The organism is Streptomyces sp. 3214.6, assembly GCF_900129855.1.
Taxonomy (GTDB): domain Bacteria; phylum Actinomycetota; class Actinomycetes; order Streptomycetales; family Streptomycetaceae; genus Streptomyces; species Streptomyces soliscabiei.
Window position 1 is genome coordinate 1487865 of record NZ_LT670819.1, and the last position, 56724, is coordinate 1544588.

A 56724-nucleotide genomic window follows, 5' to 3' on the forward strand; every position below is an offset into this window, starting at 1 on the left:
GGAATTAAGGTTCCAATTCGGACAGAACCCTCAGATACGTCGCAGTCGGATAACCGTCGCATCAAGGTCGCCCCGCAGTCCGGTCCGCAGCCCGCGGTGCAGCAGCACGGCCCCTCGGTGCACTTCGCCCGTTTCACGGCATTCGTACGACGCTGTCGGGTCGAGCCCGCGCAGCCGAAGCGCCGGAACGGGCTCGCCGAACCGCTGTGCCTGAAGCCAGGCGAGGACGACCGCCTCGTCGCCGCGTACGTACTGGACGGCGCTCAGGCCACCGGCCGGCGGCCGCAGCCGATAGAGGTCGCCATGCTGCACGAGAGGCCGGATCTCCTTGTAGAGGCCCACCCACTCGCGCGCCTCGGCCAGCTCCTCCTCGCTCCATTCGGAGAGGTCCCCTCCGACGCCGAGCACCCCGGCCATGGCGCTTACGAACCGGAAGCGCAGCGAGCTGACCCGGCCGTTGAGCTGGGCGTTCGGGCTGTCCGTGACCCAGGCGGCCATGACCCTGGCGGGGTGGATCTGACTGAAGCCGTGCTGGATGTCGAGCCGGTCGAGGGGGTCGGTGTTGTCGGAGGTCCACACCTGGTCGGTGCGGCTCATGATGCCGAGGTCGATGCGTCCGCCGCCGCCCGAGCAGGACTCGAAGGCGACGCCCGGGTGGGCGGCCCGCAGCCGGTCCAGCAGGGCGTAGAGGGCCCGCACATGGTCCACCCAGAGGCGCTGCGGGTAGGGATCGTCCGGCCAGCCGGCGTCGGTGAAACAGCGGTTGAAGTCCCACTTCACGTAGTCGACGGGGGCGCTGGACAGGAGGGCGTCGAGCTGTTCCCAGAGGTACTCCTGGACGTCCTCGCGCGCGAGGTTCAGTACGAGCTGATTGCGGAACTCCGTCCGCTTTCGTCCCGTTTGGAACTGCACCCAGTCGGGGTGCGCCCGGTACAGGTCGCTGTCGGGGTTGACCATCTCGGGCTCGACCCAGATGCCGAACTGCATACCGAGGGCGTGCACATAGTCGGCGAGCGGCTTCAGCCCCTTCGGGAAGCGGTCGGGGTTGGGCCGCCAGTCACCGAGCCCGGCGTGGTCGCCGGTGCGCGCCCCGAACCAGCCGTCGTCGACGACGAACAGCTCGACGCCGATCGCCGCGGCGCGCCGGGCGAGGGTCGCCTGCTGCTCCTCGGAGATGTCGAAGTAGGTGGCCTCCCAGGAGTTGAAGAGCACCGGCCGGTCCCCCTCGGCGTCCGGGATCACGTGCGCCCGCTGGTAGGCGTGCCAGGTGCGGCTCGCCCCGCCGAACCCGGCGTCGCTCCACAGACCGGCGAAGACGGGCGTGATGAAGGACTCCCCCGTCGCCAGGCGCAGCAGGCCCGAGTCGTCGTAGCCGGCGCCACCGGTGATCTGCACGCGCGCGTCGGGGAGCTGGGCGACGGCGATCCGCCAGGAGCCCGACCAGCCGAGGGCACAGCCGTAGACCTCGCCGCGTTCCTCGGTCGCGTCGGTGTCCAGGGCGACCCAGGGCAGATGCTGGTGCCCCGTGTGGCCGCGGCGGCTGCCGATGACCTTCTCACCGTAGGTGAGGGGGGAGACGGTGAGCCGGGACTCCGCGGCCCAGCGGCCGTGCAGCTGCGACAGCCGCCAGCCCTCGCGCTCGGGCAGGGTCCAGACAGCGGAGTCGGCGCGCAGCAGCTCCAGCGGCCGCTCGTCCTCGTTGCGCAGGGTCGTCCAGCGTTCGACGACGTCTCCTCGCATCCGGTAGTGCAGGGTGACGGCGAGCCCGCCGTCCCGGAAGCGCAGCCGCAGACCGTCGCCGTCTACCTCGTACGCCTCGAAGGTCCACTCGGTGCCGCGCCGCTCTTCGGTGCGCACGGACAGGGCGGGCCGGACGAAGCGGGGGCCGCCCTCGACCGGGTACTCCTCGCGGCCGTCGAGCGGGCCCTCGAAGGACGCCCCGCGCTCCGACGGCGGCAGCGCGGCGAGTGCCTCGGCGTCCGCGAGCGCGATGCCCGGGCCCCAGTGCAGGTGGATCAGCTCGTCGGCCTCGGTGAGATGGAGGGCGTAGCTGCTCGTGGGCCCCGAAAGGAGCCAGGTACGGCCGTTGTCGGCGATCTCGGGCATCAAACCCCCACTAATTCGAACAGGTGCAATCAAGCACCAACATCATCGAATGCGGTCGGCCCACCCGGCAACTTCACCCGGGCAATCCTGTGGACAACTCCTCACCTGGGCGGACGTCCGGTTCGCCGGCCTGTGGACAACCCGTTGCCCCGGGAACCCATGTCGTATGGTCGGGAAGGTGTCCCGTCGGCCACCCCGAGCCGCGCCGACGATGACCGACAGGGAGGGAGCCCCAGTGACGCAGCAGATCCCGTCGACCGAGCCCGAGCTGGCCGGCGTGCGCAACTTCCGGGACGTGGGCGGCCTGCCGACCGTCGACGGCCGACGGGTGCGCCACGGCGTGCTGTTCCGCAGCGGCCACCTCGCGCACGCAACCGACGAGGACGCCGCGTTCCTGTCCGGCCTGGGCCTGCACACGATCTTCGACTTCCGCAACGCGGCGGACCAGAAGCTGGAGGGCCCGGACGTCGAGCTGCCGGGCGTGCGCAATGTGAACCTGCCGCTGTCGGACCCGGCGGACGGCTCCGAGTTCTGGAAGATGGTGCGCGACGGCCACATCGACCAGCTGCGCGAGATACTCGGCGACGGCAAGGCCGCGGGCCGGATGATCGCCTCCTACCGCACGATCGTCAAGGAGCGGACGGCGGAGCACTCACGGGTGCTTCACTCGCTCGCCGAGGACAGCGTCCCGGCCCTGATGCACTGCGCGGCGGGCAAGGACCGCGCGGGTCTGTCCATCGCGGTGACGCTGCTCGCCCTGGGCGTGGAGCGCGAGGCGATCCTCGCCGACTACCTGGAGTCCAACGCCAAGCACCGCCGCTACAAGGTGCGCCGCAGCGCCACCTCCGCCGAGGCCTACTCCCCCGAGGTCATGGAGCTGCTCAGCCCCCTGTTCGACGCCCGCGCGGAGTACCTCACGGCGGCGTTCGAGACCATCGAGGAGACCTGGGGCAGCGTCGACGCCTATCTGGAGCAGGGCCTCGGCCTCTCTCCCGAGACCCGCGAGCTGCTGCGCGAGCGGCTCCTCGACTGACAGCCGCTCCGGCACCGACCCCGCACCGCAGGGCCCTACTGGCTGGCCCCCACCTCGAACAGCAGCCAGAGGAAGCCGGCGAAGAGGTGCCCCACGGCGATGTAGATGATCAGCCGGATCCACAGGGTGCGGGGGAACTTCTCCTCGAAGTCGCTCATGGCGTCTCTCCGGTCTCTGAAGGGGTCGGGCCCAGGCACAGCGTGGCCGTGGGGCTCTGCAGCAGGGTGTGGACGAAGAGGAGCTCGACCCCGTCGGCGTCCTGTGCGGCGATGCGGTGCGGGGTCAGCGAGTCGAAGTGCGCGCTGTCACCGGGCCCGAGCAGTTCCGTGGTGTCCCCGAGGCGCAGCCGCAGCCGGCCCCGCAGGACGTGCAGCCACTCCTCCCCGGGGTGCACCCGCACGATGTCGCCCTGGGAGCCGTACGGGACATGGACGCGCAGGGCCTGCATCCCGCGCCCGGAGGCGCCGGCCTGCCAGTACGTCCAGCCGCCCGCGCGGGTGGGCTCCATGCCGGCGGCGCGCACGACGGCGTCCCGGTCGGCGACCGTCTCGCCGAGCAGTTCCGAGACCGTCGTACCGTAGATGCGGGCGAGCGCGAGCAGCATCGGCAGCGAGGGCTGGCGCAGGCCGGTCTCCAGGCGGGAGAGGTGCCCCGGCGACAGTCCGGCGGCCCGGGCCGCGGCCTCCAGGGTGAGGGCGGTCCGGCGGCGCAGGGCGCGCAGCTGGGGGGCGACGACGGAAAGAGCCTCGGCGTGTTCCGCCGAGGGCTCGGACTCGGGCGAGCTCATGCCTCCATTTCACGCCCGCCTTGCCTCCGGGGCAAATTTCTTGCCCCGGAGGCAAAACGGCCGGCGGGAACGGTTCAGCGGTTGGCCACCGCCTGCTTCACCAGGGTCTTGCTGAAGTCCCACATCAGACCGCCGCCGCTGTGGGCGTCGTCCATCACGGCGGTGAAGGCGTCGACGAACCGGTCCACCTCCCGCTCGCCGACGATCAACGGCGGGATCAGCTTGATCACCTCCAGGTGGTCGCCGGAGACCTGGGTGAGGATCCGGTGCCGCTGCATCAGCGGGACGACCACCATCTGCGCGAACAGTCCCTTGCGGGCCGCCTGGAGCATGGTCCAGCGGCTGCGCAGCTTCAGCGACCTGGGCTTGCCGAACTCGATGCCGATCATCAGGCCCCGGCCGCGGACGTCGGCCAGCAGCTCGTACTTGTCGACCAGGGCGGCGAGCCGGGACCTCAGAGAATCGCCCGTCGCGCGGGCGTTCGCGACGATCTGCTCGTTCTCCATGACGGACAGCACCGCGAGCCCGGCCGCCATGGCCTGCGCGTTGGAGCCGAAGCTCGCCGAGTGCACCAGCACCCGGTCCATCGACGAGTAGACCTTCTTGAAGATCCAGTCCTTGCCAAGGGTGGCGCCCACCGGCACATACCCGCCGGACAGCGCCTTGGCCACGCACACCAGGTCCGGCTCCACGCCCTCCTCGTGCTGGTGGGCGTAGAAGTCGCCGGTCCGGCCGAGGCCCGTCTGCACCTCGTCGGCGATGAGCAGCGCCTTGTGCTTGTGCAGCAGCTCCTGGGCGGCCCGCAGATAGCCGGGCGGCGTCTCGTGCACCCCCTTGCCCTGGATCGGTTCGACGATCAGGGCGGCGACGTCGCCCTTGTGCAACTCCCGTGCCAGCGCGTCGAGATCGCCGAGCGGGACGGCCGTGTCGGGCAGCAGGGGCGCGAACCCGTCCCGGAAGCCGTCCTCGCCGTTCACCGACAGTGAGCCCGTGGTGAGTCCGTGGAAGGCGTGGTCGCAGTACAGGACCCTCGGTCTGCCGGTCGCGTACCGGGCGAACTTCAGCGCGGTCTCCACCGCCTCGGTGCCGCTGTTGCCGAAGAACACCCGGTCCAGGTGCGGGCTGTGCGTGAGGAGCTTCTCGGCCAGCAGTCCGGGCAGCGGCTGGCAGTCGAAGCGGGTGAGGTCGGCGAGCTGGGCGTCCAGGACGTCGTGCAGCGCCTTGCGCACGACGGGGTGGTGGCGGCCCAGGCCCATCACGCCGAACCCGGCGAGCATGTCCAGGTAGTCGTTCCCGTCCGCGTCCCAGAAATACGCGCCCTCGCCGCGTTCGTAGACCTTGTCGAAGCCGATGGTGTGCAGCATGCGCGGCAGTTGGTGGTTGAGGTACCTGCCGTGCAGCTCGTAGCGCTCGGCTCCGCGCTCGGCCAGGAGGGCGCCGAGGTCGAACTCGGTGGTCATTCAGCTTTCTCCTTGACTGCGCCGGCGAGCGGACCGTCGGCGGACCTGACATCCCGGACGGCCAGGCTCGCGCCGATCCGGCCGGCAACCTCGACGGGGGTGAGGCCGATGTCGGCGAGCACCTCACCGCGCTTGGCGTGCGCGAGGAACTGCTCGGGGATCCCGAACCGCCGTACGGGCACGTCGACTTCGGCGTCGCCGAGGGCCAGCGCTACGGCCGAACCGACGCCGGCGGCACGGCTGTTGTCCTCAACGACGGCCACCAGGCGGTGTTCGGCGGCGAGGCCGGGCAGCGCCGGGTCGACGGGTTTGACCCAACGCGGGTCGACGACGGTGCAGTCGACACCCCGGGCCGCCAACAGCTCGGCGGCCTGCAGACACACCGGCGCCATGACGCCGACGGCCACGAGGAGCACCTCCGGGCGTTCGCCCCGGTGCAGCACGTCCATGCCGCCCGCCCGGCCGACCGCGGGGATCTCGGGCCCGACCGACTCCTTCGGGAAGCGGACCAGCGTCGGCGCGTCATCCACCGCGACCGCCTCCCGCAACTGCGCGCGCAGTTGCTCGGCGTCGCGCGGGGCCGCGATGCGCAGTCCCGGGACGACCTGGAGCACGGACATGTCCCACATGCCGTTGTGGGAGGCGCCGTCGACGCCGGTGACCCCGGCCCGGTCCAGCACGAACGTCACCCCGCAGCGGTGCAGTGCCACGTCCATCAGCAGCTGGTCGAAGGCCCGGTTGAGGAACGTGGCGTAGACGGCGACGACCGGGTGCAGGCCCCCGGTCGCCAGGCCGGCCGCGCTCACGGCCGCGTGCTGCTCGGCTATGCCGACGTCCCACACCCGCTCCGGAAAGCGTTCGGCGAACCGGCCGAGCCCCACCGGGTGCAGCATGGCCGCGGTGATCGCCACGACGTCGTCCCGTTCCTCGCCGATCGCCACGATCTCGTCGCCGAACACGGACGTCCAGGACGGCCCGCTGGAGGGGATGAGCGGTGCGCAGGTCAGCGGGTCCATCACGCCGACGGTGTGGAAGTGGTCCTCCTCGTGCGCCAGCGCGGGCTCGTAGCCCCGCCCCTTCTCGGTGAGGCAGTGCACCAGTACCGGCCCGTGGAAGCGCTTGGCCCGGCGCAGCGCTGACTCGACGGCCTTGATGTCGTGCCCGTCGATCGGGCCGACGTACTTCAGGCCGAGGTCCTCGAACATGCCCTGGGGCGCGAAGGCGTCCTTGAAGCCCTTCTTCGCGCCGTGCAGCGACTCGTAGACCGTGTGACCGACCACCGGGGTGCGCAGCAGGACGTCCTTCCCCCAGGCCAGCATCCTCTCGTAGCCGTCGGTCGTGCGCAGGGTCGCCAGATGGTTGGCGAGCCCGCCGATGGTCGGCGCGTAGGAGCGTTCGTTGTCGTTGACGACGATGATCAGCGGCCGGTCCTTGGCGGCGGCGATGTTGTTCAGCGCCTCCCAGGCCATGCCGCCGGTGAGCGCGCCGTCGCCGATGACCGCGACGACATGCCCCTTCTCGCCCTGTACCTGACGGGCCTTGGCCAGCCCGTCGGCCCAGCCGAGCGCGGTCGAGGCGTGCGAGTTCTCGATGACGTCGTGCTCGGACTCCTCACGGGAGGGATAGCCGGACAGGCCGCCCTTGCCGCGCAGCTTGGAGAAGTCCTGACGCCCTGTCAGAAGCTTGTGCACGTAGCTCTGGTGGCCGGTGTCCCACAGGATGCGGTCGACCGGCGACTCGAAGACCCGGTGCAGGGCGATGCTCAGCTCCACCACGCCCAGGTTGGGCCCGAGGTGTCCGCCGGTCCTGGCGACCGCGTGCACCAGGAACTCCCTTATCTCTTCGGACAGTTCACCGAGTTCCGCCTCGGACAGCGCCTTCAGGTCGCGTGGTTGCCGGATGTTCTCCAGGATCGTCACGTCGGGCCCCCTTCGGTCCGTGCTGTTCAACTCACGGTGACGGCCGGCTCCCCCGACACGCCGTCCTGTTCCATCTGCTCGGCGATCTTCATCGCTTCCTCGATGAGGGTCTGAACGATCTTCGACTCGGGCACGGTCTTGATGACCCGCCCCTTCACGAAGATCTGCCCCTTGCCGTTGCCGGAGGCGACGCCGAGGTCGGCCTCGCGGGCCTCGCCGGGGCCGTTGACCACGCAGCCCATGACGGCGACGCGCAGCGGGACCTCCATGCCCGTGAGGCCCGCGGTGACCTCTTCGGCCAGCTTGTACACGTCGACCTGGGCGCGGCCGCAGGACGGGCAGGAGACGATCTCCAGCCGCCGCTGCCTGAGGTTCAGGGACTCCAGGATCTGGATGCCGACCTTGACCTCCTCGGCCGGCGGCGCGCTCAGCGACACCCGGATCGTGTCGCCGATGCCCTGCGACAGCAGCGCGCCGAAGGCCACCGCCGACTTGATCGTGCCCTGGAACGCCGGGCCCGCCTCCGTGACACCCAGGTGCAGCGGGTAGTCGCACTGGGCGGCGAGCTGCCGGTACGCCTCGATCATCACCACCGGGTCGTTGTGCTTGACCGAGATCTTGATGTCGCGGAAGTCGTGCTCCTCGAAGAGGGACGCCTCCCAGAGTGCCGACTCGACGAGAGCCTCCGGGGTGGCCTTGCCGTACTTCTGGAGCAGCCGTCGGTCCAGCGAACCGGCGTTGACCCCGATCCGGATCGGCGTGCCGTGGTCCCTCGCGGCCCGCGCGATCTCCCTCACCTTGTCGTCGAACTGCTTGATGTTGCCGGGATTGACGCGTACGGCCGCACAGCCCGCCTCGATCGCCGCGAAGACGTACTTCGGCTGGAAGTGGATGTCCGCGATCACCGGGATCTGCGACTTGCGCGCGATCGTCGACAGGGCGTCGGCGTCGTCCTGCGTGGGGCAGGCGACGCGGACGATCTGACAGCCGGACGCGGTGAGTTCCGCGATCTGCTGCAGGGTGGCGCCGATGTCCGACGTACGCGTCGTCGTCATCGACTGCACCGACACCGGGGCCCCGCCCCCGACCGCCACCGGCCCGACCTGGATCCGCCGCGACTCGCGTCGCGCCGCCAGGGGCCGGACCGGCATCTCGGGGACGCCCAGGGAAACGGCGGTCACGGCCGTCAGTCCCGGTTTCCGTTGACGGTCTCGCGCATGGCACGCAGGGACTCCTTGAGGGAGCCCATGGTGGCGAGGACGGCGGTGGGCTCGTAGCCGCAGTGCGCCATGCAGTTGGCGCAGCGCGGGTCCTTGCCGCGGCCGTACTTGTCCCAGTCGGTGTCCTCGATGAGTTCGCGGTACGTCGGCACGTACCCGTCGCTCATCAGGTAGCAGGGCCGCTGCCAGCCGAAGAGCGAGTAGTTCGGGATCGCCCACGCGGTGCACGGGAAGTCGACCTTGCCCTCCAGGAAGTCCAGGAAGAGCGGGGAGTGGTTGAGCCGCCAGCGGCGGCGGTTGCCGCCCGAGAAGGCCTTCTTGAACAGCTCGCGGGTCTGCTCCACGCCCAGGAAGTGCTCCTGGTCGGGCGCCTTCTCGTAGGCGTAGGCGGGCGAGATCATCATCTCGTCGACCTTGAGGTCGTCGTTGAGGAAGTTGAGCACCTCGATGATGGTCTGCGGGGTGTCGGTGTTGAAGAAGGTCGAGTTGGTGGTGACCCGGAAGCCGCGCCGCTTGGCCTCCTTGATGGCCGCCACGGCCTCGTCGAAGACGCCCTCCTTCGCCACGGACTCGTCGTGCCGCTCACGCAGCCCGTCGATGTGCACGGCGAAGGCGAAGTACGGGGAGGGCGTGAACTGGTCCATCTTCTTGCGCAGCAGCATGGCGTTGGTGCAGAGGAAGACGTACTTCCTCCTGGCCACCAACTGTCGCACGATCTCGTCGATCTGAGGGTGCATCAGGGGCTCGCCGCCCGCGATGGACACCATCGGCGCACCGGACTCCAGCACCGCGCCCACGGCCTGGGCGACCGGCATGCGCTGCTTGAGCACTCCCGCCGGATGCTGGATCTTGCCGCACCCCTCGCACTTGAGGTTGCAGGCGAAGAGGGGCTCCAGTTCGACGATGAGCGGGAACTTCTCCCGCTTACGGAGCTTCTGTTCGGCCAGGTATGTAGCGACCTTGATGGACTGGCGCAGCGGCATGGCCATGTGGCTCACCTCCGGGGGAGCAGAACATTACGGTGCCATTCGAAAAAAGCAGGCAGTACTGAACGAAGAACACGGAAAGCCGATATTCCACCGCGCACCGTGCCGATCCGGACGAGTTCATGTTCTGGAGCGTCCACGACCACCCGGACGGCCGCAACCGGGCGCGGCTGGGCACGCACGGCGCTCAGGAGCGTCGCCGCCGACTCCATGTCGACCGCGATTGCGCCGGTGGTGAGCAGGTCGCCCCGTTCGTGACCGCGCACGACGTGGTCGGAGCCGATGACGGGGCCGGTGTGGACGGTGCGCCCGGGCAGGGTGCGCACGAGCTCCTTGACGAGCAGTTCGGTGCCGACGCAGGGGACGCTGCCGCGCGGGTCGCGGGTCTCCTCCGCGACGACCAGGTCACCGGGGTGCATCCCGGGGGCGAGCCCGGCGCAGAAGCCCGTGGCGAGCACGGCCGCGCCCTCGAGCACCGGGTCGGCCAGGACCCGGGTGACGGAACGCTCCGCCGCCTTCGGCCCCATGCCCGTCCGCAGGACGGTGACCGGCCCGTCGGCCCCGCTGCGGTCGCCCATGCGCAGCGCGAGGTGCTCGATGCCGAGCGCACAGGCGATCAGCAGCGGGGCGGGGACGGGCTGTGCGCTCATTCAGCTCCCCTCGGCCTCGGCAGCGGCCGGCCGGACGCCGGGCTTCTTGCTGAACGGCTCGCCGTGCACGTACCGGCCGAGTGCGGTCAGCGGGAAGACCTGCCGGTAGAGGTGGTAGTTGATGGAGAAGTCCCACGGGAAGCCGGTGCCGGTGAAGTACGGCTCGTCCCATGAGCCGTCCTCCCGCTGGGTCTGCGCCAGCCAGGCGATGCCCCGCTCGACGCTCTTGGAGTCCTCCTCGCCCGCGGCGAGCAGCGCCATCAGCGCCCACGCCGTCTGGGAGGCCGTCGAGGCGCCCCGGGCGCTGAAGCGGGTGGGGTCCTGGTAGGAGCGCAGGTCCTCGCCCCAGCCGCCGTCGTCGTTCTGCACCCGCTCCAGCCAGGCCACCGCCCGCCGGATCGCGAGGTGCCTGGTAGGCAGGCCCGCCGCGGTGAGGGCGGGCACCACGGACCCCGTCCCGTAGATGTAGTTGACGCCCCAGCGCCCGAACCACGAACCGTCCGGCTCCTGTTCGGCCAGCAGCCACTCGATGCCGCGCCGGGTGCGCGGATCGTGCGAGAGCCCCTCCACCGCCAGCATCTCGACGACGTGCGCGGTGACGTCCGCGGACGGCGGGTCGATGACCTCGCCGAAGTCGCAGAACGGCAGCCGGTTGGGGAACGGGCTGGTGTTGTCGACGTCGAAGGCGCCCCAGGCCCCGTTCCGTGACTGCATCCCGAGGTTCCAGCGCACCCCGCGCGCGATGGCCCGGTCCATCCGCCGCGGGTCGTGGTGCTTGACCCGGCGCAGCGCGAGGACGACCTCGGCGGTGTCGTCGATGTCGGGGTAGTTGTCGTTGTGGAACTCGAACGCCCAGCCGCCCGGCGGCAGTTGGGGACGGCGTACCGACCAGTCACCGGGGCGCACCACCTGCTCGCCGAGCATCCAGTCGGCGGCCTTGACCAGTTGCGGATGATCGGCGGGCAGCCCTGCGTCGGCGAGCGCGATGGTCGCCAGACAGGTGTCCCACACCGGCGACTGACAGGCCTCGATCATCCGGGCGCCGTCCTCGCGCCACACGGTGTACCGGTCGAGCGACGCCAACCCGGCCCGCATCACCGGGTGTTCGAGGTCGTAGCCGAGCAGGTGCAGGGCGATGATCGAGTAGACGGCGGGCGGCTGGATCCCGCCCCAGCAGCCGTCGTTCTCCTGGCGTTCGATGATCCAGCGGGCGGCGGAGTTCAGGGCGGACTTGCGCAGCCTGCGCACCGCGACCGATCGGTAGCCGCGCACCACCTTGTCGAGCCGCTGGAAGAGGCCGTCCCAACTGTTCACCGGAGCAAGGGGTTTGGGCGGGTTGGGGTTGGCCAGGTCGGTGTGCAGTTCGTCGAGCGGGAACGGCGCCGGGCGCACCGGGCGCTTCGCCGACACGACGGTGAGCGGCACGATCGTCTGCCGGGCCCAGCAGCCGAAGTTGTAGATGCTCAGCGGGAACCACTTGGGGAAGTACAGGAGCTCCGGCGGGAGTTCGGGCAGGTCCTCCCACTTCCACCAGCCGAACAGGGCCAGCCAGATCCGGGTGAAGACGCGAGTGGCGGCGATGCCGCCCTGGTCGCGGATCCACGCGGAGGCCTGCGCCATGTGGGGCGCCTCGGGGGCGTCCCCGGCCAGGCGCAGCGCGACATAGGCCTCGACGGTGGCGGAGAGGTCGGGCGGGCCGCCGTAGAAGGTGACCCAGGTGCCGTCCTCGCGCTGCTCGCCGCGCACGAAACGGGCGGCGGCCTGCGTGGTGGCCTCGTCGCGGATGCCCAGGAACTGACGGAGCAGCAGGTCCTCGGCGTCCATGGTGACGTTCGTCTCGAGGTCGCCCTTCCACCAGCCCTCGGCGTCCTGCCGGGCGAGCAGGAAGTCGGTGGCGCGCTGCATCGCGCGTGCGGCGGCTTCTTGTACCCCGGCCGCCACGGGGATGGTGATGTCGGTTTCGCTGGCCGCGGCAGCGCGGGGCGGGAGAGCCCCGGTGCTTCCGTCGGTCGTCGCTGTCATGGCTTCCCCTTCGTGCAGTGTGCATGTCGTTGCGTCTGCTGTGGGTCCGCCGTCGGCCGGTGCTCTGACTCCTCGCACACCGGCCGGCGACTACGCGAGGGCTATTCGACCGATAGTGATCATCTCTTTCGTACGACGACGAAGTCGGCGAGCGCCGTGAACCGGGCCCGCACCTGCTCGGGCATGTCGACGGCGTTCAGGGCCTCCAGGGCGACGGTGTGCTGACGGCGGGCCTCCTCGGCGGTCCATTCGCGGCCGCCGGCCTCCTCGATGAGCGCGGCGCGGGCCGCGAACTCCTCCTCGGAGAAGTTCTCGAAGTCGCTGCTCTTGGCGTCGGCGGCGAGGATCTCGCCGAGCCGCTCGGAGGCGGGGCCGCCCGCCGCGAGCGCGGCCACCACCGGCAGGGACTTCTTGCGCTGGCGCAGATCGCTCCAGGTCTGCTTGCCGGTGGACACCGGGTCGCCCCAGATGCCGAGGAGGTCGTCGACGGCCTGGAAGGCCAGGCCGAGGTGGTAGCCGTACTTCTCCAGCGTGTCGGCGGTGCGCTCGTCCGCGCCGCCGAGCACGGCGCCGACGGAGCTGGCGCAGGCCAGCAGGGCGCCGGTCTTGTTGCCCTCCATCTCCAGGCACTCCTCGACGCTGACGCGGTCGCGGTGCTCGTAGGAGATGTCCTGGGCCTGGCCGTCGATGAGGGCGCGGGTGGCGGTGGTCAGCCGGCGGGTCGCGCGGCCGGCCTCGACGGTGCCGAGTTCGAGGAGGATCTCGTTGGCGAGGGCGAACAGGGCGTCGCCGACCAGGATGGCCTGGGCGGGGCCGTGCACCTTCCAGACGGTGTCGCGGTGCCGGCGCTGTTCGTCACCGTCCATCAGATCGTCGTGCAGGAGCGAGAAGTTGTGGACCAGTTCGACGGCGACCGCGCCGGGAATGCCGACCTCGGGCGCGGCGCCGGTGACCTCGGCGGAGAGCACGGCGAGGGCGGGGCGCACGGCCTTGCCGCCGTCGCCGTCGGTCGGGTTGCCCTGGGCGTCGATCCAGCCGAAGTGGTACGCGGCGACCGTGTCCATGGGCGGAGCCAGCCGGTCGACGGCCGCCCTCAGCACCGGCGTGGCCAGGGTGCGGCCGCGCTCCAGGAGCGCGGTCACGTCCACCGCGGTCCTACGAGCGTCCGGCGTGGCCGGGGGCACAGGGGGCACTGTTTCTCCTCTTGTTGCGGTACCGGAGGGGGTGCGGGGGTGTGCCGAGCCGTGCTGATCGACCTTCACCGGATCTCACCTCGCAGAGAAGCGCCGGTCCCCTCCGGCTTTCGGCCGGGGGTCCGGGGGTTGCCCCCCGGGATGGTGCGGTAGGCCGCCTCCTCGAACGCGAAGAGACGGCGGGGGCGGGGCCGGCCCAGGGCGCTCAGCACGGCGTCCGCCGCGCTCACGCCGCTGCGGACCGCACTCTCCATGGTCGCGGGCCACCCTGTGGCGGTCCACGCTCCGGCCAGGTACAGGCCGGGGGCTTTGGTGCGGGCGCCGGGACGCAGCCGTCCGACGCCGGGGGTGGGGGCGAACGTCGCCGTGCGCTCCCGGGTCACGAAGAAGTCCCGCACCTCGGCGCCGCGCGCACGCGGCAACAGCCGCTCCAGTTCGGGCAGATAGCGCTCGCGCAGCACGGCGACGGGTTCGTCGATCTCGTCCTTGGCGGCGGACTGGGACAGCGCGAGGTACTGGCCCTCGCGCAGGCCGGAGGCGTGGGTGCGGTCGAAGACCCACTGCACGGGTGTGCCGAGCGCCGCGAAGAAGGGCTTGTCGAGCACCTTGCGGTCGTAGACGACATGCACGTTGAGGATGGGCGCCGTGTCGATCTCCAGCAGTCGCCGCGCGTCGTCGAGCGCTCCGTCGGGGAGCAGGTCGTGCGTCTCGCGCTGCGGCACGGCGAGCACGACGGTGTCCGCGCGAAGCGTCTCGCCCGGAATCTGAACGCTCCACGCCCCGTTTTCGTCACAAGAGAGGGAGGTGACGCGTGAACGGACCTCGATCCGTACGCCCGAGGACTCGAGCGCCTTGCGGGCCAGCCGGTCGTGCAGTTCGCCCAGCGGGACGTGCGCCCAGCCGATGTCGGCCGCGCCCGGCTCGGACAGCAGACCGGTCTTGAACACCATCGCGGCGAGCCCCAGCGAGGAGTCCCCCGCGACCGCGTTGAGGGTGGCGACTCCGACCAGGTCCCACAGGGCCTCGACGGCGCGTGCCGACTGACCGTGCGCGGTCAGCCAGCTGCCGAAGTCCTGCGCGTCCAGGGCCGGATCGGCGAGGTCGAGTCCCTTGAGCGCGAGCGCGGCCCGGCCCACTTTGGCGCGTTCGGCGAGCGAGAGGTGTGGATAGGTGGCGAGGCTGCGCCCCAGATGCAGGGGCACCGGCAGCGCGTCGCGTCGCAGCCTGCCCAGCCGCCGCCCCTCGGGTTTGGCGAGGTCGACGACGGGCACGTCGAGCCGGTCCTGCAGCGGCGCCAGCGCGCTGCCCCCGATGCGGTCGAGGAACCAGCGGTAGGCGGTGCAGCAGCGCAGGTACACGTGCTGTCCGTTGTCGACGGTGAGGTCGCCGCGCTGGAAGGAGAAGGCGAGGCCACCGAGCCGGGGCCGGCTCTCGAGCAGGGTGACCCGTACACCCGCGTCGGCGAGTGCGAGCGCGGCGGTGACACCCGCGAGCCCGCCCCCGACGACGACGGCTGTGCGTCCCGAAGTACCGGAAACCTCCGAGGCATCGGCGAGCTGCTCGTCGTTCATCGTGCACCCTCCCGTGCGGGCCGGCCATGGTGTGTGAACTCTGCACCGCAGGCCGTCGCAGTCAGGGACGCCGCGCCGGACCGGAGGGTTGCATGCCGGTTTTGTCCGGCGGAATCACCGCGTCCCACTGTGTCGCCCGCCGCGTCCATCAGGTGTGCCTCCTGACGGTCCGCCGCGACACATGCCGGGCGTCCAGGCCCGACAGGCCGCGCACGGCGACGTAGGCCTTCTCCCGGCCGGGCAGCGAGACCCGGCCGCGCAGCACCGCCTCGGGGTCGCGCTCGATGCGGTCGAGGAGCCGGCGGTAGATGCCGGCCATGGCGGCGACACAGGCGCCGCTGCGCCGGTCGAGCAGGGGGAGCAGCCGGTAGCCCTCGGCGAACAGGGCGCGGGCCCGTCGTACTTCGAAGTGCACGAGACCCGCGAAGTCGGAGCCGTCCAGCGGCTTGGGTCCGTCGAACCCCGCCGAGCAGCCGAACTTGGCGAGGTCGTCGGCGGGCAGGTAGACCCGGCCGCCCTCCGCGTCCTCGCGGACGTCCCGGAGGATGTTCGTGAGCTGGAGCGCGAGCCCGAGGGTGTCGGCGTACTCGGGTGCGCGCTCGGCGCCGCGTGCCCCGGGTTCGGTGCCGAACACGCCGAGCGAGAGCCGCCCGATGGCGCCCGCCACACAACGGCAGTACGCCTTCAGGTCGTCCCAGGTCTCGTAGGTCTCCCCGCGCACGTCCATCAGGACGCCGTCGATCAGCTCGTCCAGGCCGCCCAGCGGGATGGGGAAGGCCCGGGCCGTGTGCGCCAGGGCGACCGCGACGGGGTCGGTGTCGTCCTCCTCGACCTCGCCCTCGCGGACCCGGGTGAGGAGCGCCCGCGTGTCCTCGAGCCGGGCGGTCTTGACGTCCCCGTCCAGCGCGCCGTCGCCGATGTCGTCGACGCGGCGCGAGAAGGCGTACAGCGCCGACATCGCGCGGCGCTTGGGCGTGGGCAGCAGCCTGATGCCGTACGCGAAGTTACGGGCCTGCTGTCCCGTGACGGTCTCGCAGTAGCCGTAGGCGGCGAGTACCGGCGCGGACACGTGTGGTGACGACTCCACGGTCCGGATCACCCCTCTCCTCGCAGGGTCACGCCCACCTCGCGCAGCAACTGCAGCTTGCCGGGCTTGGGCGGGCCGGGAAGTACGTCGTAATCGGCGGCGGCGATCGCGTGGATCGCCGCCCTTCCTCCCGCCACGAACCCTGCGAGCAGCAGTCTCAGCCTGCCGTGGACGCTACCCACCAGGGGGGTGCCTTCATTCAGGAGATCGCGGGCGCGTTGCGCCTCGTATGCAACCAGAGCGCGCACCGACGCGCCCGCGGTTTTCGCGGCGAGATCCGCTTCCCGCACGTGAAAGCGCTTCATGTCCGTGGCGGGCAGGTAGACGCGGTCGCGGCCGAGGTCCTCGGACACGTCCTGCAGATGTTCGACGATCTGCAGTGCGGTGCAGATCGCGTCGGACCGGCGGACGCGCTCGGGGGTCGAGGTGCCGGTGACGGCGAGGACGAGACGGCCGACGGGATTGGCGGACAGTTCGCAGTAGGCGAGGAGATCGTCGTAGGTCTCGTAGCGGGTGACGAGCTGGTCCTGCCGGTTGGCGGCGATCAGGCCGAGGAAGGGCTCGGGGGTGAGCGAGCGGCGGCGGACCGTCGGCCGGAGGCGGCGCAGCAGGGGGTGGCGGGGTGGATCGTCGGATCCGGCGAAAACACGATGCAGATCGGCTTCGAAGGCGTCCAGCAGGAGCAGCCGGTTCTCGGCCTCGGTGGCCGACACGCCGAGCAGTCGGGCGTCGTCGCCGCCCGGGTCGAGGTCGCCGTCGCCGATGTCGTCGACGAGCCGGGCGAAGCCGTAGACGGCCATCAGGTCCTCGCGCCAGTCCCTGGGCAGGAAGAACGGGGCCACGGGGAAGTTCTCGTGCGCGGCCTTGTCGAGCGTGCCGCGTTCCGGGTCGCCGGTGCGTGGCGCGACCGGCGCCGTCATCGTGGACCGCCCGGCGCGGGGACGGCACGGCCTGCGCTGAGCTGGGGAGTTTCCGTAGCCATTGCCGTCACATCTCCCGTTCTACACTGCGGACCCAATACACACTATTTCGGACACGCCGCCCGGCCGCCCGTGCACCGGCCCGACCATGGGCGCTGCGCAATATCGCCCCACTTGACGCGTTTCGGGACCGGTCCAGCTTACGTTGTACAACGCAGCACGGTTCGCGGGGGTGTCCTGCACATCACAACAACACACCGATTGGCGTCAAGATTCCTAAGGCGACACGGAGTTGACGTTTCCTTTGCAGACGCAGGGCCCCGCCGGGAAGTTCCGGCGGGGCCCTGCGTCTGGTCGCATCGCTCTACTTGGCCGAGAACTTCTCGTACTCCTTGAGAACCTCTTCGGTCGGGCCGTCCAGGCGGAGTTCGCCGCGCTCCAGCCACAGCACACGGTCACAGGTGTCCCTGATCGACTTGTTGCTGTGGCTGACCAGGAACACCGTGCCGGCCTGCCCCCGCAGCTCCCGGATGCGTTGCTCGGAGCGGCCCCGGAACTTCGCGTCGCCGGTGGCCAGCGCCTCGTCGATCATCAGGACGTCGTGGTCCTTGGCGGCGGCGATGGAGAAGCGCAGCCGGGCCTGCATGCCGGAGGAGTAGGTGCGCATCGGCAGGGAGATGAAGTCGCCCTTGTCGTTGATGCCGGAGAAGTCGACGATCTCCTGGTAGCGCTCCTTGATCTGCTCACGGGACATGCCCATGGCCAGGCCGCCGAGCATGACGTTGCGTTCGCCGGTGAGGTCGTTCATCAGCGCCGCGTTGACGCCCAGCAGCGAGGGCTGGCCGTCGGTGTAGACCTTGCCGCTCTCGGGCGGCAGCAGGCCGGCGATGGCCCGCAGCAGGGTCGACTTTCCGGAGCCGTTGGAGCCGATCAGGCCGACGGCCTCGCCCCGGTGGACGGTGAAGGACACCCCGCGCACCGCATGCACCTTGCGCACACCCCGGGTCGCCTCGCCGGAGCCCCGCTTGACCATGCGGCTGAGCGCGGACGTGGCGCTGCCCTTGCCGCCGCCCGCGCCGTTGACGCGGTAGACGATGTGGACGTCCTCGGCGATGACGGTCGGGATGCGCGGTCCGGGGAGCCGCTCAGCCACGGCCGTACCTCTCCTCGGCCCGCCAGAAGAACACGAAGCCGCCGACCGCCAGCAGCAGCGCCCAGCCGCCCGCGACCCCCCACACGTGGGCGGGCAGGTTCTCGGCCTCGTACTCCTCGATGAGCGCGAAGCGCATCAGGTCCATGTAGATGGCAGCCGGGTTCCACTGCAGGATGTTCGCCACCCACTGCGGCTTGTCGGCGAGGAAGACGGGGATGGAGAACATCACGCCGGAGGCGTACATCCAGGTCCGCATCACGAACGGCATCAACTGCGCCAGGTCAGGGGTCTTGGCGCCGGCCCGCGCGAACACCATCGCCAGGCCGGAGTTGAAGCAGAACTGCAGTATCAGCACCGGCACGATCAACGCCCAGGAGGCGTCCGGGTAGCTACCGAAGCCGATGACGACCACGAACAGCACGACCATCGAGTACAGCAGTTGCTGGAGCTGCTGCAGGGCGAAGGAGATCGGCAGCGAGGCGCGCGGGAAGTGCAGGGCGCGCACCAGGCCGAGGTTGCCGGAGATCGCGCGGACACCGCTCATCACCGAGCTCTGCGTGAAGGTGAACACGAAGACGCCCGTGACCAGGAAGGGGATGTACACCTCCTTCGACATGCCCCGGCCGGCGTCGAGCAGCAGGCCGAAGATCATGAAGTACACGCCGGCGTTCAGCAGCGGAGTGGCCACCTGCCACAGCTGGCCGAGCCTGGCCTGGCTGTACTGCGCGGCCAGTTTCGCCGAGGAGAAGGCCAGGATGAAGTGGCGTCGGCCCCAGAGCTGGCGGACGTACTCCGGCAGGGAGGGGCGCGCCCCGCTCACGGCCAGCCCGTACTTGGCGGCCAACTGCGCCGCCGTGAGGCCTTCGTCGGGCGACGGAGGCGCGCTCACCACGACTCCGACGTCATGCGTTGTCTCACTCACAAGTAGGAAACTTTCCTCTTCGGGATGCACAGCCTCGACGGCTGGCATGAGCCGGCGGGCCCCTGGTACGGCCCGGGTTCCTCAGGACGAGCTTGTCAGATCACCGGGGGCCGGCCCAGTCGGGTCAGCCGCCATACCGTGCGCCACTTCATGGGCCTGCGCGGTCCGCACGGAGTGCTCCAGCCTTCCCGGAAACCGCCGAACCAGGCCTTCAGCGCGGAGCCCGAGGGGCGGCGCGCCAGCGTCAGCAGCAGCCAGACCCCGAGGTAGACCGGGACCAGCGGGACGGGAAGGTTGCGGCGGGCCAGCCAGACGCGGTTGCGGGCGACCATGCGGTGGTACACCGCGTGCCGCGAGGGCGCCGTCGTCGGGTGGTGCAGCACCATGTCGGACCGGTAGTCGATCATCCAGCCCGCGTCGAGGGCCCGCCAGGCCAGATCGGTCTCCTCGTGGGCGTAGAAGAACTCGTCCGGGAGTCCGCCGACTTCCGCGAAGACCTTCGTGCGGACGGCGTTGGCGCCGCCGAGGAAGGTGGTGACCCGGGAGGAGCGCATCGGGTCGGAGGCGCGCAGCCGGGGTACGTGGCGGCGCTGGGTGACCCCGGTCTCCGGGTCGGCGATCCGGAAGCTGATGATGCCCAGCTTCGGATCGGCGTCGAAGGCCTGCCGGCACAGCTCGGCGGTGTCGTGGTGGGCGAGGAGGCCGTCGTCGTCCAGGAACAGCAGGACGTCGACGTCCCGGCCGCTGGGGCCGAAGGCCTCGATGCCGACGTTGCGGCCGCCGGGGATGCCGAGGTTCTCGGGCAGTTCGACCGTGCGGACGCCCTCGGGGACGTCCGGGACGGGCGCGCCGTTGCCGACGACCACGACCTGGACCTGGTCGCCGTCCTGCTTGGCGACCGAGTCGAGCAGCGCGCGCAGCTCGTCGGGGCGGTTGCCCATGGTGATGACGACCGCGCCGACCGTTGTGGGCGCGCTCACTTCAGCCTGCTCGACACGAGGATGGACACCAGGTGCAGCAGCGTCTGCAGCAGCGCGATGCCCGCCAGTACGGCGACGCCGAGCCGGGAGAAGAACAGGTCGCCGCGGACCTGGTCGACGACCGCCAGGACCAGGATCAGCAGGGACGCCTCGATGCCGAGGATCAGCCGGTGGAACTTGAGCGCCGAGGCGGCCCGCCGGGCCAGCGCCATGCCGGAGGAGCGCGGTTCGGACGCCGACTCCTTGACGGGCGGCAGCCCGCCCTGGTGGCGGGCGACGCCGACGAGGTCGGTCTCCGCCTTGATCAGGATCGCGCCGAGCGCGGCCAGCGTGCCGAGGAAGGCCCACAGCCAGTCGATCCGGCCGCTGCCCCACAGGTCGGCGGCGCGCAGCCCGAAGCCGACGAGGACGGCGGCGTCGGTGAGATACGCCCCGACCCGGTCCAGGTAGACCCCGCCGAGGGAGTACTGCTTCTTCCAGCGGGCGATCTCGCCGTCCACGCAGTCCAGCAGCAGGTACATCTGGACGCACACCACGCCGAGCACGGCGCCCGTGATCCCCGGCACCAGCAGCGCCGGGGCCGCGAGGACGCCGAAGACGGTCATCAGGTACGTGAGCTGGTTGGGCGTGACCCTGGTGTTCACCAGATAGCGGTCGACTCGCAGGGACACCTCACGCATGTAGAGGCGCCCCATCCAGTGCTCACCGCTGCGCCGGTCCTTCACCCCCGGAGGGTGGACGACCGGTCTGAGTTCAGCTACCGATGGCCTTGACATAGTCGGCGTAGATGTCCTTGATCTGTTCGGTCTTGAGGTCGAGGTGTTCGAGGATCGTGTAGCGGCCGGGCCGGGTCTCGGGGGCGAACTCCACGGCGCGGACGAACTCGTCCACCGTGAAGCCGATCTCCTCGGGCAGGACCGGCAGTCCGTGCCGGCGCAGCACCTGGGCCATGTAGGCGGACTCCTCGTGTGCTCCGCGCAGGTACATCGCGAAGGCCGCGCCGAGTCCGCACTGCTCGCCGTGGGCGGCGGCGCGCTGGGGGAAGAGCAGGTCGAAGGCGTGGTTGATCTCGTGGCAGGCGCCGGAGGACGGGCGGGAGTCGCCCGACACCGACATGGCGATGCCGCTGAGCACCAGCGCCTCGGCCAGCACCTGGAGGAAGTCGGTGTCCCCGATGCCGCCGGGGTGTCTGAGGACCGCCTCGCCGGCCTGGCGGGCGATCGCGGCGGCGAGGCCGTCGATCTTCTCGCCCTTGACCCGGCTCGCGAGCTCCCAGTCGGCGATGGCCGAGATGTTCGACACCGCGTCGCCGATGCCGGCCCGTACGAAGCGGACGGGGGCCTCGCGGATGACATCGAGGTCGATGACGACCGCGATCGGGTTCGGCACTCCGTAGGAGCCGCGGCCCGCGTCGTTGTCGAGGGTGGCGACCGGCGAGCACAGGCCGTCGTGCGCGAGGTTGGTGGGGACGGCGACCAGCGGGAGGCCCACCCTGGCCGCGGCGAACTTGGCGCAGTCGATGATCTTGCCGCCGCCGAGGCCGACGACCGCGTCGTAGCGGCCTGCCTTTATGTCACCGGCGAGCCGCACGGCGTCGTCGAGGGTGCCGCCGCCGACCTCGTACCAGGTGGCGCCGGGCAGGGCCGGGGTGAGGCGCTCGCGCAGCCGGGCGCCGGAGCCGCCGCTGACGGCGATCGCGAGCTTGCCGGAGTGCGAGATGCGCTCGTCGGCGAGGACCCCGACGAGGTCGTCGAGGGCGCCGGGGCGGATGTCGACGACGACCGGCGAGGGGATCAGCCGGGTCAGTACTGGCACGCGATCTCCCGTCCACGGGCGAGATCGTCGTGGTTGTCGATCTCGACCCACTTGACGTCGCCGATCGGCGCCACGTCGATGCGGAAGCCGCGGCCCACGAGCTCCTGGTAGCCGTGCTCGTAGAACTGCTGGGGGTCGGTCTCCCACACGGTCCTGAGCGCGTCTGCCAGTTCGGGGGCCGCGTCGCCCTCGATGAGGGTGACGCCGATGTACTCGCCGGTGGCCTCGGCCGGGTCCATCAGCTTGGTGATCTTCGTCATGCCCTTCTCGGGGTCGACGACGACCTTCATCTCCTCGTCCGCCAGGGACTTCACGGTGTCGAGGGCAAGGATGATCCGCCTGCCCTCACCGCGGGCGGCGAGCAGCGTCTTCTCGACGGAGACCGGGTGCACGGTGTCGCCGTTGGCGAGGATCACGCCGTCCTTGAGGGCGTCCCGGCCGCACCACAGGGAGTAGGCGTTGTTCCACTCCTCGGCCTTGTCGTTGTCGATGAGGGTGAGCTTGAGGCCGTACTTCGCCTCCAGCGCCGCCTTGCGCTCGTACACGGCCTCCTTGCGGTAGCCGACGATGACCGCGACCTCGGTGAGACCGATCTCGGCGAAGTTGCCGAGCGTCAGGTCGAGCACCGTGGGCTCACCCTCTATGCCCGCGGGCCCCACCGGCACCAGCGCCTTCGGCAGGGTGTCGGTGTAGGGGCGCAGACGCCGGCCGGCGCCGGCCGCCAGCACGAGGCCGATCATGCGGGTTCTCCTTCATCGTGTACGGCGGGAGCGCCGCCCTTGTGGGCGGCCACCCAGAAGCGGATGCTCTCGACGAGCACCACCACGGCGACGGCCACGGCGAGGACCGTGAGCGCGACCTTGAACTGCGAGGCGGTGAGCGCCATGGCCAGCACGACCACGACCAGCGTCCGCCCCTCCTGCCCCCCGACGGCGCGCACCAGCCAGGCCGGCGGCGCTCCGGCGTTGCCGCGGATGCGGTACACCGTGTCGTAGTGATGGTAGGCGACGGCGCCGACGAGACCGAAGGCCGCGGGAAGCGCCCCCTGCACGTCCGCCTGGGCCGCGAGGATCAGCACCGTGCCGTACTCGGCGGCCCGGAAGAGCGGCGGGACCAGCCAGTCGAGGGCGCCCTTGAGGGGGCGGGCGACGGCGTCGGCGGACAGCAGGACGTACAGCACGACGGCCACGAGGAGCGCGAAGCCCGACCCGTCGAACCCGGCCGCGAGGACCAGCAGGCCGGAGCCGACGGCCGCGGCGAGGGGGGCCGGAACGCGGATGCCCGCGGGCAGCGTGCGGGCGAGCAGTTCGGTCAGGGGCCCGGTGTCCGCGAGGTCCGCGAGGGCCTGCGCCGCCCGGTCCGTGCGCCTGGCTTTGCGGGTCAGGGAGCGCAGGACACGGCCCGCCGTGGTGTAGGTCGCCGCGAACGCGCAGCCGATGAGCAGCGCGTAGAAGGTGATGCGGGGGGTGGCGGCCGCGGTCAGGACGGCGATCATCGCCCATCGTTCGCCGATGGGCAGGACTATCATCCGCCGCACCCAGACGGTCCAGCCGACGCTGTCGAGCTTGTCGGAGAGGGCGGCGGTGGGGCTGGTGTTGGCGGTGGCGTCGTGGTTGGCCTCGTTGAACGAGAAGTCGACGACGTGCCGGCAGGTCTGCAGCACCATCGCGCCGAGCGCGAGAGCCCATACGTCGTCGCCGCCGCGGGCCGCGCCGAGCGCGAGGCCGGCGTAGTAGGCGTACTCCTTGGCGCGGTCGAAGGTGGCGTCGAGCCAGGCGCCGAGCGTGGAGTACTGCAGGGAGTAGCGGGCGAGCTGGCCGTCGGTGCAGTCCAGGACGAAGGACGCGATGAGCAGCACGCCGGCCGCGATGAACCCGCCGCGGGTACCAGTGGCCGCGCAGGCCGCCGCGATGAGCGCGGTGATCAGCGAGGCGGTGGTGACCTGGTTCGGGGTGAGGCCGCGGCGCGCGCACCAGCGGGCGAGGTAGCGGGAGTACGGGCTGATGCAGAAGGTGGTGAAGAAGCCGTCACGGGCCTTCACGGCCGACTTCAGGCGGACGGCCTCGTCGTCGACGGCGGCGACGGCCTGCCGTGCCTCGTTGCGGGCCTGCGGGTCGGCGGGGACCTCGGCGACCAGGCTGCCCAGCTCGGGGCGGTACACGTCGACGCCGTCGGCGTCGAGGGCGGTGACGACACGGTCGGCGAGGCTGTCGACAGTCAGGACCGCGCCGCCGCTCGCGGAGTTCTCCCGGGCCATCGCGCGGGTCAGGGCCTGGCGGCCGTCGGGCTGCGCGGTCACGGCGCCCGGGATCGCGGCGAGCGGGAAGCGGGGGTCGGTGAGGCCGAGGCGCAGCGCGTGCTCGTGGCCCACGAAGCGGGCGTCCACGACGGCGACGCGCTGGTCGCCGGGGACGGCCGCGAGGAGGGTCTCGGCGTCACCGGCGTCGGAGGCGGTCCGCACGTCGTAGCCGAGGGACCGCAGGTCGCCCTCGATCGACGATCCGGGGACCGGCGAGCCGGTGAGGATGGCGGTCGGCAACCGAACTCACTCCCTGGGTCCGACGCGTTCACGCCGGTCATGTACACGATGGGGGCGCCCTTGGCCGCACCGGCGAGTGCACCGGTGGCCGCGCCAGGCGGGCGGCATGTCGGCAGAGGCTATCGGATGCCGGGAAGGCCGGGTTCACCGCCCGTTCAAGGACGATCAACGAGGTCCGGGAGCCCGGCTCGAGTCCGGCTTGAACTGGCCTTTGCCGAGATCATCATCGGTGATCGGCGGCCCGGCCGACAAACCGCGCCCCACAGAGCCGACATCCGGGACATTGCCCACCGCGCCGGGGTGCCGATACCGGTCCGCATAGGGTCTTCAGGCATGACGTGGCTGATCACCGGCGGAGCCGGATACATAGGGGCACATGTGGCGCGGGCCATGGCGGGGGCCGGGGAACGCGTCGTCGTCCTGGACGATCTCTCCACCGGCGCCGCCGCGCGGCTGGAGGCGGACGTGCCGCTGGTGAAGGGTTCGGCGCTCGACGGCGGCCTGCTCGGGCGGGTCTTCGCCGACCACGAGGTGACCGGCGTGGTGCACCTGGCGGCGCACAAGCAGGTCGCCGAGTCCATGGCGCGGCCCACCCGCTACTACCGGGAGAACGTGGGCGGTCTGGCCGTCCTCCTCGACGCGGTCGCCGAGGCCGGGATCCGACGGTTTCTCTTCTCCTCCTCCGCGGCCGTCTACGGAAACCCGGACGTGGGCCTCATCACGGAGGACACCCCGTGCGCGCCGGTCAACCCGTACGGCGAGACCAAGCTCGCCGGGGAGTGGCTGGTCCGGGCGGCGGGGCGGGCGCACGGCATCGCGACGACCTGCCTGCGCTACTTCAACGTGGCCGGGGCGGCGGCGCCGGAACTGGCCGACACCGGCGTCTTCAACATCGTCCCGATGGTCTTCGACCGGCTCACCCGTGGCGAGGCCCCGCGGATCTTCGGCGACGACTACCCGACGCCGGACGGCACCTGCGTCCGTGACTACATCCACGTCGCCGACCTGGCCGAGGCGCACCTGGCGGCGGCCCGGCGGCTGACCGCGCCGGACGCGGCGGGCGATCTGACGGTGAACATCGGGCGGGGCGAGGGCGTCTCGGTGCGCGAGCTGGTCACCCTGATCGGCGAGGTCACCGGCGACACCCGGCCGGCGGTGGTCGAGGGGCGCAGGCCCGGGGACGCGCCGCGCGCGGTGGCCTCGGCGGAGCTCGCGGCCCGGGAGCTGGGCTTCAGGGCCCGGCGGGACGTGCGCGAGATGGTCGGTTCGGCCTGGCGGGGCCGGCGGTCGCACCACGTCTGAGCAGCAGGTGAGGGTGCCCTGACCTGCGAATCGTTTCCGCAGGTCAGGGCATATGACAACGGTGTTCAGTGCCGCGTTGCCGGATACCCCCCACCCGTAGTTCACTGTGAGCCCGGGCAGAACACGACGGGCCGCGACGGACCACAGAAGGGCTGCTTCCATGGGGGCTGGGCACGACCACGGCCACACGCACACGCAACGGCCGACCACCGGCACGGCCGCCGCGGCGTACCGCGGCAGGCTGCGCGTGGCGCTGTCGATCACGCTCGGCGTCATGGTGGTCGAGATCGTCGGCGGGCTGCTCGCCGACTCCCTGGCGCTGATCGCGGACGCGGCCCACATGGCGACGGACGCGCTGGGCCTGGGCATGGCGCTGCTCGCCATCCACTTCGCCAATCGGCCGCCGAGCGCGAACCGCACCTTCGGGCTGGCCCGCGCCGAGATCCTGGCGGCCCTCGCCAACTGTCTGCTGCTGCTCGGGGTGGGCGGCTACGTCCTGTACGAGGCGGTGCAGCGGTTCTTCACGCCGGCCGCCACCGAGGGCGGGCTGATGATCTGGTTCGGCGTGATCGGTCTGGTCGCGAACATGGTCTCGCTCACGCTGCTGATGCGCGGCCAGGCGGAGAGCCTGAACGTGCGCGGGGCGTTCCTGGAGGTGGCCGCGGACGCGCTGGGTTCCGTCGCGGTGATCATCTCGGCGGGGGTGATCCTGGCCACCGGCTGGCAGACCGCCGATCCGATCGCCTCGCTCGTCATCGGTCTGATGATCGTGCCGAGGACGGTGAAGCTGCTGCGCGAGACCCTCGACGTGCTGCTGGAGTCGGCCCCCAAGGACGTCGACATGGCGGAGGTGCGGACCCACATCCTCGCCCTGGACGGGGTGGAGGACGTCCACGATCTGCACGCCTGGACGATCACCTCCGGGATGCCGGTGCTGTCGGCGCACGTGGTGGTGCGCTCGGAGGTGCTGAACGCGATCGGCCACGAGAAGCTGCTGCACGAGCTCCAGGGCTGCCTGGGCCACCACTTCGACGTGGAGCACTGCACCTTCCAGCTGGAGCCGAGCGGGCACGCTCAGCACGAGGCACGGCTCTGTCACTGAGCGTGCAGGCGCCATGGGCGTCGGGTGATCCGTAGCGATCCGCACAGGCGTTCCATATGGTTCCCCGCCGTGGGCTCCGGGCAAGATCACCGACGGGGACCCCTGCCGCGCGCGGGACATGCGCGCTTTCGCGTGAAGCGCCGGGAGTGCCGGGCGCGTACGGCAGACTGGGGGACGCGAGGACCGATGCTAAGGATGGGTATGCCGATCACACCTGCCACCGCGACACACAACTCGTCGAACGGCACCGCGGAAGCGATCTTGCTGGAGCTGGTCGACGAGAACGGCGTCACGATCGGCACCGCGGAGAAGCTCGCCGCCCATCAGCCACCGGGGCAGTTGCACCGCGCGTTCTCCGTGTTCCTCTTCGACGAGCGGGGCCGGCTGCTGCTCCAGCAGCGGGCGCTCGGCAAGTACCACTCCCCCGGCGTGTGGTCCAACACCTGCTGCGGTCACCCCTACCCCGGTGAGGCGCCGTTCGCGGCGGCCGCCCGGCGCACCTTCGAGGAGCTGGGCGTCTCCCCGTCGCTGCTCGCCGAGGCGGGCACGGTCCGCTACCACCACCCGGACCCCGACTCGGGTCTGGTGGAGCAGGAGTACAACCACCTGTTCGTCGGGCTGGTGCAGTCCCCGCTGCGGCCGGACCCGGAGGAGGTCGGCGACACGGCCTTCGTGACGCCCGCCGAGCTGGCGGAGCGGCATGCGAAGGACACGTTCTCGTCCTGGTTCATGACCGTGCTGGACGCGGCGCGGCCCGCGGTCAGGGAGCTGACGGGTCCCTCGGCCGACTGGTGACCCTCACAGCCCCCGCACGGGTTTGAGCGGCAGGGCGGCCCAGATCACCTTGCCGCCGCTCGCCGTGTGCTCGACGTCGCACGCCCCGCCCGCCTCCCTGGTGATCTCCCGTACCAGTAGCAGTCCGCGGCCGCCGGTGCGGCCGTGGTCGGCCTCCAGGGCGGTCGGGCGGTAGGGGTGGTTGTCCTCCACGGCCACCCGCACCCAGTCGGCTCCGACGGCGATCTCCACCGCGAGCACGGGCGACAGCAGCGCCGCGTGCCGGACGGCGTTGGTCACCAGCTCGGAGACGATCAGCAGCAGCCCCTGGGCCAGGTCGTCCGAGACGGGCACGCCCTGGCGGTACAGCAGGTCCCGTACGGCGTGTCGCGCCTGCGGCACGGAGGCGTCCACGGCTGCCGCGGTGAACCGCCAGACGCCTTCGTAGGGCAGCGGTCGCGGCACGGCTTCCCGCGGGGAGTCGGGAGGTCCGCCCGGGCCGCCCTCTGGGCGTGGGTCGGGCCCGCGCCCGTGATCGTCCATCGTCCGGTCGCCGCCCTCGCGCTCGATTGTCACCACACGTCGAGTGTTGGTAACGGGACGGCCCCCTCCGGATGACTGAACAGAAGTCAGCAGTTATCGAGCGTTTCCGACCGGCCGCGAATGACCCGGTCGACCGCAGGACCGTTTCTGTCGTATCCGCGCCGCCTTCGCGCACTCTTCGGGTTGTACGGGTGCGACGACGCCGCTCCCTCCCGCGCGGTGGTTAGCATCCTGGGCATGGAGCCCGAACTGCTGTACGGCGTCACCGACGCCGTGGCCACCGTCGTCCTGCACCATCCCGCGAAACGCAACGCCATGACGGCCGCGATGTGGGCGGCGCTGCCCCCGTTGCTGGACACCCTGGCCGCCGATCCCGGGGTGCGGGCGCTGGTGCTGACCGGCGCGGGCGGGACGTTCTGCGCGGGCGCCGACATCTCCACGCTCCAGGACGCCCCGGACGAGGCGCCGGCGCTGGCGGTACGCGCGGAGGACGCCGTCGCCGCGTTCCCCAAGCCGACGCTGGCCGCGGTCCGGGGGCACTGCGTGGGCGGCGGCACGCAGCTCGCCGCCGCGTGCGACCTGCGGTTCGCCGAGGAGGGCGCGCTGTTCGGGGTGACGCCGGCGAAGCTCGGGATCGTGTACCCGGCCTCCTCCACCCGGCGGTTGGTGTCCCTCGTGGGGCCGTCCGCCGCCAAGTATCTGTTGTTCTCCGGCGAGTTGATCGACACGCAGCGGGCACTGCGCACGGGCCTGGTCGACGAGGTGCTGCCCGCGGACGCACTCGAGAAGCGGGTCGAGGAGTTCACGCGGATCCTGGTGTCCCGCTCGCAGCTGACGCAGGCCGCCGCGAAGGAGTTCGCGACCGGACGCAAGGACCGGGACGCCCACTGGAGCGCGCAGGCGCGCGGCAGCGGCGAGACCGCGGAGGGCGTCGCCGCGTTCCTGGAGCGCAGGGAGCCGCGCTTCACCTGGACCGCGTCGGGCTGACGCGAAGGTTGGACGGCCGGGCGCGCGGTACCCGGGGTGCCCAGCCCGAGGGACGCCCGAGCCAGACCCGAGGGCGCCCGGGGGGGAACCGAGTGGAAGGGGACGTTCGTGTTCCGCGCGATCGCAGACGTGTTGCGGCAGATCGGTTCGGCGGTGGCCACCGTGGTGACGCTGCCGTTCAGGGCCCTGGCCCGGCTGTTCGGCGGAGCCTGAAGGCTCCGCGCACCCCCGCCGGGCCTGAGCCCCGCCACGAGTGCGCCCTGATCCCCGACTGTCGGTGCCACCTGCCACAATTGCGGCGCAACCTCAGTGGAGAAGGCGGTACGGGATCGTGACGACACCCGGGTCCATCGAAGTAGGGTCCATCGAAGGCAGGATCGCCGAGGAGCTCGGCGTACGGGAGCGGCAGGTCAAGGCCGCCGTGGAGCTGCTCGACGGCGGCTCCACGGTGCCTTTCGTCGCCCGCTACCGCAAGGAAGCGACCGAGATGCTCGACGACGCGCAGCTGCGCACGATCGAGGAGCGGCTGCGCTACCTGCGGGAGCTGGAGGAGCGGCGGACGGCGATCCTGGAGTCGGTGCGTGAGCAGGGCAAGCTCACCGACGCGCTGGAGGCGCAGATCCGCGGCGCCGAGACCAAGGCGCGGCTCGAGGACATCTACCTGCCGTACAAGCCCAAGCGGCGCACGAAGGCCCAGATCGCGCGTGAGGCGGGCCTCGAACCGCTCGCCGAGGGCCTGCTCGGCGACGCCACGGTCGACCCGTTCGCGGCGGCCGCCGCCTTCGTCGACGCCGACAAGGGCGTCGCCGATGCGCAGGCCGCGCTGGACGGCGCGCGGGCGATCCTCACCGAGCGGTTCTCGGAGGACGCCGACCTGATCGGCGAGCTGCGCGAGCGCATGTGGGGGCGCGGCCGGCTCGCCGCCAAGGTGCGCGACGGCAAGGAGGAGGCGGGCGCGAAGTTCGCCGACTACTTCGACTTCGCCGAGCCGTTCACCGCGCTGCCCTCGCACCGCATCCTGGCGATGTTGCGCGGCGAGAAGGAAGAGATCCTCGACCTCGTCCTGGAGCCCGAGGAGCCCTCCGAACTGCCCGGCCCCTCGTCGTACGAGGGGATCGTCGCATCGAGATTCCGGATCGCCGACCGGGGCCGGCCGGCCGACAAGTGGCTGACGGACACGGTCCGTTGGGCGTGGCGCACCCGCATCCTCGTCCATCTGGGCATCGACCTGCGGCTGCGGCTGCGGACGGCCGCCGAGGACGAGGCGGTGAACGTGTTCGCCGCGAACCTGCGCGACCTGCTGCTCGCCGCCCCGGCCGGCACGCGCGCGACGCTGGGCCTGGACCCCGGTTTCCGTACGGGCGTGAAGGTCGCCGTCGTCGACGCGACCGGCAAGGTCGTGGCGACCGACGTGATCTACCCGCACGTCCCGGCGAACAAGTGGGACGAGGCGATCGCCAAGCTCGCGCGGCTGGCGAAGAGCCACGCGGTCGAACTGGTCGCCATCGGCAACGGCACGGCGTCCCGCGAGACCGACAAGCTCGCCGGTGAACTCATCGCCAAGCACCCGGAGCTCAACCTCACCAAGGTGATGGTGTCCGAGGCCGGCGCCTCCGTGTACTCGGCCTCCGCGTTCGCCTCGCAGGAGCTGCCCGACATGGACGTGTCGCTGCGCGGGGCGGTGTCCATCGCGCGCCGGCTCCAGGACCCGCTCGCCGAGCTGGTGAAGATCGACCCGAAGTCGATCGGCGTCGGCCAGTACCAGCACGACCTGTCCGAGGTGAAGCTGTCGCGCTCGCTGGACGCGGTGGTGGAGGACTGCGTGAACGGCGTGGGCGTGGACGTCAACACGGCGTCGGCACCGCTGCTGTCGCGCGTGTCCGGCATCTCCTCGGGCCTCGCCGAGAACATCGTGGCGCACCGGGACGCCAACGGGCCCTTCACCTCCCGTTCCGAGCTGAAGAAGGTGGCGCGCCTCGGTCCGAAGGCCTACGAGCAGTGCGCGGGCTTCCTGCGCATCCGCGGCGGCAGCGACCCCCTGGACTCCTCCAGCGTGCACCCCGAGGCGTACCCGGTGGTGCGACGCATGGTGAAGACCTCCGGGCAGGAAGTCGCCTCCCTGATCGGCAACACGGGCGTCCTGCGCTCGCTGCGGCCGACCGACTTCGTGGACGAGACGTTCGGTCTGCCGACCGTCAGCGACATCCTCAAGGAGCTGGAGAAGCCCGGGCGTGACCCGCGGCCCGCGTTCAAGACGGCCACCTTCAAGGAGGGGGTGGAGAAGATCTCCGACCTGTCCTCCGGGATGGTCCTGGAGGGGGTCGTCACGAACGTGGCGGCGTTCGGGGCGTTCATCGACATCGGCGTCCACCAGGACGGCCTGGCACACGTCTCGGCCCTGTCGAAGACGTTCGTCAAGGACCCGCGGGACGTGGTCAAGCCCGGCGACATCGTCAAGGTGAAGGTCCTCGACGTCGACATCCCGCGCAAGCGGATCTCGCTGACGCTCCGGCTGGACGACGAGGCGGCCCCGCAGGGCGGCCAGGGCCAGTCCGCCGCCGGCGGCGGCCGGCCCCAGCGCGGCGGGCGTCCTCCCCAGCAGCGCCAGCAGGGCGGCCAGCGCGGCGGCAGCGGCGGCGGTTCCCGCCAGGCGGCTTCGCCGCCGGCCAACAGCGCGATGGCCGACGCACTGCGGCGAGCGGGCCTGGTCGACCCGAAGAAGGGCAAGCGCTGAGCACTGGCCCGCTCACGGGCCGGCCCGTTCGCCGTACGCGGCGAGCGGGCCGGCCGGGCCGGGCACTTGTCGGCGGCCGGCCCGGACCAGGTTCGGCCCGAGTGCGTCCAGGACGGCTCGGGTGACCTCTTCAGGCGTGCGACCGTCCGTGGCCACGACCGCGGCGGCGACCATCTCGTAGAGGTGGCGGCGGGCCTTCATCAGGTCCTGCCACTGCTTGCGCGGGTCGGCCGCCAGCAGGGGCCGGGGCGTGTCCCGGCCGGTGCGCCTGAGTGCTTCCTCGACGCCGACCGACAGATGGACGACCCGGCGCCCGGCCAGCAGCGCGCGCGTGTCGGCGTCCAGGATCGCGCCGCCGCCCAACGCCAGGACGCCGTCGTGCTCGGCCAGGGCCCTGCGCACCGCCTGCTTCTCGATCGCCCGGAAGACCGGCTCGCCCCCGTCGGCGAAGATCTCCGCGATGCCGCGGCCCTGCTCGGCGACGATGTCGTCGTCGGTGTCCCGGTAGCCGGCGCCCAGCCGTTCGGCCAGCAGCTGCGCGACGGTGGACTTGCCAACGCCCATCGGGCCGACCAGGACGACCAGCGGCCCGCTCATCGGATGTGCAGGTTGTCGAGGTACGACCGGACGTTGCGGCGGGTCTCGGGCACCGAGTCGCCGCCGAACTTCTCGGCCACCGCGTCCGCCAGGACGAGGGCGACCATCGCCTCGGCCACGATCCCGGCCGCCGGCACCGCGCACACGTCGGAGCGCTGGTGATGCGCCTGCGTCGCCTCGCCCGTGACCACGTCCACCGTCCGCAGCGCCCGGGGCACCGTCGCGATCGGCTTCATCGCCGCCCGCACCCGCAGCACCTCACCCGTCGACAACCCGCCCTCGGTACCGCCCGAGCGACCCGAGGCCCGTCCGATCCCCGCCTCGCCGGCGACGATCTCGTCGTGCGCCTTCGAACCCGGCATCCGCGCCAACCCGAAGCCGTCGCCGACCTCGACGCCCTTGATCGCCTGGACGCCCATGAGAGCGGCGGCCAGCCGGGCGTCGAGGCGCCTGTCCCAGTGGACATGCGAGCCCAGCCCCACCGGCACCCCGTACACCAGCACCTCGACCACACCACCGAGCGTGTCACCGTCCCTGTGGGCCTGGTCGATCTCCGCGACCATCGCCTTCGACGCGTCCGGATCCAGACACCGCACCGGATCCGCATCCAACCGTTCCGTGTCCGCCGGGGTCGGATACACCCCGTACGGCGCTTTCGCCGCGGCCAGCTCGACCACGTGGGAGACGATCTCGATACCGGCCGTCTCCTTCAGGTACGACCGGGCCACCGCGCCGAGCGCCACCCGGGCGGCCGTCTCCCGCGCGGAGGCGCGTTCCAGGATCGGCCTGGCCTCGTCGAAGCCGTACTTCTGCATCCCGGCGAGGTCGGCGTGGCCGGGCCGCGGGCGGGTCAGCGGGGCGTTGCGGGCAAGACCGGCCAGGATCTCCGGGTCGACCGGGTCGGCCGCCATCACCTGCTCCCACTTCGGCCACTCGGTGTTGCCCACCATGACCGCCACCGGGGAACCCAGGGTGAGACCGTGCCGGACACCGCCGAGGAAGGTGACCTCGTCGCGCTCGAACTTCATCCGCGCGCCACGCCCGTAACCGAGCCGCCGTCGCGCCAGGTGGCCGGCCACCATGTCCGTGGTGATCGGCACGCCGGCCGGGAGGCCCTCCAACGTCGCCACGAGTGCGGGGCCGTGCGACTCGCCCGCGGTCAACCACCGCAACCTGCTCGACATCTGTCTCAACACTCCTCGAAGTCGTAGGCGGTGGCAGGCGATCCGCGCCCGCAGCGCGCGTCGGCCGGGGCGACTGCCACGTCGACGCCCAGCGTGGGCAGGGCCTCCCTGAAGGGGAGGGTGTCGTCGCTGACGAGCGGCGCCCGCAGCACGCTCGTGCCGCTCGCGGCGGCGGCCGGCAGCGACGCCCGGTTGGTGAGACTCTTCGACCGGGGGATCCGCGCGGCCAGCGGGGCGTGCGTGTCCCCGGCGGCGTGCGGCTCGCCCGCGGTCGTCCGGCGCGGATGCGCCCACGGCTTCTCCTTCGTCGTCGGTGGTCGGCTCGTCAGCCGCGCGCAGGAGCCCGGGAACGGCCAGCGGCCGTGCCGGCCGGCAGCGGGCCGGTGCGCGGGGCCGGTTCGGCTGTGGGAACGGCCGGGAAGCCGGTGTGGCCGGGGGGCCGCTGCACCGCCCATCCGTAGTCCGTGAGGCGGCGGGCCATCCGGACAGCCGAGGCCGGTTCCACCAGGAGTTCGACCAGCCCGCTGCGCTCGCCCGGCGAGTGGTCGATCGACACCTCCTCGACGTTGACGCCCAGCTCCGCCACGGTCGCCAACAGGCGGGCCAGCTCACCGGCCTGATCACCGATGAGCACATGCACGGGCGTGCAGTGGGAGGGCTTCTCCCCGTGCTTGCCCGGCACCCGCTCACGGCCCTTCCTGCCACGACCCAGCAGGTCGGCGACGAGCATCAGCCCTTCCGCCCGTTCGTCGGCGTCGTCGGTGGCCAGGCCCCGCAGCGCCGACACCGCCACGGTGAGGTCCACGGCGAGTTCCTGCAGCACATCGGCGACGGCCGCGGCGTTTGCGTCCAGGATGTCGCCCCACAGGCGCGGGTCGCCCCCGGCGATGCGGGTGACGTCGCGTACGCCCTGGCCGGCGAGTTGCGAGGCGTCCTCCGGCATGTGCTCCAGACGCGCCGCCATCAACGAGGCGACGAGGTGGGGCGTGTGGGACACCAGGGCGACCGCCCGGTCGTGGGCGGCGCTCTGCATGACCACCGGAACCGCCGCGCACAGCGACGCCACTTCCAGCGCCCGGTTCAGGGTTTCCGTGGCGGTGTCCGGGGTGGGGGTGAGCACCCAGGAGCGTCCCTCGAAGAGCGTGGCGGAAGCGGCGAGCGGACCGGACAGCTCGCGCCCCGCCATGGGGTGTCCGCCGATGTAGCAGGACGGGTCGGCCAGGGCGAACACATCCCGCTCCGGCCCGGTCTTGACGCTGGCCACGTCGGTGTAGCTGCGGGCCAGCCCGTTCGACTGCTGCTTGGCCAGCACCTCGCCGACGCTGCCGGGCGGCACGGCCAGCACGGCGATGTCCGCCGGTGCGGTGGGCGGGCCGACGGTGCCCGCGCCGAGCGCGGCGGCGGTGCGGGCCGCCGACTCGTCCGCGTCGAGCAGATGGACGTGCACTCCTCTGCGGGTGAGCGCGAGGGCCACCGAGGTACCGATCAGGCCGGTGCCCACGACCGCTGCCGTACGGATCACCGGGCCTCCTCGGCGGTGCCGGCGAGATCGCTGCGCAGGGCTGCGGCGCCGCCCAGGTAGACATGGCGCAGGTCGCACTTCTGCCGGTCGGTCTCGGCGTGCAGCAGGACGCGTACGACGCGCGGCAGTGCTCCGGCGACGTCGATCTCCTGGGCGCACAGGAGCGGGGTGTCGGTGATGCCCGACTCCCGTGCGGCCACCGCGGGAAACTCGCTGTGCAGATCGGGCGTCGCCGTGAAGATCACGCTGACGAGATCCCGCTGCTGAAGTCCGTTGGCGTCGAGCATCTCCTTCAACAGGCTCTTGGTGCTGTCCACCAGGTGGTCCCTGTCATCCCGTTCAAGCTGGACCGCGCCCCGTACTGCGCGCACTGTCATCTCACTCTCCTCGCGGCGCTCGGCGGTGGTGGTACAACTCGGCGACCTGGAAGGCCAGGTCCAGCGACTGGTAGCGGTTGAGGCGCGGATCGCAGGCGGACTCGTAGCGCTGCGCGAGGTCGTCCAGGCGTATCTCGGCGCCGCCGCCCACGCATTCGGTGACGTCCTCGCCGGTCAGCTCGACATGGATGCCGCCCGGGTGGGTGCCCAGTTCGCGGTGGACTTCGAAGAAGCCCTTCACCTCGTCGAGGACGTCGTCGAACCGGCGTGTCTTGTGGCCGCTGGGGGCGGTGAACGTGTTGCCGTGCATCGGATCGCAGATCCAGGCGACCTGGGCGCCGGACGCTGTGACCTTCTCCACCAGCCCGGGAAGGACGTCACGGACCTTGTCCGCTCCCATCCGGGTGATGAAGGACAGCCGGCCCGGTTCCCGGTCCGGGTCCAGCCGGTCGATGAGCGCCAGCGCCTCGTCCGCGCCGACGGCCGGCCCCAGCTTCACTGCGATGGGGTTGCGGACCCGCGAGGCGAACTCGACGTGGGCGCCGTCGAGTTGCCGGGTGCGTTCCCCGATCCAGATCAGATGGGCGGACACGTCGTACCACTGCCCGGTACGGGAGTCCTGCCGGGTGAGCGCCGACTCGTAGTCGAGGAGCAGCGCCTCGTGGCTGGAGAAGAACTCGGTGGAGCGGAACTCGCTCGGCTCCGCCGCGCAGGCCTTGAGGAACGCCAGTGCCTTGTCGATCTCCCGTGCGAGGCGCTCGTACCGCTCGCCGACGGGAGAGTTGGCGACGAAGTCCTGGTTCCAGTCGTGCACCTGCCGCAGGTCGGCGTAGCCGCCGGTGGTGAAGGCCCGGACGATGTTCAGGGTAGCGGCGGAGGCGTGGTACATGCGCTTGAGGCGCTCGGGGTCGGGGGTGCGGCCCTCGGGGGTGAACTCCAGGCTGTTGACCGCGTCGCCGCGGTAGGCAGGGAGCTCGATCCCGTCACGCCGCTCCGTGGGCTGCGAGCGCGGCTTGGAGTACTGGCCGGCGATGCGGCCCACCTTGACCACCGGCACGGATGAGGCGTAGGTGAGCACCGCCGCCATCTGCAGCAGCGTCTTGATCTTGTCCCGGACCTGGTCGGCGGAGACGGCGTCGAAGGATTCGGCGCAGTCACCGCCCTGGAGGAGAAAGGCCTCCCCGCGTGCCACCGAGGCCAGCCGGGTGCGCAGTTGGTCGCATTCGCCCGCGAAGACGAGGGGCGGTGCGGCCGCGAGGTCGCAGAGCACCGCGCCGAGGGCGTGCTCATCGGGCCAGGTCGGCTGCTGCGCGGCGGGCAGGCCTCGCCAGGACTGCACCGGGGGGTTCTGCCGAGAGATCATGGGGTGTCCTTCATGTGTTCCACCTGGGGCACGAGATCCGCCGGGGCGTCGGCCGGACGTTCACTCGTCGAGCAGATCGGGCTGCTCGGCGACGATCTCGTCCCAGAGCAGCTGGAAGCTGAACCAGCCGAGCTGGGCGTCGCCGAATCCGTCGCCCGCCGCCGTGGCCTGTTCATGGGTGAATGTCTTCGGGGTGCCGGCCGCGAGGGCGAGCAGCTGGACCTGGGCGCAGCTGTCGTAGGTGAAGAACCAGTGCACGGCTTCGTCCAGTGAGCCGCCCACGGTGATCAGGCCGTGGTGGCGCAGCAGAATGGCCCGGTTGTCCCCGAGCTGCTCCGCGATGTCGCGGCCCTGCTCCAGGGAGACGGAGGGTCCTTCGTAGGCTTCGTACAGGGTCTGCCGGCCGTAGAAGGCGGCCGATTCCTGGTCGATGGGCTCCAGCAGTCGGCCGAGCGCTCCGAGCGCGCGGGAGTGCGCCGTGTGGCCGTGAGCGGCCGCGGTCGCCCCGGGGTGGAGTTCGTGGATCTGGGAGTGGATGACGAAGGCGCTCGGGTTGACGCGGTGCTTTCCGTGGACGACGCGGCCTTCGGCGTCCACGCAGATCAGATCGGCGACGCGGACCTGCTTGAAGGAGACGCCGAAGGGATTGACCCAGAACTGGTCGGGATACTCCGGGTCCCGGACGGAGATGTGACCCGAAATCCCTTCTCCGAAGCCGTATTTGCCGAACAGCCGGAGGGCCGCGGCCAGGCGCTGCTTCCGGTGCCGCCTGGTCTCCTCCGGGGTGTCGAAGACCGGCTCTCCGGGAATCGGCAGACCGGTCGCGGTGTCCGCGAGGTATGCGGCACGGGTCCCGGTGGTCGGGTCGGTCGGGTCGGTCGTGTCGGTCGTCTCGGTCGGGGTGGTCATGGTGGTCATGGTGACTCCCTCTCTCTGGGCCGGTGTTGACCGGGAACGGGGGGGGACCGTCGGTAGGGGATGCGCTAGGCGGGCAGCAGGACGTCCGTCGGCCGGGCGGGGTTCGCGGCGCCCGCGTGCCGCAGGATGGCGGCGACGATGTCCTCACCGCGGTCCACCAGCGACGGGACTCCGAACGTGAAGAAGAGCGCGCCGGAGCCGATGTTGCCGAGTCCGTACAGGCGCGGGTCCTGGGTGCCGTCCGCGATGAGGCGGCTGGTCGCCCGGGCCAGGTTCAACCCGCCGTGGGGGTGGCGGACGGCCGCGTGACTGCGCGTCAGGGTGGTCACCAGCGGCAGCGCGCCGGTGGGGATCCGGCCCTCGGAAGCGTTGACCGCGTTGATCACCTTGTCCGCCGCCAGGGCCGTCCCGTCCGTGGTGATCGTCTCGAAGCCGCCGCCGGGGCGTGCCGTGACCTTCTGCAGGCCGCAACGGACGTCCAGTTGGCCGGCGTCGACGAGTTGCAGCATCAGGGACGCGCTGCTCGGCGGCATGGGGCAGCACAGGCTCATGACGGTCCGGTAGTGGGAGTGCAGGAGTTCGGCCCTGTCCTGTTCCCTGAGCAGCGGCCACACGTCGGGGCCGATGTCGGGCACCGCGCGCTGCAGGATGCGCAGGCCCAGGTCCGGGGAGCCCACGGCGGCGAACTGACGTCGCAGGCGGTCCACCGGCGCTTCCCGGTCGGCGTTCATGATCTCGGCGTACACCGCGTCGAGATCCGCGCCCGCGTCGCGCAGTTCGGCTTTCACGAGGTCCGCGAACTCCGCGAGGGCCAGCTCACTCCGTCGCCCGGCGAGGGACCGCATCCGCTCCTTCGTGAGATGGCGCGGCTCGAAGGCGGCCGGGCGCTGCCGGACCCCGGGCAGCAGCCCTCGCCGGGACAGCAGGCTGATCCGGCCCTGATGGCCCTGAGCGGCGAGGGCTAGAACGATGTCGACGGCCGTGAGGCCGCTGCCGATGACGGCCACGTCCTCCCGCGGGCCGATGTCCCGCAGGCGGTGCGACACGGGATACGGGTCCGCGATGAACCCCGGTGCACCGGTGAGTCCGTAGGCGTCCTTGGGGCTGTCACCGCCCACGCACAGTACGACGTAGTCGAAGGCGCCGGCGTGGCCGTTGCTCGTGCTCAGCAGCACCTGGTCGGCGGTCCGCCGGGCCCCGGTGACCGCGGCGCCGACGAGATCGACCCGCCAGCCCTGTCGGCGCAGCTCTCCCAGGGCCGTGTAGGCCGACTGCTCCAGATATTCGCCGTAGACGGTCCGCGGTGCGAAACGTGCCCCGGAATAGGGGTCGACGCTGTCGAAGTCCTCGACAATGCGCTCGCGAATCTCCAGCCAGCGTTCGAAGTGACCGAGGTCGCCCACGCGTACGGACATGTCGTCGGGCGGCGCATTCACCTTTATGGTCTCGACGTCGACTTGATAGGCGCGGCCTCGCCACAAATTCGGCGACGGCTCGAACACCGTGATGCTGCCCGGTCCGCCCTGTGCCTGGGCCAGTGCGTCGATGAGGCAGACCGCAGACGCACCACCTCCGACCACACCGATCGATATTCCAGACATATGCTCTCTCATCCGCAGCTCTTCCGGCCCGCTCATATCGCGTTCTGGTCCATACGGTGAAATTCCCCGTGCAGGAATATGAGTGAGGACCGGGAGTCGTTCACGCCGGCTCCGACGACCTCTCCGACGATCAGCAGGTGGTCGCCGGCCACCAGGTGGTCCCGGTACCGGCACTCCATCCAGGCCGCGGAGTCGAGGAGCAGGGCGCCGGTCTGCCGGCCCGGCTCGGCGGGCAGGCTGCCGAGGGCCTTCATCCGGTCCTCCGCGGGGCGGGCGAAGATCCGGGCCAGGTCTTCGGCGCCGCCGTCGAGGATGGAGAGCGCCCAGACCCGGGATTCCATCAGGTCGTCCAGAAAAGTGGAATCACGGCGAATGCTCAGCGAAACCAGGGGCGGGGTCAATGACACCGAGGTCAGCGAGTTGATCGTCAGAGCATTGTGCCGGCGGGTCGATTCCGCGTCGGAGAAAGTACTCACCACGCACACACCGGAGGCGAAATTGCGCATGACGGAACGCAGATCGTCCGTCACGGCAACCGGCGGATGATTCGCTGCTGACAGGTCACCCATGACTGGTCCTCTCCGGGGAATTTCAGATACGCACCGGTTCGATGCCGGAGACGTTACCGAGAGGCCGGGTCGCGGTTTTGCGGGGGCGCGCACAGGAATTAGCCCGTACACGCCTGCCTCGACGGGCCGTCGCCGATACGCAGACGGGCCGTCGCCGATACGCAAAAGAGCCGGCGGAGGCCCGCCGGCTGTCACCTCGAGCAGGCTCGCGGCTGCCGCACGGCGGGCAGCGGGGAGCGCCTCGGAAGGAAAATACCGCCTTGCACGTTCTGACCGGCGCTGGGGCTCGTGCCCCGGCGGGTCCCTCTACTCGGTGCCGGTACCGGTGCCTGAACCGGAGTCGGAGTCGGAGTCGGAGTCGGAGTCGGAGGTGCCGTCACCGTCGGCGGCCTCTGCGGCGGCCGCGGCCAGGGCCTCCGCCTCCGCCAGTACCCGGGCGCCGCGATCGGCGCTCAGGTCCAGTCGCGCGAGCACGGCGGGGACGGCGACGGTCGGCAGCAGCTGCATCAGGAGCACGGACAGCCGCTGCGCCATGTCCCTGCGGTCGGAGAGCACATGGGACAGCAGCTGGATCCCGGAGAAGGAGGCGACGAGGAGTTCGGCGGTCTCCTGCAGGTCGACGCTCCGGTACAGCTCTCCCTGCTCGCTCGCCTCGGTCAGACCTGCCAGATTGTGCTCGATCCAGGCCAGGAACGGTCGCCGACGGTCCAGTTGATGCGCCCCCCGTTCCAACGACAGGCTGACACTGCCCTGGAGCATCCGGTCGTGCATGAGGCGGTGCGCGAAGACGAACCCGGCGTCCACCAACTCCTGAAGCTTCAGCGGACGCCGGACGATGGGGTAGGTCCCCCGGTCCACCTGAACCTCGAGGATCGCCTCGGCCAGATCCTCCTTCGAGGAGAAGTGGAAGTAGAACGCCCCTTTGGTGAGCCCGGCCCGTGAGTAGACGTCGGAGATGGTCGCGCCGTCGTATCCCCGCTCGGCGAAGACCGCCCCCGCCGCCTCGAGGATCAGCTCCCGAGTCCTGATCGCACGTTCCTGCTGGGCCACGAGCACCATCCTCTACTGACTCAAACTTGATTGAAACCATACCGCTAAGGACGTATCTTTCCCCGAGGGGGGACAGGCCTCTCCATGCTCGTGTCATGAGGGGGAGCCATGAGCTGGACACCTGTGGCCTGCGGTCGGCAGGTCGTCGACGCGGTGGGCGGAGCCGGCACGATACCCAAGGAGCTGGTGCACAGACCCCGCGTCGACGACGTTCTGCTGACCGACTGGCAGCGCCTGGACGACGAGCGCTTCTCGGTGACGGCGAACTGGCCGCACACCCACGAGTTCTTCGTCCCCCTACAGGGCAAGCACGCCCCGGTGCTGATCGTCGAGACGCTGCGGCAGGCCGCGATCCTCCTGTGCCACACGGAGTTCGCCGTCCCGCTCGACCACCACTTCCTCATGCGAGACCTCCATTACCGGTCCCACCCCGAACACCTCGACGTGACGGACATGGCGACCGAGTTGCGGTTGGACGTCGTCTGCTGCGACATACGGCGTCGTGGCCTGCGGCTGACGGCCACCGACTGCCGGATGACCGTCCGGCACGGCGCCCGTACGGTGGCCACGGGCGGCGGCCGGCTCAGCATCTCCACCCCGCAGGCCTACCGGCGGCTCCGGGGCGCGTTCTCCCCGGCCGAGGCGGCGGCGCCGGTGATACCCGTGGCGCCGGCCCTGGTCGGCCGGACGGAGCCCGTGCACGTCGCGCTGGCACCCACCCGCGAACCCGGGCGCTGGCAACTGCGGGGCGACACCGGGAACGTCACCCTGTTCGGCCGGGCGGCCGACCACTATCCCGGCATGCTCCTGGTCGAGGCCGCGCACCAGGCCGCCACGGCCCTCCTTACGCCGGAGCCCTTCTATCCCGCGTCGTTCACCATCGACTTCCACCGTTACGCGGAATTCGCCACCCCCTGCTGGATCGAGGCGCACACCGTCCCCACCATGGTTCCCGGCGGCCGGTCGGTCCGGGTCACCGGCCGTCAGGACGGCCACCCCGTCTTCACCGCCTCCCTGACCGACGTGGGAAGGCAGTCGGCATGACCCGGCCGACCGTACTGATCACCGGAGGAGCGGGATTCATCGGCGCTCACGTGGTCCGCCGGCTCCTCACCGCCGAGGGCGCCGCGCCCGGTGCCCTCGTGCGACTGCTGGTCCATGACCGGGAGGTCATGGTGCCGGCCGGCGCGGCGGCGCAGACCGTCCACGGCGACCTGTGCGACGCGAGCTCCCTGCGAGGCGTCTGCGACGGGGTGGACACGCTCGTCCATCTCGCCGCACAGGTCGGCGCAGACCTGGAACGCTGCCGTGCCGTCAACGTCGAGGGCACTCGGGCGCTGCTCTCCGAAGCGGCCCGGGCCGGTGTCCGGCGGATCATCCACCTCAGCACGGCCGCGGTCTACGGCGACGGGCCCCACCGGGGCGAGACGGAGTCGCTGCTGCGGCCCGCCCCGGTGTCCCCCACCAGCATCACGCGGCTCGCCGCGGAGGAGAGCGTGCTCGCTGCGGGCGGCCTCGTCCTGCGGCCGCACATGGTCTACGGCGAGGGCGACACCTGGGTGGTGCCCTCGCTCGTGGCGATGCTGCACCTCGTCCCGCACTGGGTGGACGAGGGCCGCGCCCAGGTCTCGATGATCGCCGTCGACGATCTGGCCGACGCCGTCGCCCGCCTGGCCCGGCTCCGCGCCCTGCCTGCCGGCCGGGTCCTGCATGCGAACCACCCCGACCCGGTGCGGGTCCGGGACGTGGTCAGTACGGTGGCCGGAGCGTTGCGCCTGCCGCTCCCGCAGGGGAACGTCTCCCACGGCAGGGCGCTCGACCTGCTCGGCGCCCGGGACGACCCCGCCAGGGCGCGGCGGTTGTCGCTGCTCGCGGTCGACCACTGGTACGAGAGTTCGGCCCTGTGGAAGCTGGTCGACGCCGACCCGGGTCCGGGTTTCCCGGAGCGCTTCGCGTCGTACGCCGCCTGGTACCGGGCCGCCATGGCCGCCCGGTCCGGGCCGGAGCCGGCCGGGCGGCCGGCCGGCTGAGCCGTCAGACGGCAGCGGTCTCGCGGTCCAGGAGGACCAGCAGTTCCCGGTGGCCGTTGGAGATGAACGACTCCTGCGCCTCGGCCGGCGTGCCGGGTCGGGCGAGAGCCAGCGCCGGAAAGCGCTCGAACAGGGAGCGAAGGGCGATCGACACCTCCAGCCGGGCCAGCGGCGCGCCCAGGCAGTAGTGGACGCCGTGACCGAAGGAGACGTGGTCGCGGCGGCCGGGCCTGGTGATGTCGAAGCGGTCCGCGGTGTCGCCGTGCCGTGCGGGGTCACGGCCCGCCCCGGCATAGGAAATCATGATCGCGTCGCCCTTGGGGATCACCACGTCGCCGAGGTCCAGGTCCTCGACGGCGTAGCGCAGGATCGAGTGGGCGCCGGGGGCTTCGTAGCGCAGCGTCTCCTCGATGACGTCGTCCCAGCCTGCGTCCCCCTGCTGTACGAGGCGGAGCTGTTCGGGGTGGCGCAGCAGGGCGTGCACGGCGTGGTCGAGCAGATTGACGGTGGTCTCGTATCCGGCTGTGAACAGCAGGATGAGGTTGTCCGCCAGTTCCTTCTCGGTGAGACTCGCGCCGTCCTCGTCCCGCACGGCGATCAGGTCGCAGGTGAGGTCGTCCCCCGGGTTCTCGCGCTTGTACGCGAGGACGTCCGACAGGGTGGCGTACAGGGCATGGCCGTTGGCCTGCGCCTCCTGTGCGGACGCGGACGTACGGAAGAAGCCCTTGATGATCCCGTGCAGTTCGGAGCGGTACTCGTCGGGAATGCCGAACAGCTCGCACATCACCTGGTTGGGCAGCGGATGCGCGAACTTCTCGCGCAGGTCCAGCGGTCGGCCCGGCGGCTCGGCGGCCAGGGCGTCGAGGAGTTCGTCGGTGATCTGCTGGATACGCGGGCGCAGTGCGGCGACCCGGCGTTGTGTGAAGGCCGTGGCCACCGGCTTGCGCAGGCGGGTGTGGTCGGCGCCGTAGGCCGTCACCATGTTCTGGACGGACACCCAGATGGCCAGGGGCCAGTCCTGGGGTATCTCGCCGTTGATCCAGGAAGGCCAGTGCTGGTAGGCATCCTTGGAGACGCGCGGATCCAGGAGAAGACTGCGGATCAGGTCGTAGTCCGTGACCGACCAGGCCACCACCCCGCCCGGGAGTTCCACCTGCACCGCGCGTCCCAGGCTGCGTATCCGGGCGATCTCACCATGGATGTCGCGCCCGCCGGCGTCCATTACGAAGGGGCACAGCCCACTACGGTCCATCGGTCATCTCCAGGTCTCACCGGGGCGGTCCCATCCGCCCGGGAAAGTGAACTCTGCCGGATTCGATCACTGCCTGCTGAGGGTTTTCGATTCCGCGAGGAGGGCCGGAATTCCACCCCGTTCTTCGCGAAGGGGTGGGGCGGAACTCCGGCCCGTCCGACGGCGGGCGTGCGCCTACTGGATCGCCGCCGCGCTTTCCGGCCGGCGTCGCGCCGAGGCACGCAGCGCCGCGCCGAGCGTGAGGAGGGTGGTGAGGACGGAGATGGCGGTGACGACGTAGAGACCGGAGTGGTAGCCGTCCAGTGTGGCGGTCGTGTCCTTCGCGCCTTCCTCGACCGACATCGTGGCGGTCACGATGGCGAGGACGATCGCCGCGCCCACCTGGTAGCCCGTCTGCAGCACGCCGGCCGCCAGCCCCTGCTCGGAGTCGTCGACGCCCGTGGTCGCCTGGACGTTCGCGGCGGGGAAGGAGAAGGGGAACGCCACGCCGATGAGCAGGATGCTCGGCAGGATCACCCACAGGTACGAGGACGTCTCGTCGATCCGTAGGAAGAGCAGGTACGAAGCGGTGTAGGCGACGAAGCCGGCGAAGATCATCCACTGGACGCCGAACCGCGAGATCAGCTTCCCGGCCCGGGGCGCGATGGTCATGATGAGCAGACCGATGGGCAGGAAGGCCAGGGCCATCTGCATCGGCGACCAGTCGCGCAGGGTCTGCAGGTAGAGGCCGCCGATGAACTGGAAACTCATGTAGGTGCCGAGGATCGCCGCGGCGACCAGGCTGGCCCCCACCAGGGCACGGTTGCGCAGCAGGCCCAGACGCAGCAGGGGCTGGGCGGCCCGGCGTTCGACGGCCACGAAGACGGCGAGGAGGACCACCGAGGCGGCGAACGTTCCCAGCGTGCGCGGGGAGGCCCAGCCCGCGTCGGGCGCCTCGACGATGCTGTAGACGAGGAGCAGCATCGCCGCGGTGACGGTGACGGCGCCCGTGACGTCGAACGTGCTCCCGCTCCGGTCGGTGCTGGGGTCGCGCGGCACCAGTGCGAGCGCCCCGCCGAACGCGATGAGGGCCACGACCACGGGGAGCAGGAAGGTCCAGCGCCAGCTGATCTCGGTGAGCGCGCCGCCGACGATGACGCCGGTGGAGTAGCCGACCGCGCCGCAGGCGGTGTAGATGCCGACGGCGCGGTTGCGCTGCGGGCCTTCGGCGAAGTTGGTGATGATGATGGACAGGCTGGCCGGGGCGGTGAACGCGGCCCCGATGCCCATGATGAACCGGGCGACGATCACGACGAGACCGTCATTGGTCACCCCGCCGACGAGCGATCCGACGGCGAAGACGGCGACGCCCATCAGGAACATGCGGCGCCGGCCCAGCATGTCCGCCATGCGTCCGCCGAGCAGCAGGAAACCGCCGAATCCCAGGACGTAGGAACTCACGACCCACTGCACGGACTGGGTGCTCATGCCGAGGTCGGACTGGATCGGCGGAACCGCTATGCCGACCATGATGTTGTCGAGGGCGTCCAGGAAGAATGCCGCACAGACGCTGACGAGCAGGCCCCACTCGCGGAATCCCCAGGGCCTGGTTCCGTCCGGTTTTCCTCCGCCTGTGCCTACTGCGTCGACTTCTACTTCGCTGGAAGTTGCCATGAACTGTCCTCATCTAGTCAATTGCCGGTCATTTTGCGTCCGATGCCGGCGGTGCGGCCGGTGAGCGGGACGTTCGCCCCGCCGCACCGACCGCCGTCACCGTGTCCGGGTTATCCCTTGAGCCCGAGGGGGAAGGGCGCCTGCGGGGTGCCGCCGAGGAGATGGGCTCCCGCCGACTGCACGATCTGCTCCTGGGCGAGAATGTGCTGGCACATGGTGTGGAGGTCGCGCAGCCAGCGGTCCAGCGGAGAGCTCTGGTAGATGGAGGCCGTTCCGACGAGGTCGGAGAGCCGCGAGACGACCGAGCGGGCCGTGCGGAACGCGTTGACGCGGGCCAGCGCCGAGGAGACCTGCTGGTCGCGCGTCGGCTGCACACCCTCCTCCAGCCGGCTCCACAGCTCGTTCAGCGTGCCGTAGACCGCGTAGCGGGCCGCGGAGAGTTCCATCTCGGCCTGGCCGATGGCCGTCTGCACGCGGTAACTGTCCGACCAGGGGGTGCCCGTGGCCCGCTCGACCCGGTCGGCCGCCAGCTCGCGTACATGATCCAGTGCCGCGCGGGCGACGCCCAGCGGCACCCCGGGCACATTGCCCAGGAAGGCGTCGGGGGCGGACAGCGGCCCGGATCCCCGCGGATTCGTGAAGTCGAACGAGCGCTCTTCGGGAACGAAGAGGTCGGTGGCCTGGTAGTCCATGCTGCCGCTGCCGGCCAGACCGTGGGTGTGCCAGGTGTCCACCGTCTCGAATTCCTCGCGACGGGCCAGCATCAGCCGCCAGTTCACCGGCGCGCCGTCCGGACCCGGCTCCGGCTCGCCGTCGGAGTGGACGACGCAGCCGCCGACGACCCAGTCGGCGTGGGTGACACCGCTGCCGAACGGCCAGCGGCCGTTGACCCGGTAGCCACCGGGAACCCGGTCGGCACGACCGACCGGGAAGATCAGACCGGCGGTGATCGCGTCCGGGTTGGCGAGCATCTCCTTGAGCACCAGGTCGTCCAGGTAGCCCGCGTAGATCCAGGTGTCCATGCCGATCATGGCGCACCAGCCGGCGGCGGAGTCACCGTAGGAGAGCGCCTCGATCACTTCGGTCTGCTGCGCGAAGGTGAGTTCCGGGCCGCCCCATTCCTTCGGCATTCCGATGCGGAAGACGCCCGTGTCGCGCACCAGCCGGACGACGTCCTCCGGAAGGCGCCGGGTGCGTGCAATTTCCTCGGAGCGCTCGCGCAGCAGCGGGGCCGCGGCCCGCGCCCGCGCCAGGATCTCCTGCGCGGAGACAGGGGCCTGCTCGCCGCCCATGGCCGGACTCGGAGTCTCGGTAACAGTCATGGAAACCCTCCTGTGCCTGCGTGCTCGTCTGACGTCGGGGCGCGTCGAGGGGCCGTCGGCCGATCTCGCGCCGTCCTCACGCTATGGACGGTGGCCTCTCGCTTCTCGTGTGAACGCGCACGCGATTTGGTACGTCCGCACACACCGATCCGACTAACCAACGAAAGGGACTTTACAGGTTAGGAATCTCCCCTTGCAACCAGTCACGTATGCTTGAGGGGTTAGAACGGTTCGGATGGAGGATGGTGCGATGACCGAGACCGACCCGCGTCCGTTCGTCGGCGAGCCCCTGGCTCTCGACCTGCTGAACACCCGTTGGAAGGAGCACGGTCACGACGAAGACCTGCTCGACTCGCCCAGCGGCCTGCACGTCTGGCTGGCCGGCCATGGCCTGGCCGACCGTTTCCCCGCTGACACCGCGTCCCTGAGGGCGGTTCTCCTCGCCCGCGAGGCGCTGTCGGCCGCCGTCACCGCGCCGGGCTCCGCGGGCGCGGCCCGGCAGGTCGACGACGTCCTGGCGCACGGCCGTATCAGGCCCACCCTGACCGCCGAAGGGCCCGGCGAGGCGACCGAGTTCGAGGATCCGGCCTGGGGCGCGGCGTGGACCGCGGCCCGCGACTACCTGCGTCTGCTCACCACGGCTGCGGACCGGATCCGCCTGTGCGATCAGCCGGACTGCATCCGGTACTTCTTCGACACCTCCCGCAACGGCGGCCGCCGCTGGTGCTCCATGGCACTGTGCGGCAACCGCGCCAAGGCAGCCCGGCATTACGCGCGGACCCGCCACACCGAAGTCTGAACGGGCGGACGGCACCTGTACGACGTGCACGAGGGACGCCGGCGCACGACCGCCGGTCACAGCGAAGGGGTTCCATGGATCCGCATATCCGTCATCGCACCGTCGGCGTGCGCGGGCTCGACGTCTTCTACCGCGAGGCCGGTTCCCCCGACTCACCGGTCCTGCTCCTGCTGCACGGCTTTCCGGCGAGCTCCCGGTCGTTCCGCGACCTCATGAGCCGCCTGGCCGGGAGTTACCGGGTGATCGCTCCCGACCACATCGGCTTCGGTCACTCCGCCCGGCCGGCCGCCGAGGACTTCGACTACACCTTCGCCAACCTGGCCACGATCACGAGCGACTTCACGCAGCGGCTGGGGCTGTCGCGCTTCGCCCTCCACGTCCACGACTACGGTGCGCCGATCGGCTGGCGGCTGGCCATGGCCCACCCCGAGCGGGTCACCGCGATCGTCACGCAGAACGGCAACGCCTACCTGGAGGGCCTGCGTCCGCAGTTCTGGGCCCCGGTCCACGCCTACCTCGCCGACCCGAACCCGACGACCGAGGCCCCCCTGCGCCAGGCCCTGAGCCCGGAGGGGATCCGGTGGCAGTACACCCACGGGGTGTCCGACGAGACTCTGCTGGACCCGGACGCCTGGCATCTCGACTCGGCCGCGCTGCGGCACCCCGGCAGCATCGCGATCCAGCTCCGGCTCATCCGTGACTACGCCTCGAACCTGGAGGCGTATCCGCTCTTCCAGGAGTACTTCCGCAGCAGCCGGGTTCCGTTGCTCGCCGTCTGGGGAGCGCACGACGAGATCTTCGGCCCCGAGGGCGCCCGGGCCTTCCGGCGCGACCTGCCCGACGCAGAAGTGCATCTGCTGCCCACCGGGCACTTCCCCCTGGAGACGCACTGCGCGGAGACGGCCGAGCTGGTCAGGGAGTTCCTGGGCCGCAAGCTCCCGGCGGCCGTCCCCGCCGCGGCCCAACCCGGTCGGTGGGGCGGCCACTGAACCAGCCCCGGGAACAGGCCGGTGGCGCCAGGGGGACCTCCCCCGGCGCCACCGCCCGCATGTCGCCCCTTCTCAGGCTCCGGTCAGGAGCGCTGTGCCAGGGCGTCGGCCCGCTCCGCACCCCTTGAGGCCTCGAACCGCTCCCGCAGCTGGGCCCTGCGCAGCTTGCCGATGCCGGTCTTGGGGACGTCCTCCTTGGTGACCGCCACGACATGTGCCAGGTCGACGTCGAACGCGTCCGCCACCCGGCCGCGGACCAGCCGTTCCGCCTCGCAGACGTCCACGCCGTCGCGCGGGTGGAAGAAGACCGCGAGTTCTTCGCGCTCCGCGTCCTCCCCGCTCACCAGGCAGGCCACGGTGTACGACGGCACGACGACGTCGAGCTCCTCCACCCGGGCCTCGATCTCGTGGCCGTGGTACGTGACGTCGTCGAACTGGATGACGTCGTCCGCCCGGCCGGTCACCGTGAGGATGCCGTTCTGGATGTAGGCGAGATCACCGGACTTGAACCAGCCGTCGGCGGTGAACGACTGCCGGTTCTGCTCGGCGTTGCGGTAGTAACCCGCAGTCACGGAGGCGCCGGTGACCTGGAGTCTGCCGGTGACGCCGACGGGGACGAGCCCGTTGCGCTCGTCGACCACCCGCAGGCGGGTGCCCGGTTGCGGCCGCCCCACGGGCACATAGCGCTCGTCCCCCGCGTTGGCGACGGAGAACTCGCAGTCGGCCACTCCGGCGGAGGTCTCCGACATGCCCCAGCCCGGGTACATGGCGTCCGACGGAAGCCCGAAGGGGGCGAGCAGTTCCAGGAACCGACGGACCACTCCGCTGCGGACGGCCTCGCCGCCGTTCATGATGTAGCGCAGGCAACCCAGGTCCCAGGACTGCTCCTTGAGCCGGTCCGCCTGATCGTTGATGAGCCCGAAGGCGAAGTTGGGCGCCCAGGTGGTGTCCGAACGGTGCCGGTCCATCGAGGCGATCCAGCGCAGCGGATCGTCGAGCACCCACGCGAAACGGGCGTGCACCTGGTGGCAGCCCAGGTAGACGTCACGGGCATGGAACATGACCAGACCGCCCACATGGTCCAGCGGCATCCAGTTGAAGGTGCGGGTCCGGCTGCTCAGCCCGTTCACCTGGACGGTGGCCGCCGTCCGGCTCAGCACGTTGCGATGGCTGAGCACCACCGCCTTGGGCACACCGGTGCTGCCCGAGGTGAGCAGCCGCACGGCCGGGTCGTCCGGATCGGCCTGATGCCATGTCATATCCGGTGTGTGCGAGAGCAGTTCGGGCGTTGTTCCCAGCCATGCGCCGCCCCACCCGGGATCGGCGGTGACCTCGGGCGACAGCTCCTGACCGGCGCCGGTGATCACCCTCGGCCTGCCGTAGCCGTGCCAGACCCGCCGCAGCAGCTCGGGAGCGGCCGCGCGCTGGTCGGCGGTGGCGCCGGCGTTGACGGGCATGGGGACGAACCCGCCCAGGACGCACGCCCAGAAGGCGGCCAGCAGTTCCGGGTCGTCACCCACCTGGAGAATGATCGTTTCACCGGGGAGTACGCCCGCGGCGCGGATGCCGGCGAGCATGCGTGCGGCCCGGTCCAGCAGGCGCATGTACGTGCTCGCGGTTTCGCTGCCGTCCGGCCGGATGAACCGGATGCGTTCCTCGGCGTCTCCGTCGTGCGCCGCGCGGACGAGCGCCTCACCGAGGTGGGCCACGTTCGGCTCGACGGCGGGGCCGCCGTCGAGGAACGAGATGTCGGGGGTCGTCATTTGGAGCTCTCCCCCGCCGCGGTCGCCACGATCACCAGCGGGCCGCGTCCGTGGCCGGGCGCCGGCTCCTTCCGGAAACCGCCGTACTCGGCGGTTATCTTCAGTCCGACGTCGGCCAACAGCTCTCGCACCTCCGGCCCGGTGAGGACGGCCTGGTCGAAGAAGTTGTCGTACATGGCCACCCGGCCGTCCGGCTCACGGACGAGAAGGGTCTCCTCGTTCCGCCAGCTCGCCGCGTGCGGGTTGATCGACTGGCGGGCGAGCCGGGTGATGAGCACCCCGTCACCGCGGTGGTGGGCCACCGTGTGCTGCTGGTAGCTCTCCACGAAGTTCAGCAGGTGACCGAATTCCAGGACGACATGGCCGCCGGGCCGCAGCAGGTCCCGCAGCTTTTGAAGAACCGGCCGCAGCTCGGCTCGCGGCAGGTAGTTCAGCGTCATGAAGAGGCTGTAGACGAGATCGAACCGGTCCCCGGAGGCGAAGGCCTCGGCCCTGTCGTGCACGTACTCGACGCCCTCGCCGCCGGCGTTGCGCGCATACTCGATGAAACGTGCACTCTGGTCCACTCCCAGGCAGGAGAAGCCCCGGGCACCGAGCTCGCGAAGGTTGGTGCCCGTTCCGCAGCCGAGATCGAGCACGCGGGCGCCCGCCGGTGCGAGGGAGGCGAGGAACTCCGTTTCGGCGGCGAGGTCCCGAAAGCCCCTGCGCATGATCTCGTAGTACTCTCCGGGAAACTCAAAACTGGTCAAGGCATTACCTTTCCATGACTGTTGTCAACGGTCCGGACCATGGAACACGCGCACCGTGCGTCAATTGCTGAGAGCCGCCTCGCGCATTTTCCTGAATTCCCGGGGCGTGACGCCGTACCGGTCCCGGAAGAGGCGGCTGAAGTGGGAAGCCCCGTAAAACCCGGAGCGTTCGCCGATCACCGCGATGGAGAGGTGATCGAACCTGGGATCGGCCAGCTCGGACCGGCACCGAGCAAGCCTTTCGTCCCGGATCCAGCGCGCGGGACTGGTTTTGTGCTCGTGGAATATCTTCTGCAGATAGCGAAGCGAGACGTTGTGCCGCTGGGCCACCGTCGACGGGCTGAGCTCGGGGTCGGCCAGCCGCTCGCGGATGAACGCCTGGATGCTCAGCATCAGGGTCGGTCTGGCCACACTGGTTTCCTCGGCCATCGAGCGCAGCTGCTCGGCGAACAGTGCGGCGGCCAGGCCCGCCACACTGCCGCCCAGGAGTTCGATCCCCGTGTCGACCTGCTCGCCGTGCTGTTCAAGGCCGACGAGCAGGTCGGACATCAACGCCCCGAGACCGTGCGATCCGTGCCACGCCCTCGCCGTGAGTGTCCCGGTGTCCTTGGCGGTGAGCCCCATCAGACGATGCGGCAGCACCAGGATCACCATACGGAACCGCTCCGGCATGATGATCTTGTAAGGCCGTGAACTGTCATAGCAGACGAGCTGTGCCCCACGGGCCGACGCATGTCGTCCGTCCTGGAACACCAGCACCTCGCCGGCCAGCGGGCGACATAGGCTCAAATACCCGTCCAGACCCGGTTCGAGCAGTCTGCTGGGCCGGATCATTTCCCGCGGACCGCCCTCCACGAAATGCGCCCGCACTTCACCGAACCGTTTCGTCGCTCTGGTCCCTCGAGGCTCTTCGTCATGCCCGCGAACAATTTGTACGCAGCCATGGGACTGCGTGTCCGCATCGACATGGACACCGGTCCGAGCCGAACTCCGAACACCGACATGCGCCATCGACTAACCCCCGTCTGTCGAGCAGGAATCAGGGGGGTGCTTCGTCGCCTCACCGCAGCCGCGCCGTTGCGGCCGCCGCACCCCGATGGGCTGGTGTCACCCCTGCATCCGTCCCGCCGCGAGCCATTGGAACATACCCTGTTGCTGGTTTTCTACAGCGACCAGTAGTTTCTCGATCAACCACATGGCCCTCTGTGACCTCACGAGTACAGTCCGCACCCGGCCCTGTCTGCGCCGATGCGGCACACCGCGGCCACACCGAGCCGCCGGGCGCTCGACGAACTGGACGCGTCCCCTCCATGCGCGGTGCGCGATTCGACAACCAGAGGCCTCGCGCCCTCACTAGCGTCTCGATCACCGGCCGGGACCGAGGGCAGCGGGCAGGGGGCAGCGGGCAGGGTCGGGGTCGGGGAGAACCGCGGAACACAAGGAGACCAGCGTGACCAAGCCGCTCCAGCACCAGGGTGAACAGGCCGTACAGAGAAGGGCGGGCGAGGGCCACTCGGGGTGGGGCTCACCCATGTTCGACGATGTGATCCAGCCTCCGTTCGCCCACTTCCTGAGGCAGCAACGGCTGCTCCTGCTCGGCGCGGCCGACTCCGAGGGCGCCGTATGGGCCTCCGCCGTCACAGGAGGCGTCGGCTTCGCCGACACCGTCGACCGGCACCACCTCAGGGTCGCCGCCGTGCCGGTGACCGGCGACCCCCTCGACCGCGCCTTCGACACCGAGCGCGCCGTCGGGATGCTCGCGATCGAACCGCGCACCGTGCGCCGCATCAGGCTGAACGGCGTGGCGCAACGGCGAGAGGGCGCTCTCCATGTCCGCGCCGAGCAGGTCCTCGGCAACTGCCCCAAGTACATTCAGCAGCGGGTCCCGCTGGAGGACGCCACGGAGCCCGGACAGCCCAGGGCCGAGGTCCGCGCGGATCTCACCGAGCGTCAGCGGCAGTGGATCTCACAGGCGGACACCTTCTTCATCGCCAGCCACTCCCCCGATCACGGGGCCGACGCCTCGCATCGCGGTGGCGAGCCGGGCTTCGTGACCGTCCACGGTGCCCGCCGGCTCTCCTGGCCGGACTACGTCGGGAACTCCTTCTACATGACGTTGGGAAACCTTCATCTCAACCCGTCCTGCGGGCTGCTCTTCCTGGACTGGGAGCAGGGCCACACGCTCCAGCTGACCGGCCGGGCCCGGCTCGACTGGGATCCGCAGCGCAGCGCGGCGCTGCCCGGCGCGTTGAAGCTCGTCGAGTTCGACGTCGAGCGCGTGGTCGAGATCCGCCGGGCGACGGCCCTCCGCTGGGCCCTGGCCGCAGCGTCCCCGTTCAATCCTCCGCTCCCCACCCCGCGGGACGGCCGGTGAGCAGCGGTTGCCGACGGCGTGGGAAGCGGGCGGGCTCGGGCAGCGGCTACCGCTCCGTCACCTTGCCGTCCGCCACCTCCAGCCGACGCGTCACCTGGACCGCGTCCAGCATGCGCCGGTCGTGGGTGACCAGGAGCAGTGTGCCCTCGTAGACGTCGAGGGCCGACTCCAGCTGCTCGATGGCCGGGAGGTCGAGGTGGTTCGTCGGCTCGTCGAGGACGAGGAGGTTGACGCCCCTGCCCTGGAGCAGCGCGAGGGCGGCGCGGGTGCGCTCCCCGGGTGACAGAGTGCCCGCCGCCCGCATCACGTGGTCCGACTTCAGGCCGAACTTGGCCAGCAGGGTGCGCACCTCGACCGGTTCGGTGTCGGGAACGGCCGCGCGGAACGTGTCGAGCAGCGGCTCGGAGCCGTGGAACAGCTGCCGCGCCTGGTCGACCTCGCCGACCAGGACGCCCGAGCCGAGAGCCGCGTGGCCCGCGTCCAGTGGGACGCGCCCGAGGAGCGCGCCCAGCAGCGTCGACTTGCCCGCGCCGTTGGCGCCGGTCACCGCGACCCGGTCGGCCCAGTCGATCTGCAGGGACACCGGCCCGAGGCGGAAGTCGCCGTGCCGTACCTCGGCCTCGCGCAGGGTGGCGACCACCGCGCCGGAGCGCGGTGCGGCCGCGATCTCCATGCGCAGCTCCCACTCCTTGCGCGGCTCCTCGACGACGTCCAGGCGTTCGATCATGCGCTGGGTCTGCCGGGCCTTCGCGGCCTGCTTCTCGCTGGCCTCGCTGCGGAACTTGCGGCCGATCTTGTCGTTGTCGTTGCCCGCCTTGCGGCGCGCGTTCTTCACGCCCTTGTCCATCCAGGAGCGCTGGGTCTGCGCGCGGTCGTGGAGCGCAGCCTTCTTGTCGGCGTACTCCTCGTAGTCCTCGCGGGCGTGCCGGCGGGCCACGTCCCGTTCCTCCAGGTAGGCGTCGTAGCCGCCGCCGTAGAGGTTGATCTGCTGCTGGGCGAGGTCGAGTTCGAGGACCTTGGTGACCGTGCGGGTGAGGAACTCGCGGTCGTGGCTGACGACGACGGTTCCGGCGCGCAGTCCGGTCACGAAGCGTTCGAGGCGCTCCAGGCCGTCGAGGTCCAGGTCGTTCGTCGGCTCGTCGAGGAGGAAGACGTCGTAGCGCGAGAGGAGGAGGGAGGCGAGGCCCGCGCGGGCGGCCTGCCCGCCGGACAGGGACGTCATCAGCTGGTCGAGGCCGACGCCGAGGCCCAGCGAGTCGGCGACCTCCTCGGCGCGCTCGTCGAGGTCGGCGCCGCCCAGGTCGAGCCAGCGCTCAAGGCTCGTGGCGTAGGCGTCGTCGGCGCCGGGCGCCCCGTCGACCAGGGCCTGGGTGGCCTCGTCCATCGTGCGCTGTGCCTCGGCGACGCCGGTGCGGCGGGCGAGGAACTCCCGCACGCTCTCACCGGCGCGGCGCTCCGGTTCCTGGGGCAGATGGCCGACGGTCGCGGTCGGCGGGGAGAGCCTGAGTTGGCCCTGTTCGGGCGCGGTGAGGCCGGCGAGCAGCCTCAGCAGGGTGGACTTGCCCGCGCCGTTGGCGCCGACCAGCCCGATCACGTCCCCGGGGGCGACGACGAGGTCGAGCCCGGAGAAGAGGGAGCGGTCGCCGTGCCCGGCGGCGAGGTTCTTGGCGACGAGAGTGGCAGTCATCAGGTCGTAGATCCTAGTGGTCGTCCGCGGACGACGTCGCACCCCTTCTCCGGCGATCTCGCCGACCGTCGGCACGGTCGGTTACCGTCCGGGCATGGACACTCGGGTGAACGGCGATGCGATCGTGGTCGGCGGCGGGGTCATCGGTCTGTCGACGGCCGTCGTACTCGCCGAGCGCGGGCTGCGGGTGCGGGTCTGGACGCGCGACCCGGTCGAGCGGACCACCTCCGCCGTCGCCGGTGCGCTGTGGTGGCCGTACCACATCGAACCGAAGGTGTCGGCGCGGGCCTGGGCGCTGCGTTCCCTGGAAATCTACGAGGGCCTCGCCGAGCGGCCCGAGGAGACCGGCGTCCGCCTGGTCGACGGCGTGCTGGGGGAGCAGGAGCCGGCCCGCGTCGAGGCCTGGGTGGCCGGTCGGCTGACCGGGCTGCGCCCGACCACGGCACGCGAGTACGGCGCCGGGCCGGGCGTGCGGGTGCGACTGCCGCTGATCGACATGTCGATGTATCTGCCGTGGCTGCGGGAGCGGCTGCTGCGGGCGGGCGGCAGGGTCGAGGAGCGCACGGTGACCGACCTGGCGCAGGCCGAGGCACCCGTCGTGGTCAACTGCGCGGGGCTGGCCGCCCGGGAACTGGCCGCGGACCCGTCGGTGCGGCCGGTGCGGGGGCAGCTCGTCGTCGTGGAGAACCCCGGCGTCGACACCTGGCTCGTCACCACGGCCCCGGACGGCGCGCTGGCCTACCTCCTCCCGCAGCCCGGGCGGCTGCTGCTGGGCGGCACGGCCGAGGACGACGCGTGGTCGCTGGAGCCGGACCCGAAGGTGGCAGAGGCGATCGTCCGGCGCTGTGCGGCGCTGCGGCCGGAGGTCGCCGGGGCGCGGATCCTCGGGCACCGGGTGGGGCTGCGGCCGGTTCGGCACGCGGTACGGCTGGAGCGGGCGGAGCTGCCGGACGGGCGGCCGGTGGTGCACCACTACGGGCACGGCGGGGCGGGTGTGACCGTGGCGTGGGGATGCGCGCAGGAGGCGGCCGAACTGGTGCTCTCGGCCGCCTCCTCCTGACCGGTCTCCGGGCCTACGGGATCCGCTGGGCGTTGCGCGGGGTCCTTACGCCGTCCAGGG

At 71.0% G+C, this 56724-nt stretch carries 53 protein-coding genes (1 of these 53 cut by a window edge); 13 read left to right on the forward strand and 40 right to left on the reverse strand.

The genetic code is table 11. The features are described from left to right. Nucleotides 1–30 precede the first annotated feature (30 nt). Complete coding sequence (locus B5557_RS06665) at nt 31–2106, reverse strand: alpha-galactosidase (protein ID WP_079658245.1); 2076 nt, start codon at nt 2104–2106, stop codon at nt 31–33. Nucleotides 2107–2341: 235 nt separating this feature from the next. On the opposite strand from B5557_RS06665, the gene B5557_RS06670 reads away from it, so the two are divergent. Next, the gene (locus B5557_RS06670; RefSeq protein WP_079658246.1) at nt 2342–3139 is read left to right on the forward strand and encodes a tyrosine-protein phosphatase; all 798 of its coding nucleotides are present in this window, start codon (nt 2342–2344) and stop codon (nt 3137–3139) included. Between the two features lie 35 nt (nt 3140–3174). Here the strand turns inward: B5557_RS06670 and B5557_RS06675 are convergent, their stop codons facing one another. From B5557_RS06675 to B5557_RS06765, 20 genes are all read right to left on the reverse strand, one after another. Further along, on the reverse strand, nt 3175–3297 hold the full coding sequence (locus B5557_RS06675; protein WP_079658247.1) for a DUF6126 family protein: 123 nt from the start codon (nt 3295–3297) through the stop codon (nt 3175–3177). Beyond that, entirely contained in the window at nt 3294–3926 is a 633-nt protein-coding gene (locus B5557_RS06680) for a helix-turn-helix domain-containing protein (protein ID WP_079658248.1), read from the reverse strand. Before B5557_RS06680 ends, B5557_RS06675 begins: the two co-directional genes overlap by 4 nt. A 74-nt stretch (nt 3927–4000) precedes the next feature. After that, entirely contained in the window at nt 4001–5386 is a 1386-nt protein-coding gene (locus B5557_RS06685) for an aspartate aminotransferase family protein (protein ID WP_079658249.1), read from the reverse strand. After that, a complete protein-coding gene (dxs, locus tag B5557_RS06690) occupies nt 5383–7305 on the reverse strand; it encodes a 1-deoxy-D-xylulose-5-phosphate synthase (RefSeq protein ID WP_079658250.1) in 1923 nt (640 codons plus the stop codon). The genes B5557_RS06685 and dxs overlap by 4 nt, the downstream gene beginning before the upstream one ends. Nucleotides 7306–7331: 26 nt before the next feature. Continuing rightward, a complete protein-coding gene (ispG, locus tag B5557_RS06695; RefSeq protein WP_079658251.1) occupies nt 7332–8486 on the reverse strand; it encodes a flavodoxin-dependent (E)-4-hydroxy-3-methylbut-2-enyl-diphosphate synthase in 1155 nt (384 codons plus the stop codon). Between the two features lie 5 nt (nt 8487–8491). Next, complete coding sequence (gene hpnH / locus B5557_RS06700) at nt 8492–9514, reverse strand: adenosyl-hopene transferase HpnH (protein ID WP_079658252.1); 1023 nt, start codon at nt 9512–9514, stop codon at nt 8492–8494. Between the two features lie 5 nt (nt 9515–9519). Then, a complete protein-coding gene (locus tag B5557_RS06705) occupies nt 9520–10161 on the reverse strand; it encodes a phosphorylase family protein (RefSeq protein WP_079658253.1) in 642 nt (213 codons plus the stop codon). Next, nucleotides 10162–12183 (reverse strand): squalene--hopene cyclase, encoded by a 2022-nt coding sequence (shc, locus tag B5557_RS06710; protein ID WP_079658254.1) that lies wholly within the window; start codon nt 12181–12183, stop codon nt 10162–10164. 119 nt (nt 12184–12302) lie between these two features. Next, complete coding sequence (locus B5557_RS06715; RefSeq protein ID WP_079658255.1) at nt 12303–13367, reverse strand: polyprenyl synthetase family protein; 1065 nt, start codon at nt 13365–13367, stop codon at nt 12303–12305. Nucleotides 13368–13441: 74 nt separating this feature from the next. Then, the gene (hpnE, locus tag B5557_RS06720) at nt 13442–14947 is read right to left on the reverse strand and encodes a hydroxysqualene dehydroxylase HpnE (RefSeq protein WP_079658256.1); all 1506 of its coding nucleotides are present in this window, start codon (nt 14945–14947) and stop codon (nt 13442–13444) included. After that, the gene (locus tag B5557_RS46150) at nt 14944–15096 is read right to left on the reverse strand and encodes a DUF6380 family protein (protein ID WP_416071038.1); all 153 of its coding nucleotides are present in this window, start codon (nt 15094–15096) and stop codon (nt 14944–14946) included. Before B5557_RS46150 ends, hpnE begins: the two co-directional genes overlap by 4 nt. Further along, nucleotides 15096–16046: a presqualene diphosphate synthase HpnD gene (gene hpnD / locus B5557_RS06725; protein ID WP_079658257.1), complete on the reverse strand. Its 951-nt coding sequence runs from the start codon at nt 16044–16046 to the stop codon at nt 15096–15098. The genes B5557_RS46150 and hpnD overlap by 1 nt, the downstream gene beginning before the upstream one ends. Beyond that, nucleotides 16043–16954 carry a squalene synthase HpnC gene (gene hpnC, locus B5557_RS06730; RefSeq protein ID WP_079658258.1) on the reverse strand — a complete coding sequence of 304 codons (912 nt, stop codon included), beginning with the start codon at nt 16952–16954 and terminating at the stop codon, nt 16043–16045. The genes hpnD and hpnC overlap by 4 nt, the downstream gene beginning before the upstream one ends. Before the next feature lie 364 nt (nt 16955–17318). Continuing rightward, complete coding sequence (locus B5557_RS06735; protein ID WP_079658259.1) at nt 17319–18107, reverse strand: ABC transporter ATP-binding protein; 789 nt, start codon at nt 18105–18107, stop codon at nt 17319–17321. After that, a complete protein-coding gene (locus B5557_RS06740; protein ID WP_079658260.1) occupies nt 18100–19029 on the reverse strand; it encodes an ABC transporter permease in 930 nt (309 codons plus the stop codon). Before B5557_RS06740 ends, B5557_RS06735 begins: the two co-directional genes overlap by 8 nt. 95 nt (nt 19030–19124) lie before the next feature. After that, on the reverse strand, nt 19125–19970 hold the full coding sequence (locus tag B5557_RS06745; RefSeq protein ID WP_173877813.1) for a glycosyltransferase family 2 protein: 846 nt from the start codon (nt 19968–19970) through the stop codon (nt 19125–19127). 35 nt (nt 19971–20005) lie between these two features. Further along, nucleotides 20006–20785, reverse strand: a complete 780-nt coding sequence (locus tag B5557_RS06750; protein WP_079658262.1) for a CDP-alcohol phosphatidyltransferase family protein — start codon at nt 20783–20785, stop codon at nt 20006–20008. After that, nucleotides 20763–21824, reverse strand: a complete 1062-nt coding sequence (locus B5557_RS06755) for an iron-containing alcohol dehydrogenase family protein (RefSeq protein ID WP_079658263.1) — start codon at nt 21822–21824, stop codon at nt 20763–20765. The genes B5557_RS06750 and B5557_RS06755 overlap by 23 nt, the downstream gene beginning before the upstream one ends. Next, nucleotides 21812–22564: a phosphocholine cytidylyltransferase family protein gene (locus B5557_RS06760; protein WP_079658264.1), complete on the reverse strand. Its 753-nt coding sequence runs from the start codon at nt 22562–22564 to the stop codon at nt 21812–21814. The genes B5557_RS06755 and B5557_RS06760 overlap by 13 nt, the downstream gene beginning before the upstream one ends. Next, complete coding sequence (locus tag B5557_RS06765; protein ID WP_079658265.1) at nt 22561–24363, reverse strand: DUF5941 domain-containing protein; 1803 nt, start codon at nt 24361–24363, stop codon at nt 22561–22563. Before B5557_RS06765 ends, B5557_RS06760 begins: the two co-directional genes overlap by 4 nt. 333 nt (nt 24364–24696) lie before the next feature. Between B5557_RS06765 and galE the strand changes: the two genes are divergently transcribed. From galE to idi, 3 genes are all read left to right on the forward strand, one after another. Further along, nucleotides 24697–25665, forward strand: coding sequence for a UDP-glucose 4-epimerase GalE (gene galE, locus B5557_RS06770; RefSeq protein WP_079658266.1), 969 nt, complete (start codon nt 24697–24699; stop codon nt 25663–25665). Between the two features lie 160 nt (nt 25666–25825). Continuing rightward, nucleotides 25826–26767 carry a cation diffusion facilitator family transporter gene (locus tag B5557_RS06775; protein WP_079658267.1) on the forward strand — a complete coding sequence of 314 codons (942 nt, stop codon included), beginning with the start codon at nt 25826–25828 and terminating at the stop codon, nt 26765–26767. 201 nt (nt 26768–26968) lie between these two features. Further along, nucleotides 26969–27562, forward strand: a complete 594-nt coding sequence (gene idi, locus B5557_RS06780; protein ID WP_079658268.1) for an isopentenyl-diphosphate Delta-isomerase — start codon at nt 26969–26971, stop codon at nt 27560–27562. 3 nt (nt 27563–27565) lie between these two features. Here the strand turns inward: idi and B5557_RS06785 are convergent, their stop codons facing one another. After that, a complete protein-coding gene (locus B5557_RS06785; RefSeq protein ID WP_079664628.1) occupies nt 27566–28084 on the reverse strand; it encodes an ATP-binding protein in 519 nt (172 codons plus the stop codon). Between the two features lie 237 nt (nt 28085–28321). On the opposite strand from B5557_RS06785, the gene B5557_RS06790 reads away from it, so the two are divergent. The 3 genes from B5557_RS06790 to B5557_RS06795 all read left to right on the forward strand — a co-directional run bounded on the left by B5557_RS06790 (nt 28322) and on the right by B5557_RS06795 (nt 31805). Next, nucleotides 28322–29071 carry an enoyl-CoA hydratase/isomerase family protein gene (locus tag B5557_RS06790; RefSeq protein ID WP_079658269.1) on the forward strand — a complete coding sequence of 250 codons (750 nt, stop codon included), beginning with the start codon at nt 28322–28324 and terminating at the stop codon, nt 29069–29071. A 108-nt stretch (nt 29072–29179) separates the two neighbouring features. Continuing rightward, nucleotides 29180–29284 (forward strand): LPFR motif small protein, encoded by a 105-nt coding sequence (locus B5557_RS45660; protein WP_269460206.1) that lies wholly within the window; start codon nt 29180–29182, stop codon nt 29282–29284. Between the two features lie 118 nt (nt 29285–29402). Next, nucleotides 29403–31805 carry a Tex family protein gene (locus B5557_RS06795; protein WP_079658270.1) on the forward strand — a complete coding sequence of 801 codons (2403 nt, stop codon included), beginning with the start codon at nt 29403–29405 and terminating at the stop codon, nt 31803–31805. Nucleotides 31806–31817: 12 nt separating this feature from the next. Here the strand turns inward: B5557_RS06795 and B5557_RS06800 are convergent, their stop codons facing one another. The 10 genes from B5557_RS06800 to B5557_RS06840 form a co-directional block, all read right to left on the reverse strand. Then, nucleotides 31818–32402, reverse strand: a complete 585-nt coding sequence (locus B5557_RS06800; protein ID WP_079658271.1) for a shikimate kinase — start codon at nt 32400–32402, stop codon at nt 31818–31820. Next, complete coding sequence (gene aroC, locus B5557_RS06805) at nt 32399–33586, reverse strand: chorismate synthase (RefSeq protein ID WP_079658272.1); 1188 nt, start codon at nt 33584–33586, stop codon at nt 32399–32401. Before aroC ends, B5557_RS06800 begins: the two co-directional genes overlap by 4 nt. Nucleotides 33587–33591: 5 nt before the next feature. After that, nucleotides 33592–33915: a hypothetical protein gene (locus B5557_RS46155; protein WP_443031360.1), complete on the reverse strand. Its 324-nt coding sequence runs from the start codon at nt 33913–33915 to the stop codon at nt 33592–33594. After that, complete coding sequence (locus tag B5557_RS06810; protein ID WP_079664629.1) at nt 33912–35105, reverse strand: prephenate dehydrogenase; 1194 nt, start codon at nt 35103–35105, stop codon at nt 33912–33914. Before B5557_RS06810 ends, B5557_RS46155 begins: the two co-directional genes overlap by 4 nt. Further along, a complete protein-coding gene (gene aroH / locus B5557_RS06815; protein WP_079658273.1) occupies nt 35105–35485 on the reverse strand; it encodes a chorismate mutase in 381 nt (126 codons plus the stop codon). Before aroH ends, B5557_RS06810 begins: the two co-directional genes overlap by 1 nt. 1 nt (nt 35486) lies before the next feature. Beyond that, on the reverse strand, nt 35487–36848 hold the full coding sequence (locus tag B5557_RS06820) for a class II 3-deoxy-7-phosphoheptulonate synthase (RefSeq protein ID WP_079658274.1): 1362 nt from the start codon (nt 36846–36848) through the stop codon (nt 35487–35489). A gap of 60 nt (nt 36849–36908) precedes the next feature. Further along, nucleotides 36909–37766 (reverse strand): class II aldolase/adducin family protein, encoded by an 858-nt coding sequence (locus tag B5557_RS06825; RefSeq protein WP_231976282.1) that lies wholly within the window; start codon nt 37764–37766, stop codon nt 36909–36911. A gap of 65 nt (nt 37767–37831) precedes the next feature. Next, nucleotides 37832–39367, reverse strand: coding sequence for an FAD/NAD(P)-binding protein (locus B5557_RS06830; RefSeq protein WP_159424339.1), 1536 nt, complete (start codon nt 39365–39367; stop codon nt 37832–37834). 32 nt (nt 39368–39399) lie between these two features. Beyond that, nucleotides 39400–39936 (reverse strand): flavin reductase family protein, encoded by a 537-nt coding sequence (locus tag B5557_RS06835; protein WP_331716828.1) that lies wholly within the window; start codon nt 39934–39936, stop codon nt 39400–39402. 306 nt (nt 39937–40242) lie between these two features. Beyond that, nucleotides 40243–40986, reverse strand: coding sequence for a ScbR family autoregulator-binding transcription factor (locus B5557_RS06840; RefSeq protein ID WP_079664632.1), 744 nt, complete (start codon nt 40984–40986; stop codon nt 40243–40245). A gap of 108 nt (nt 40987–41094) precedes the next feature. On the opposite strand from B5557_RS06840, the gene B5557_RS06845 reads away from it, so the two are divergent. Continuing rightward, nucleotides 41095–42030, forward strand: coding sequence for a ScbA/BarX family gamma-butyrolactone biosynthesis protein (locus B5557_RS06845; protein ID WP_079658276.1), 936 nt, complete (start codon nt 41095–41097; stop codon nt 42028–42030). Next, nucleotides 42027–43016 (forward strand): NAD-dependent epimerase/dehydratase family protein, encoded by a 990-nt coding sequence (locus B5557_RS06850; protein WP_079658277.1) that lies wholly within the window; start codon nt 42027–42029, stop codon nt 43014–43016. Before B5557_RS06845 ends, B5557_RS06850 begins: the two co-directional genes overlap by 4 nt. Before the next feature lie 4 nt (nt 43017–43020). On the opposite strand, the gene B5557_RS06855 is transcribed toward B5557_RS06850, so the two are convergent. The 3 genes from B5557_RS06855 to B5557_RS06865 form a co-directional block, all read right to left on the reverse strand. Further along, nucleotides 43021–44268 (reverse strand): cytochrome P450 family protein, encoded by a 1248-nt coding sequence (locus B5557_RS06855; RefSeq protein WP_079658278.1) that lies wholly within the window; start codon nt 44266–44268, stop codon nt 43021–43023. 174 nt (nt 44269–44442) lie between these two features. Beyond that, nucleotides 44443–45921, reverse strand: a complete 1479-nt coding sequence (locus tag B5557_RS06860; protein ID WP_079658279.1) for an MFS transporter — start codon at nt 45919–45921, stop codon at nt 44443–44445. 110 nt (nt 45922–46031) lie between these two features. Then, nucleotides 46032–47243, reverse strand: a complete 1212-nt coding sequence (locus B5557_RS06865) for an acyl-CoA dehydrogenase family protein (protein ID WP_231976284.1) — start codon at nt 47241–47243, stop codon at nt 46032–46034. A gap of 250 nt (nt 47244–47493) precedes the next feature. Here B5557_RS06865 and B5557_RS06870 point away from each other — a divergent pair, with 250 nt between their 5' ends. Both B5557_RS06870 and B5557_RS06875 read left to right on the forward strand, forming a co-directional pair. Then, nucleotides 47494–48042: a CGNR zinc finger domain-containing protein gene (locus tag B5557_RS06870; RefSeq protein ID WP_107472562.1), complete on the forward strand. Its 549-nt coding sequence runs from the start codon at nt 47494–47496 to the stop codon at nt 48040–48042. A 74-nt stretch (nt 48043–48116) separates the two neighbouring features. Further along, nucleotides 48117–49031 carry an alpha/beta fold hydrolase gene (locus B5557_RS06875; protein WP_079658282.1) on the forward strand — a complete coding sequence of 305 codons (915 nt, stop codon included), beginning with the start codon at nt 48117–48119 and terminating at the stop codon, nt 49029–49031. Nucleotides 49032–49114: 83 nt separating this feature from the next. Here the strand turns inward: B5557_RS06875 and B5557_RS06880 are convergent, their stop codons facing one another. The 3 genes from B5557_RS06880 to B5557_RS06890 are packed head-to-tail and all read right to left on the reverse strand — an operon-like array spanning nt 49115 to nt 52554. Next, the gene (locus B5557_RS06880; protein WP_079658283.1) at nt 49115–50794 is read right to left on the reverse strand and encodes an AMP-binding protein; all 1680 of its coding nucleotides are present in this window, start codon (nt 50792–50794) and stop codon (nt 49115–49117) included. After that, nucleotides 50791–51543: a class I SAM-dependent methyltransferase gene (locus tag B5557_RS06885; RefSeq protein ID WP_079658284.1), complete on the reverse strand. Its 753-nt coding sequence runs from the start codon at nt 51541–51543 to the stop codon at nt 50791–50793. Before B5557_RS06885 ends, B5557_RS06880 begins: the two co-directional genes overlap by 4 nt. A 60-nt stretch (nt 51544–51603) precedes the next feature. Further along, a complete protein-coding gene (locus tag B5557_RS06890) occupies nt 51604–52554 on the reverse strand; it encodes a helix-turn-helix domain-containing protein (protein ID WP_079658285.1) in 951 nt (316 codons plus the stop codon). Nucleotides 52555–52993: 439 nt separating this feature from the next. Here B5557_RS06890 and B5557_RS06895 point away from each other — a divergent pair, with 439 nt between their 5' ends. Then, on the forward strand, nt 52994–53917 hold the full coding sequence (locus B5557_RS06895; protein WP_197697290.1) for a pyridoxamine 5'-phosphate oxidase family protein: 924 nt from the start codon (nt 52994–52996) through the stop codon (nt 53915–53917). Nucleotides 53918–53963: 46 nt separating this feature from the next. Here the strand turns inward: B5557_RS06895 and B5557_RS06900 are convergent, their stop codons facing one another. Next, nucleotides 53964–55604, reverse strand: coding sequence for an ABC-F family ATP-binding cassette domain-containing protein (locus tag B5557_RS06900; protein WP_079658286.1), 1641 nt, complete (start codon nt 55602–55604; stop codon nt 53964–53966). A gap of 94 nt (nt 55605–55698) precedes the next feature. On the opposite strand from B5557_RS06900, the gene B5557_RS06905 reads away from it, so the two are divergent. Then, nucleotides 55699–56664: an FAD-dependent oxidoreductase gene (locus B5557_RS06905; RefSeq protein ID WP_079664634.1), complete on the forward strand. Its 966-nt coding sequence runs from the start codon at nt 55699–55701 to the stop codon at nt 56662–56664. A 13-nt stretch (nt 56665–56677) separates the two neighbouring features. On the opposite strand, the gene B5557_RS06910 is transcribed toward B5557_RS06905, so the two are convergent. Beyond that, on the reverse strand, nt 56678–56724 hold the final stretch of the coding sequence (locus B5557_RS06910) for a Xaa-Pro dipeptidyl-peptidase (RefSeq protein WP_079658287.1). 1903 nt of this gene lie beyond the right edge of the window; only the last 47 of its 1950 coding nucleotides appear in the window; its start codon lies beyond the right edge, outside the window; it ends in the stop codon at nt 56678–56680.

Excerpts from the sequence above, each read along its gene's own strand:
- B5557_RS06665 (WP_079658245.1), bottom strand. The coding sequence starts at position 2,106 with ATGCCCGAGATCGCCGACAACGGCCGTACCTGGCTCCTTTCGGGGCCC.
- B5557_RS06675 (WP_079658247.1), bottom strand. The coding sequence starts at position 3,297 with ATGAGCGACTTCGAGGAGAAGTTCCCCCGCACCCTGTGGATCCGGCTG.
- B5557_RS06680 (WP_079658248.1), bottom strand. The coding sequence starts at position 3,926 with ATGAGCTCGCCCGAGTCCGAGCCCTCGGCGGAACACGCCGAGGCTCTT.
- B5557_RS06685 (WP_079658249.1), bottom strand. The coding sequence starts at position 5,386 with ATGACCACCGAGTTCGACCTCGGCGCCCTCCTGGCCGAGCGCGGAGCC.
- hpnH (WP_079658252.1), bottom strand. The coding sequence starts at position 9,514 with ATGGCCATGCCGCTGCGCCAGTCCATCAAGGTCGCTACATACCTGGCC.
- B5557_RS06705 (WP_079658253.1), bottom strand. The coding sequence starts at position 10,161 with ATGAGCGCACAGCCCGTCCCCGCCCCGCTGCTGATCGCCTGTGCGCTC.
- shc (WP_079658254.1), bottom strand. The coding sequence starts at position 12,183 with ATGACAGCGACGACCGACGGAAGCACCGGGGCTCTCCCGCCCCGCGCT.
- hpnE (WP_079658256.1), bottom strand. The coding sequence starts at position 14,947 with ATGAACGACGAGCAGCTCGCCGATGCCTCGGAGGTTTCCGGTACTTCG.
- B5557_RS46150 (WP_416071038.1), bottom strand. The coding sequence starts at position 15,096 with ATGGACGCGGCGGGCGACACAGTGGGACGCGGTGATTCCGCCGGACAA.
- hpnC (WP_079658258.1), bottom strand. The coding sequence starts at position 16,954 with ATGACGGCGCCGGTCGCGCCACGCACCGGCGACCCGGAACGCGGCACG.
- B5557_RS06745 (WP_173877813.1), bottom strand. The coding sequence starts at position 19,970 with ATGGGCAACCGCCCCGACGAGCTGCGCGCGCTGCTCGACTCGGTCGCC.
- B5557_RS06750 (WP_079658262.1), bottom strand. The coding sequence starts at position 20,785 with ATGTCAAGGCCATCGGTAGCTGAACTCAGACCGGTCGTCCACCCTCCG.
- B5557_RS06760 (WP_079658264.1), bottom strand. The coding sequence starts at position 22,564 with ATGATCGGCCTCGTGCTGGCGGCCGGCGCCGGCCGGCGTCTGCGCCCC.
- galE (WP_079658266.1), top strand. The coding sequence starts at position 24,697 with ATGACGTGGCTGATCACCGGCGGAGCCGGATACATAGGGGCACATGTG.
- B5557_RS06775 (WP_079658267.1), top strand. The coding sequence starts at position 25,826 with ATGGGGGCTGGGCACGACCACGGCCACACGCACACGCAACGGCCGACC.
- idi (WP_079658268.1), top strand. The coding sequence starts at position 26,969 with ATGCCGATCACACCTGCCACCGCGACACACAACTCGTCGAACGGCACC.
- B5557_RS06785 (WP_079664628.1), bottom strand. The coding sequence starts at position 28,084 with ATGGACGATCACGGGCGCGGGCCCGACCCACGCCCAGAGGGCGGCCCG.
- B5557_RS06790 (WP_079658269.1), top strand. The coding sequence starts at position 28,322 with ATGGAGCCCGAACTGCTGTACGGCGTCACCGACGCCGTGGCCACCGTC.
- B5557_RS06800 (WP_079658271.1), bottom strand. The coding sequence starts at position 32,402 with ATGAGCGGGCCGCTGGTCGTCCTGGTCGGCCCGATGGGCGTTGGCAAG.
- aroC (WP_079658272.1), bottom strand. The coding sequence starts at position 33,586 with ATGTCGAGCAGGTTGCGGTGGTTGACCGCGGGCGAGTCGCACGGCCCC.
- aroH (WP_079658273.1), bottom strand. The coding sequence starts at position 35,485 with ATGACAGTGCGCGCAGTACGGGGCGCGGTCCAGCTTGAACGGGATGAC.
- B5557_RS06820 (WP_079658274.1), bottom strand. The coding sequence starts at position 36,848 with ATGATCTCTCGGCAGAACCCCCCGGTGCAGTCCTGGCGAGGCCTGCCC.
- B5557_RS06825 (WP_231976282.1), bottom strand. The coding sequence starts at position 37,766 with ATGACCACCATGACCACCCCGACCGAGACGACCGACACGACCGACCCG.
- B5557_RS06830 (WP_159424339.1), bottom strand. The coding sequence starts at position 39,367 with ATGTCTGGAATATCGATCGGTGTGGTCGGAGGTGGTGCGTCTGCGGTC.
- B5557_RS06835 (WP_331716828.1), bottom strand. The coding sequence starts at position 39,936 with ATGGGTGACCTGTCAGCAGCGAATCATCCGCCGGTTGCCGTGACGGAC.
- B5557_RS06845 (WP_079658276.1), top strand. The coding sequence starts at position 41,095 with ATGAGCTGGACACCTGTGGCCTGCGGTCGGCAGGTCGTCGACGCGGTG.
- B5557_RS06850 (WP_079658277.1), top strand. The coding sequence starts at position 42,027 with ATGACCCGGCCGACCGTACTGATCACCGGAGGAGCGGGATTCATCGGC.
- B5557_RS06855 (WP_079658278.1), bottom strand. The coding sequence starts at position 44,268 with ATGGACCGTAGTGGGCTGTGCCCCTTCGTAATGGACGCCGGCGGGCGC.
- B5557_RS06860 (WP_079658279.1), bottom strand. The coding sequence starts at position 45,921 with ATGGCAACTTCCAGCGAAGTAGAAGTCGACGCAGTAGGCACAGGCGGA.
- B5557_RS06865 (WP_231976284.1), bottom strand. The coding sequence starts at position 47,243 with ATGACTGTTACCGAGACTCCGAGTCCGGCCATGGGCGGCGAGCAGGCC.
- B5557_RS06870 (WP_107472562.1), top strand. The coding sequence starts at position 47,494 with ATGACCGAGACCGACCCGCGTCCGTTCGTCGGCGAGCCCCTGGCTCTC.
- B5557_RS06875 (WP_079658282.1), top strand. The coding sequence starts at position 48,117 with ATGGATCCGCATATCCGTCATCGCACCGTCGGCGTGCGCGGGCTCGAC.
- B5557_RS06880 (WP_079658283.1), bottom strand. The coding sequence starts at position 50,794 with ATGACGACCCCCGACATCTCGTTCCTCGACGGCGGCCCCGCCGTCGAG.
- B5557_RS06890 (WP_079658285.1), bottom strand. The coding sequence starts at position 52,554 with ATGGCGCATGTCGGTGTTCGGAGTTCGGCTCGGACCGGTGTCCATGTC.
- B5557_RS06900 (WP_079658286.1), bottom strand. The coding sequence starts at position 55,604 with ATGACTGCCACTCTCGTCGCCAAGAACCTCGCCGCCGGGCACGGCGAC.
- B5557_RS06905 (WP_079664634.1), top strand. The coding sequence starts at position 55,699 with ATGGACACTCGGGTGAACGGCGATGCGATCGTGGTCGGCGGCGGGGTC.